This window comes from Rhodanobacter koreensis, from assembly GCF_054782855.1.
In genome coordinates, this window is the sequence record NZ_BAAGRR010000012.1 from 1 (window position 1) to 54,821 (window position 54,821).

The 54,821-nt window shown below is 61.2% G+C and carries 62 protein-coding genes and 1 pseudogene; 49 read left to right on the plus strand and 14 right to left on the minus strand.

Annotated features, from left to right (window positions below; genetic code table 11):
• Window positions 1-2,119 (plus strand): annotated as a pseudogene (locus ACYVKM_RS13595) (hypothetical protein); the annotation flags it as partial.
• On the plus strand, window positions 2,119-2,394 hold the full coding sequence (locus ACYVKM_RS13600; RefSeq protein WP_460878150.1) for a hypothetical protein: 276 nt from the start codon (window positions 2,119-2,121) through the stop codon (window positions 2,392-2,394). The pseudogene ACYVKM_RS13595 and the gene ACYVKM_RS13600, both read left to right, overlap by 1 nt.
• Before the next feature lie 98 nt (window positions 2,395-2,492).
• On the opposite strand, the gene ACYVKM_RS13605 is transcribed toward ACYVKM_RS13600, so the two are convergent.
• Window positions 2,493-3,185, minus strand: coding sequence for an REP-associated tyrosine transposase (locus tag ACYVKM_RS13605; protein WP_460878151.1), 693 nt, complete (start codon window positions 3,183-3,185; stop codon window positions 2,493-2,495).
• Window positions 3,186-3,311: 126 nt separating this feature from the next.
• Here ACYVKM_RS13605 and ACYVKM_RS13610 point away from each other — a divergent pair, with 126 nt between their 5' ends.
• Together ACYVKM_RS13610 and ACYVKM_RS13615 are read left to right on the plus strand one after the other, a co-directional pair.
• The gene (locus ACYVKM_RS13610; protein WP_460878152.1) at window positions 3,312-3,953 is read left to right on the plus strand and encodes a hypothetical protein; all 642 of its coding nucleotides are present in this window, start codon (window positions 3,312-3,314) and stop codon (window positions 3,951-3,953) included.
• Between the two features lie 7 nt (window positions 3,954-3,960).
• Complete coding sequence (locus ACYVKM_RS13615) at window positions 3,961-4,287, plus strand: hypothetical protein (protein ID WP_460878153.1); 327 nt, start codon at window positions 3,961-3,963, stop codon at window positions 4,285-4,287.
• A 406-nt stretch (window positions 4,288-4,693) separates the two neighbouring features.
• Here the strand turns inward: ACYVKM_RS13615 and ACYVKM_RS13620 are convergent, their stop codons facing one another.
• Window positions 4,694-5,164 carry a transposase gene (locus ACYVKM_RS13620; RefSeq protein ID WP_460878154.1) on the minus strand — a complete coding sequence of 157 codons (471 nt, stop codon included), beginning with the start codon at window positions 5,162-5,164 and terminating at the stop codon, window positions 4,694-4,696.
• Window positions 5,165-5,226: 62 nt separating this feature from the next.
• Window positions 5,227-5,622 (minus strand): hypothetical protein, encoded by a 396-nt coding sequence (locus ACYVKM_RS13625; RefSeq protein ID WP_460878155.1) that lies wholly within the window; start codon window positions 5,620-5,622, stop codon window positions 5,227-5,229.
• A gap of 563 nt (window positions 5,623-6,185) precedes the next feature.
• Here ACYVKM_RS13625 and ACYVKM_RS13630 point away from each other — a divergent pair.
• The 28 genes from ACYVKM_RS13630 to ACYVKM_RS13765 all read left to right on the plus strand — a co-directional run bounded on the left by ACYVKM_RS13630 (window position 6,186) and on the right by ACYVKM_RS13765 (window position 28,281).
• Entirely contained in the window at window positions 6,186-7,319 is a 1,134-nt protein-coding gene (locus ACYVKM_RS13630; RefSeq protein ID WP_460878156.1) for a tetratricopeptide repeat protein, read from the plus strand.
• A 24-nt stretch (window positions 7,320-7,343) separates the two neighbouring features.
• Window positions 7,344-7,589, plus strand: coding sequence for a flagellar biosynthetic protein FliQ (locus tag ACYVKM_RS13635; RefSeq protein ID WP_460878157.1), 246 nt, complete (start codon window positions 7,344-7,346; stop codon window positions 7,587-7,589).
• A 16-nt stretch (window positions 7,590-7,605) separates the two neighbouring features.
• Entirely contained in the window at window positions 7,606-8,361 is a 756-nt protein-coding gene (locus ACYVKM_RS13640; RefSeq protein ID WP_460878158.1) for a flagellar biosynthetic protein FliR, read from the plus strand.
• Between the two features lie 2 nt (window positions 8,362-8,363).
• On the plus strand, window positions 8,364-9,437 hold the full coding sequence (locus tag ACYVKM_RS13645) for an EscU/YscU/HrcU family type III secretion system export apparatus switch protein (protein WP_460878159.1): 1,074 nt from the start codon (window positions 8,364-8,366) through the stop codon (window positions 9,435-9,437).
• Window positions 9,434-11,497 (plus strand): flagellar biosynthesis protein FlhA, encoded by a 2,064-nt coding sequence (locus ACYVKM_RS13650; protein ID WP_460878160.1) that lies wholly within the window; start codon window positions 9,434-9,436, stop codon window positions 11,495-11,497. Before ACYVKM_RS13645 ends, ACYVKM_RS13650 begins: the two co-directional genes overlap by 4 nt.
• 7 nt (window positions 11,498-11,504) lie before the next feature.
• Complete coding sequence (locus ACYVKM_RS13655) at window positions 11,505-12,182, plus strand: flagellar hook-basal body protein (protein WP_460878161.1); 678 nt, start codon at window positions 11,505-11,507, stop codon at window positions 12,180-12,182.
• 9 nt (window positions 12,183-12,191) lie between these two features.
• The gene (locus tag ACYVKM_RS13660) at window positions 12,192-12,962 is read left to right on the plus strand and encodes a flagellar hook-basal body protein (protein ID WP_460878162.1); all 771 of its coding nucleotides are present in this window, start codon (window positions 12,192-12,194) and stop codon (window positions 12,960-12,962) included.
• On the plus strand, window positions 12,962-13,672 hold the full coding sequence (locus tag ACYVKM_RS13665) for a flagella basal body P-ring formation protein FlgA (RefSeq protein WP_460878163.1): 711 nt from the start codon (window positions 12,962-12,964) through the stop codon (window positions 13,670-13,672). Before ACYVKM_RS13660 ends, ACYVKM_RS13665 begins: the two co-directional genes overlap by 1 nt.
• Before the next feature lie 46 nt (window positions 13,673-13,718).
• Window positions 13,719-14,252, plus strand: a complete 534-nt coding sequence (locus tag ACYVKM_RS13670) for a flagellar basal body L-ring protein FlgH (protein WP_460878164.1) — start codon at window positions 13,719-13,721, stop codon at window positions 14,250-14,252.
• A complete protein-coding gene (locus ACYVKM_RS13675; RefSeq protein WP_460878165.1) occupies window positions 14,249-15,364 on the plus strand; it encodes a flagellar basal body P-ring protein FlgI in 1,116 nt (371 codons plus the stop codon). The genes ACYVKM_RS13670 and ACYVKM_RS13675 overlap by 4 nt, the downstream gene beginning before the upstream one ends.
• A gap of 10 nt (window positions 15,365-15,374) precedes the next feature.
• A complete protein-coding gene (locus ACYVKM_RS13680) occupies window positions 15,375-15,746 on the plus strand; it encodes a flagellar basal body rod protein FlgB (protein WP_460878166.1) in 372 nt (123 codons plus the stop codon).
• A gap of 3 nt (window positions 15,747-15,749) precedes the next feature.
• Window positions 15,750-16,154, plus strand: a complete 405-nt coding sequence (locus ACYVKM_RS13685) for a flagellar basal body rod protein FlgC (RefSeq protein WP_460878167.1) — start codon at window positions 15,750-15,752, stop codon at window positions 16,152-16,154.
• Window positions 16,151-16,456, plus strand: coding sequence for a flagellar hook-basal body complex protein FliE (gene fliE / locus ACYVKM_RS13690; RefSeq protein ID WP_460878168.1), 306 nt, complete (start codon window positions 16,151-16,153; stop codon window positions 16,454-16,456). Before ACYVKM_RS13685 ends, fliE begins: the two co-directional genes overlap by 4 nt.
• A 91-nt stretch (window positions 16,457-16,547) precedes the next feature.
• A complete protein-coding gene (gene fliF / locus ACYVKM_RS13695) occupies window positions 16,548-17,969 on the plus strand; it encodes a flagellar basal-body MS-ring/collar protein FliF (RefSeq protein ID WP_460878169.1) in 1,422 nt (473 codons plus the stop codon).
• The gene (locus ACYVKM_RS13700) at window positions 17,966-18,421 is read left to right on the plus strand and encodes a hypothetical protein (protein ID WP_460878170.1); all 456 of its coding nucleotides are present in this window, start codon (window positions 17,966-17,968) and stop codon (window positions 18,419-18,421) included. Before fliF ends, ACYVKM_RS13700 begins: the two co-directional genes overlap by 4 nt.
• Window positions 18,418-19,056 (plus strand): FliH/SctL family protein, encoded by a 639-nt coding sequence (locus ACYVKM_RS13705; RefSeq protein ID WP_460878171.1) that lies wholly within the window; start codon window positions 18,418-18,420, stop codon window positions 19,054-19,056. The genes ACYVKM_RS13700 and ACYVKM_RS13705 overlap by 4 nt, the downstream gene beginning before the upstream one ends.
• Window positions 19,053-20,390, plus strand: a complete 1,338-nt coding sequence (locus ACYVKM_RS13710; protein ID WP_460878172.1) for a FliI/YscN family ATPase — start codon at window positions 19,053-19,055, stop codon at window positions 20,388-20,390. The genes ACYVKM_RS13705 and ACYVKM_RS13710 overlap by 4 nt, the downstream gene beginning before the upstream one ends.
• Window positions 20,387-20,836 carry a hypothetical protein gene (locus ACYVKM_RS13715; protein WP_460878173.1) on the plus strand — a complete coding sequence of 150 codons (450 nt, stop codon included), beginning with the start codon at window positions 20,387-20,389 and terminating at the stop codon, window positions 20,834-20,836. The genes ACYVKM_RS13710 and ACYVKM_RS13715 overlap by 4 nt, the downstream gene beginning before the upstream one ends.
• A complete protein-coding gene (locus ACYVKM_RS13720) occupies window positions 20,836-21,726 on the plus strand; it encodes a hypothetical protein (RefSeq protein ID WP_460878174.1) in 891 nt (296 codons plus the stop codon). The genes ACYVKM_RS13715 and ACYVKM_RS13720 overlap by 1 nt, the downstream gene beginning before the upstream one ends.
• Before the next feature lie 12 nt (window positions 21,727-21,738).
• Entirely contained in the window at window positions 21,739-22,158 is a 420-nt protein-coding gene (locus tag ACYVKM_RS13725) for a flagellar hook assembly protein FlgD (protein ID WP_460878175.1), read from the plus strand.
• Between the two features lie 10 nt (window positions 22,159-22,168).
• On the plus strand, window positions 22,169-23,335 hold the full coding sequence (flgF, locus tag ACYVKM_RS13730; RefSeq protein ID WP_460878176.1) for a flagellar basal-body rod protein FlgF: 1,167 nt from the start codon (window positions 22,169-22,171) through the stop codon (window positions 23,333-23,335).
• Window positions 23,336-23,339: 4 nt separating this feature from the next.
• Complete coding sequence (locus ACYVKM_RS13735; RefSeq protein WP_460878177.1) at window positions 23,340-24,122, plus strand: FliM/FliN family flagellar motor switch protein; 783 nt, start codon at window positions 23,340-23,342, stop codon at window positions 24,120-24,122.
• Window positions 24,119-24,424, plus strand: coding sequence for a FliM/FliN family flagellar motor switch protein (locus tag ACYVKM_RS13740; protein WP_460878178.1), 306 nt, complete (start codon window positions 24,119-24,121; stop codon window positions 24,422-24,424). Before ACYVKM_RS13735 ends, ACYVKM_RS13740 begins: the two co-directional genes overlap by 4 nt.
• Window positions 24,421-24,837, plus strand: coding sequence for a hypothetical protein (locus tag ACYVKM_RS13745; protein WP_460878179.1), 417 nt, complete (start codon window positions 24,421-24,423; stop codon window positions 24,835-24,837). The genes ACYVKM_RS13740 and ACYVKM_RS13745 overlap by 4 nt, the downstream gene beginning before the upstream one ends.
• A 2-nt stretch (window positions 24,838-24,839) precedes the next feature.
• Window positions 24,840-25,580 carry a flagellar type III secretion system pore protein FliP gene (gene fliP / locus ACYVKM_RS13750; protein WP_460878180.1) on the plus strand — a complete coding sequence of 247 codons (741 nt, stop codon included), beginning with the start codon at window positions 24,840-24,842 and terminating at the stop codon, window positions 25,578-25,580.
• 18 nt (window positions 25,581-25,598) lie between these two features.
• Complete coding sequence (locus ACYVKM_RS13755; RefSeq protein WP_460878181.1) at window positions 25,599-26,300, plus strand: sigma-70 family RNA polymerase sigma factor; 702 nt, start codon at window positions 25,599-25,601, stop codon at window positions 26,298-26,300.
• Between the two features lie 409 nt (window positions 26,301-26,709).
• Entirely contained in the window at window positions 26,710-27,096 is a 387-nt protein-coding gene (locus ACYVKM_RS13760) for an IS3 family transposase (protein WP_460878182.1), read from the plus strand.
• A gap of 132 nt (window positions 27,097-27,228) precedes the next feature.
• Window positions 27,229-28,281: a tetratricopeptide repeat protein gene (locus tag ACYVKM_RS13765; protein WP_460878183.1), complete on the plus strand. Its 1,053-nt coding sequence runs from the start codon at window positions 27,229-27,231 to the stop codon at window positions 28,279-28,281.
• Window positions 28,282-28,340: 59 nt separating this feature from the next.
• Here ACYVKM_RS13765 and ACYVKM_RS13770 read toward each other — a convergent pair whose 3' ends face one another.
• Window positions 28,341-29,243 carry an SDR family oxidoreductase gene (locus ACYVKM_RS13770; protein WP_460878184.1) on the minus strand — a complete coding sequence of 301 codons (903 nt, stop codon included), beginning with the start codon at window positions 29,241-29,243 and terminating at the stop codon, window positions 28,341-28,343.
• Between the two features lie 324 nt (window positions 29,244-29,567).
• On the opposite strand from ACYVKM_RS13770, the gene ACYVKM_RS13775 reads away from it, so the two are divergent.
• A complete protein-coding gene (locus ACYVKM_RS13775; protein WP_460878185.1) occupies window positions 29,568-31,778 on the plus strand; it encodes a hypothetical protein in 2,211 nt (736 codons plus the stop codon).
• A 270-nt stretch (window positions 31,779-32,048) separates the two neighbouring features.
• Here the strand turns inward: ACYVKM_RS13775 and ACYVKM_RS13780 are convergent, their stop codons facing one another.
• Together ACYVKM_RS13780 and ACYVKM_RS13785 are read right to left on the minus strand one after the other, a co-directional pair.
• Window positions 32,049-33,524 (minus strand): RICIN domain-containing protein, encoded by a 1,476-nt coding sequence (locus tag ACYVKM_RS13780; RefSeq protein ID WP_460878186.1) that lies wholly within the window; start codon window positions 33,522-33,524, stop codon window positions 32,049-32,051.
• Window positions 33,525-34,402: 878 nt separating this feature from the next.
• Window positions 34,403-35,188 (minus strand): DoxX family protein, encoded by a 786-nt coding sequence (locus ACYVKM_RS13785; protein ID WP_460878187.1) that lies wholly within the window; start codon window positions 35,186-35,188, stop codon window positions 34,403-34,405.
• Between the two features lie 194 nt (window positions 35,189-35,382).
• On the opposite strand from ACYVKM_RS13785, the gene ACYVKM_RS13790 reads away from it, so the two are divergent.
• The 4 genes from ACYVKM_RS13790 to ACYVKM_RS13805 all read left to right on the plus strand — a co-directional run bounded on the left by ACYVKM_RS13790 (window position 35,383) and on the right by ACYVKM_RS13805 (window position 38,541).
• A complete protein-coding gene (locus tag ACYVKM_RS13790) occupies window positions 35,383-35,898 on the plus strand; it encodes a DUF3016 domain-containing protein (protein ID WP_460878188.1) in 516 nt (171 codons plus the stop codon).
• 215 nt (window positions 35,899-36,113) lie between these two features.
• Complete coding sequence (locus tag ACYVKM_RS13795) at window positions 36,114-36,710, plus strand: OmpH/Skp family outer membrane protein (RefSeq protein WP_460878189.1); 597 nt, start codon at window positions 36,114-36,116, stop codon at window positions 36,708-36,710.
• A 106-nt stretch (window positions 36,711-36,816) separates the two neighbouring features.
• The gene (locus tag ACYVKM_RS13800; RefSeq protein ID WP_460878190.1) at window positions 36,817-37,419 is read left to right on the plus strand and encodes a transglycosylase SLT domain-containing protein; all 603 of its coding nucleotides are present in this window, start codon (window positions 36,817-36,819) and stop codon (window positions 37,417-37,419) included.
• Window positions 37,420-37,596: 177 nt separating this feature from the next.
• Complete coding sequence (locus ACYVKM_RS13805; RefSeq protein ID WP_460878191.1) at window positions 37,597-38,541, plus strand: M14 family metallopeptidase; 945 nt, start codon at window positions 37,597-37,599, stop codon at window positions 38,539-38,541.
• 116 nt (window positions 38,542-38,657) lie between these two features.
• Here ACYVKM_RS13805 and ACYVKM_RS13810 read toward each other — a convergent pair whose 3' ends face one another.
• Window positions 38,658-39,560 (minus strand): LysR family transcriptional regulator, encoded by a 903-nt coding sequence (locus ACYVKM_RS13810; RefSeq protein ID WP_460878192.1) that lies wholly within the window; start codon window positions 39,558-39,560, stop codon window positions 38,658-38,660.
• Between the two features lie 112 nt (window positions 39,561-39,672).
• Here ACYVKM_RS13810 and ACYVKM_RS13815 point away from each other — a divergent pair, with 112 nt between their 5' ends.
• The 4 genes from ACYVKM_RS13815 to ACYVKM_RS13830 all read left to right on the plus strand — a co-directional run bounded on the left by ACYVKM_RS13815 (window position 39,673) and on the right by ACYVKM_RS13830 (window position 42,457).
• A complete protein-coding gene (locus ACYVKM_RS13815) occupies window positions 39,673-40,551 on the plus strand; it encodes an NmrA/HSCARG family protein (RefSeq protein ID WP_460878193.1) in 879 nt (292 codons plus the stop codon).
• Window positions 40,552-40,721: 170 nt separating this feature from the next.
• Window positions 40,722-41,327 (plus strand): DinB family protein, encoded by a 606-nt coding sequence (locus ACYVKM_RS13820; protein ID WP_460878194.1) that lies wholly within the window; start codon window positions 40,722-40,724, stop codon window positions 41,325-41,327.
• A complete protein-coding gene (locus ACYVKM_RS13825; protein WP_460878195.1) occupies window positions 41,296-41,880 on the plus strand; it encodes a GNAT family N-acetyltransferase in 585 nt (194 codons plus the stop codon). Before ACYVKM_RS13820 ends, ACYVKM_RS13825 begins: the two co-directional genes overlap by 32 nt.
• A 52-nt stretch (window positions 41,881-41,932) precedes the next feature.
• Window positions 41,933-42,457, plus strand: a complete 525-nt coding sequence (locus ACYVKM_RS13830; RefSeq protein ID WP_460878196.1) for a GNAT family N-acetyltransferase — start codon at window positions 41,933-41,935, stop codon at window positions 42,455-42,457.
• A 239-nt stretch (window positions 42,458-42,696) separates the two neighbouring features.
• Here ACYVKM_RS13830 and ACYVKM_RS13835 read toward each other — a convergent pair whose 3' ends face one another.
• Window positions 42,697-43,746: a hypothetical protein gene (locus tag ACYVKM_RS13835; RefSeq protein ID WP_460878197.1), complete on the minus strand. Its 1,050-nt coding sequence runs from the start codon at window positions 43,744-43,746 to the stop codon at window positions 42,697-42,699.
• 705 nt (window positions 43,747-44,451) lie between these two features.
• Window positions 44,452-45,171, minus strand: a complete 720-nt coding sequence (locus ACYVKM_RS13840; RefSeq protein ID WP_460878198.1) for a DUF1223 domain-containing protein — start codon at window positions 45,169-45,171, stop codon at window positions 44,452-44,454.
• A gap of 230 nt (window positions 45,172-45,401) precedes the next feature.
• Here ACYVKM_RS13840 and ACYVKM_RS13845 point away from each other — a divergent pair, with 230 nt between their 5' ends.
• Window positions 45,402-46,751, plus strand: a complete 1,350-nt coding sequence (locus ACYVKM_RS13845) for a M48 family metallopeptidase (RefSeq protein ID WP_460878199.1) — start codon at window positions 45,402-45,404, stop codon at window positions 46,749-46,751.
• Here ACYVKM_RS13845 and ACYVKM_RS13850 read toward each other — a convergent pair.
• The gene (locus ACYVKM_RS13850; RefSeq protein WP_460878200.1) at window positions 46,745-47,590 is read right to left on the minus strand and encodes a DUF4377 domain-containing protein; all 846 of its coding nucleotides are present in this window, start codon (window positions 47,588-47,590) and stop codon (window positions 46,745-46,747) included. The genes ACYVKM_RS13845 and ACYVKM_RS13850 overlap by 7 nt on opposite strands.
• 445 nt (window positions 47,591-48,035) lie before the next feature.
• Between ACYVKM_RS13850 and ACYVKM_RS13855 the strand changes: the two genes are divergently transcribed.
• Window positions 48,036-48,524 carry a hypothetical protein gene (locus ACYVKM_RS13855; RefSeq protein ID WP_460878201.1) on the plus strand — a complete coding sequence of 163 codons (489 nt, stop codon included), beginning with the start codon at window positions 48,036-48,038 and terminating at the stop codon, window positions 48,522-48,524.
• Between the two features lie 37 nt (window positions 48,525-48,561).
• Here ACYVKM_RS13855 and tsaA read toward each other — a convergent pair whose 3' ends face one another.
• Complete coding sequence (tsaA, locus tag ACYVKM_RS13860; protein WP_460878202.1) at window positions 48,562-49,098, minus strand: tRNA (N6-threonylcarbamoyladenosine(37)-N6)-methyltransferase TrmO; 537 nt, start codon at window positions 49,096-49,098, stop codon at window positions 48,562-48,564.
• A gap of 86 nt (window positions 49,099-49,184) precedes the next feature.
• Between tsaA and ACYVKM_RS13865 the strand changes: the two genes are divergently transcribed.
• The 4 genes from ACYVKM_RS13865 to ACYVKM_RS13880 all read left to right on the plus strand — a co-directional run bounded on the left by ACYVKM_RS13865 (window position 49,185) and on the right by ACYVKM_RS13880 (window position 51,999).
• Window positions 49,185-49,559: a YciI family protein gene (locus ACYVKM_RS13865; RefSeq protein WP_460878203.1), complete on the plus strand. Its 375-nt coding sequence runs from the start codon at window positions 49,185-49,187 to the stop codon at window positions 49,557-49,559.
• 66 nt (window positions 49,560-49,625) lie between these two features.
• The gene (locus tag ACYVKM_RS13870) at window positions 49,626-50,159 is read left to right on the plus strand and encodes a DUF6630 family protein (protein WP_460878204.1); all 534 of its coding nucleotides are present in this window, start codon (window positions 49,626-49,628) and stop codon (window positions 50,157-50,159) included.
• A 106-nt stretch (window positions 50,160-50,265) separates the two neighbouring features.
• On the plus strand, window positions 50,266-50,979 hold the full coding sequence (locus ACYVKM_RS13875) for an HAD family hydrolase (RefSeq protein WP_460878205.1): 714 nt from the start codon (window positions 50,266-50,268) through the stop codon (window positions 50,977-50,979).
• 57 nt (window positions 50,980-51,036) lie between these two features.
• Window positions 51,037-51,999, plus strand: a complete 963-nt coding sequence (locus ACYVKM_RS13880; RefSeq protein ID WP_460878206.1) for a quinone oxidoreductase family protein — start codon at window positions 51,037-51,039, stop codon at window positions 51,997-51,999.
• Between the two features lie 41 nt (window positions 52,000-52,040).
• On the opposite strand, the gene ACYVKM_RS13885 is transcribed toward ACYVKM_RS13880, so the two are convergent.
• Window positions 52,041-52,319 carry a hypothetical protein gene (locus ACYVKM_RS13885; RefSeq protein WP_460878207.1) on the minus strand — a complete coding sequence of 93 codons (279 nt, stop codon included), beginning with the start codon at window positions 52,317-52,319 and terminating at the stop codon, window positions 52,041-52,043.
• A gap of 58 nt (window positions 52,320-52,377) precedes the next feature.
• Window positions 52,378-53,331, minus strand: coding sequence for an ion channel (locus ACYVKM_RS13890; RefSeq protein WP_460878208.1), 954 nt, complete (start codon window positions 53,329-53,331; stop codon window positions 52,378-52,380).
• Window positions 53,332-53,396: 65 nt separating this feature from the next.
• On the opposite strand from ACYVKM_RS13890, the gene ACYVKM_RS13895 reads away from it, so the two are divergent.
• Window positions 53,397-53,585: a CPXCG motif-containing cysteine-rich protein gene (locus ACYVKM_RS13895; protein WP_460878209.1), complete on the plus strand. Its 189-nt coding sequence runs from the start codon at window positions 53,397-53,399 to the stop codon at window positions 53,583-53,585.
• A gap of 46 nt (window positions 53,586-53,631) precedes the next feature.
• Window positions 53,632-54,099, plus strand: a complete 468-nt coding sequence (locus ACYVKM_RS13900) for a putative toxin-antitoxin system toxin component, PIN family (RefSeq protein WP_460878210.1) — start codon at window positions 53,632-53,634, stop codon at window positions 54,097-54,099.
• 26 nt (window positions 54,100-54,125) lie between these two features.
• On the opposite strand, the gene pncA is transcribed toward ACYVKM_RS13900, so the two are convergent.
• Complete coding sequence (gene pncA / locus ACYVKM_RS13905) at window positions 54,126-54,794, minus strand: bifunctional nicotinamidase/pyrazinamidase (protein ID WP_460878211.1); 669 nt, start codon at window positions 54,792-54,794, stop codon at window positions 54,126-54,128.
• Window positions 54,795-54,821: the final 27 nt, after the last annotated feature.

Below are 54,821 nucleotides of genomic sequence, written 5' to 3' on the forward strand. Positions count from 1 at the left end.
CACGATCCCGGCGGTGACCACCAGCAGCAATACGGCGACGACGTTCAAGCCGTATGACCCGGGCAGCATCATCGGCAGTACGACGCCGAATCTGCCGACAGCGCCGCCGCCGCCGCCGAGTAGTGCGGGGTGCAATGCTCTGGCGGATATCGTCATCATTGCGGTGGCGGTGATAGTTTCGGTCGCGAGCTACGAGACGTTAGCGCCCGAAATGAGCGCTTGGGCGGCTGGTGCCATAGCAGGGGCGGCAGGCAGTGCGGCCAGCCAGGTCACTGGTGATGCATTGGGTGTGCAACATGGCTTCAGCTTCGGACAGGTGTTGATGGGTGCCGTAGGCGGCGCGATTGGTGGGGGCTTGAGTTCGGAGTTCAGCCAAGGAGGCGCCTTCGCCAGTACATTTGCCGCTAACACCGGTAACGGTATCAATGAGGCCGGCAATGCTCTTATCGGCGCTGCCAGTTATGCAGGCACTTACGAAGCGGCCAAGGTTAGCGGTCAGGCGGCGCACTTCAGTTGGGCTGGCCTGATTGCGAGTGCGGCTGGATCAGCGGCGGGTGGTGAGTTCGGTCCTAGCAATGCCCAGGCGACGGCTGGTCAGCAAGGCGACTTTTCATGGAACAGGGTCGAGGCCAATATCGTGCAGGACGTCACCACGCGTGAAACCAGCGTGGCCTTGGGCGACAGTCATGTGCAGAGCTGGCAGCAGGTCGGTGAGGATGTGTTTGGCAATGCGCTGGGCAATGCGGCCATCGCAGGGATAAACGCGTACGAGACCAAGAGTGCGCAGGAGACGGCCTCGTTCAATGCATGGGCCAACAAATCCTGGACCCAGGATCAGACACAGTCCAACAGGGAATGGGGTGGAGAAGCTGCGCAAGGCTTGAACGAATTGGCCTTTGATCAGCAGGCAGAGGCGCTCATCGCGGCCAGTCCGCAGCTGGCATCGACAGATGCGTATTCGACGTACACCGGCGTGCACGGAGTGTCCGATGCTGACGAAGATTCGTCCGCGCCGGTCAGCACATCCAATACGTGGGAGTCGTCCAACGGCGACGAATACAACCTCCTTTCACTGCCTGGCTATGCGTCGTACATGGAAACCAACGCAGATGGGACGCCGTATCTTTTCCAAGGACGCACAATCACCGATTTGACGCCTGTTACGGTCACCGCAAGCCCGCAGTACCTGACGTTGGACAACTCGTACTTCTCGAATTCTGCTCTGGATCAACAAAGCAACATTGATCTGCAGCTGCAAGATGCGTTGCCTGGAGGCCCCACATGGACGGGGCTCATGCAGCAAAGGGCGGCGCTAGGGTCGGTGAGTTCGGATCCTGTGGTAGTGGCTAAAGCCAATCAGGCTGCTATGGAACTTCATATGGGTCAGGTGCAGCAGGAGATGCAGTACAACGGCGGTCGGCCGATGCCCACCGTGCAGGACTCGACTCCTTCTCTGTTGGCGCAACAGGTTCAGCAGAGACAGCTCAACGCTACCTTCGGTCCACTAGTTGCCTCGGTCTTGCTAACCGGTGTTGCAGCGGGAACAGTCGAACCTGTTCCCATGGAAGCTCCCCCCATGGATAGGTTGGAGCCGGTATCCTTGCAACAGAACTCGGTGCAGGTAAGCGTCGCTGCTCCAAGTAACGCAACTCCACTTTCATATGACATATCGAATTGGGGTGCAAGCGGATTACCCTCGGATGGTTATTTCGTTCGCTCACTTAACGCGAAGCAATACGTAGCCATGACAAACGGACTAGATGTCGACTTTGGCGGCCAGTCGATAGGGCCATATAGTCCGCTGGACGAAAATCTTCAGTCGTTAGGATATGTTAATCAAGGTTATACGAACGGTATGGGTTTTATGGGATCAGCTGAGCAGCTAACCAGCATAACTACAAAAAGCGCCTACATGGACGCAATGCAATTGGATTACGCGCCTCAGTATTTGGTAGAGTTACAATTAAAAGATTGGACTGGATTGAATAATGCTTTAGAGGCACCTTATCCGTTATTCGAGAAGGGTGGCCAAACTCGGGGCACTCCGTTCTCCGAATTCAATTACCCGCAGTTGAATGCACAGAATGTTTTGAATCCTCGATTTAGGGAGTTGAAGTAATGATGCACGGTACATACGTGGATGCAGCAGGTGTTGTGCGTGACTGCGATCTGGATGCACTTAAGGTTGTAGCGCAAGGAGATAGTTCAATTAATCGAGGATGGGATGGGCTACTTGCATTTTATCCACCGACTGGTGCGCTTATTGAGTTAAGAAGCTCGCCGCCTAATATTAGAGGAGATTCAAAGGGTGAAGCATCAGAGGTTGATGATCAATATGCTATAGATGCATATGGTGTGACGATTGAAGCGCTGAATAAGCTTAGAAGCGGTTAGTCAAACGCAGTGGTTCACCCACGACGCCGACAACCGGATGATGGTCCAGGACGGGATGCTGCCCGATAAGGGGACGGAGGGAATTAAGCACGTTGGTTTCATTCAGTGGGGCGTGGCGGTCGACCTCGCGGACGAACCGTGGCAGGCCGGCCAAGGGCCCTTTCGATCATTGCCTGAAATTTGATGTCTCCGAGTGCGCGTTCCTGCTGTAGATGTCGCCGGATCTGGTGCAGGTCGTCGTCGCTGACGCCCTGGCGGAGCCACATGCGATAGGCCTCCGCGCGAACGTTCGGATCTCTATCAAGTCCCAGATAGACCGGGTGGGGCGTTACCAGATCGTCCGGTCGTTGATTCAGGTTGGCGTGGACGCTTGACCAACGATGCTGCTCGGGTCGTTCGACCATCGCTGCACGCACAGGATTGAGTTCGATGTAACGGTAGACGGTCAGCAGGTAGCGTTCGCTGTCGACGAGGCACGACTTGAAGCGGCCCTGCCATAGGGTGCCGGTGCGGCGATGCCGGCGATTGAACGCCTGGACGTAGCATTGACCGACGTTGCGCATGGCGCGAGACAGCGCATCGCGCTCCGGCGAGGTCAGAAGGAGGTGGACATGGTTGCCCATGAATACATAGGCATGAACCCTGATGCCGTGCTCGTGCACCGCATCGCACAGCAGTTCGTAGTAATGCCGGCGATCTTCTTCATCCACAAAGATGGCGCAGCGGTTTACTCCGCGTTGGGTGATGTGGAGGGGAGTGCCCGGGAGTTCTAGACGGGTTTGACGAGGCATGGCGGCAGCGTGGCACGCAACTGCGTGCCCATCCGCAGGCGCGTCGATTCGCGTAGTGTAGGGCTTCACCAGGTTTGACGCGGCTTAATTCCCTCCGTCCCCTTATGCGTCAACGTACTGGATGGTATGAAGTACGCGTTCTACAACACATTCATGCCCAATAGCGTGCAACAGGCTGCGATCGGCCTGTTTGGTGGCAAGGTGATCGGAAAGGGGATAGGGCTGATCGCCGAGGGCGCGGTCTCAATCGCACCTGTGCTGGGGCGCGACGTTGGCGAGTTGTATGATGGCGCATCGAAAGCCCTGAATGATGTATGGCAGGAGGTGAGGCAGGGTTACAAACCGGCTGGTGCGCCAGCTACCGTTCCAGACATGGGACTTCGTCAAACGGGAGGTGGCGCGGGCGTACATTCAGCAGATGAGTTGTATGACGCCATTCGCGCCAACGATGCAGACGTCAATCAGATCGCTCAGAACACAGGTATCAAGCCCGAGAACATACAGACGGTGAAGGATCATGTGTTTTACGATGAGCATCTCCTCGATCGGTATGTCGATCTAGGAGTTCCCGCAGAATGGGGGCGCTTCGATTCAGACTTGGATATGGCCAATTCGTGGTCGCGCCTTACCGATGGAACTCACACTGCTGAAGATATCCAGATGCTAAGGCACGAGACCGCTGAGGCTTGGTACATGCGTCAAAATGGCCCGAGTTATTCGGCTGCGCATAACGCTGCACAAGCACGCTATCCTTCTCCTTTCCAGTGAGCTTGTTATGAAATTTGTGAATGATGCGCCGTTGTTTAAGCTCAGCAGAATTACTGGTCCGAAGCACAACTTTCTCGGCCTTCAGTTCGCTGACGCACCGTTGATCGGTGAACCGGTGGTAGAGCGCCTTTCCGTGTCCGCCGCGGAAAAAGAATGCCTATCAGATAGCGAGATTGTTGAGCAGGTGAAGCTTGGCTTGACTGAGGCTCGCAGCTTTTGTAAGGGCAGTTATTGGCTCGAAAAGATCCAATATGTTCCTAGCGACAGCCCTCCTGTGGAGGTATACAAGGAACTAGCTATGGAGATCATTCGACGAATTGAATCCGGAGAATGATGAAGATACAAAACGCCCGCTCTATGCGGGCGTTTTGTTGTTCCAAACGCGGGAGCTAGTGGCGTAAACGGGGCGGGAGGCTTAGATCAGCTAACGACCTCGCTGCAGGCGACTACAAACCAGGCTGTCGCGGATTTGACTGCGAACCCTGGCCTTGCCCAAGGACTGATGAGTCCCGGAAGTTACGACCAACTCGTGAACGGAACGAATCTTGCGCCCGCCAGTTTTGGTAAGGCGGTGCCCCGTCCGCTGTCCGCAAAGCAAAAATTGCTCCCATGCGCAGCGAAATTTTGAAATCCGGCAAGCGAATTTGGCTCAAATCCTGATCATATTCGCTCGCTTTCTTTGAAAATCGAAGCCATCGTGGTCTGCAGGTTGTACATCTTTTACCGGAACGGGGTCAGGTTCACTTATCGGCGGGTTTTGATGGAGCGCCGGCGGGACGGTGGGCGGGGCGAGTGCCGGCAAAGCGATGGGTCTTGGCCTCGATCATGGCGCGAAAGTCATCGCGGCCGAGGGCGCGTTGCTGTTGCAGGTAGATCCGGATGTCGTGCAAGTCGTCTTCTGATAGCGTCTCGCGCAACAGGGTTTGGTAGGCGATGGCCCGCTCGGCAGGCGCGCTGCCCAGAGTCGTATAGGCAATGTGGGGTCTGAGCAGCGGATTGTCCCGATAGCCACAGTTTGCGGCGCAACTGGACCAGAGGAATTGCATGGGATCGTCCGTCATGCGGGCGCGGACCGGATTGAGCTCGATATAGCGGTAGCAGGACAGCACGTAGGTCTCGCTGTCCACCAGGCAGGATTTGTAGCGACCTTCCCAGAGGTGCCGGTGCGACAAAGCGGGGCCAGGTTCACTTACCGACTCGATGCTGGCCACGCCGCAGCACTGCCATTTCGCATGGCGGAGACAGACGTTGTCACAGCGTCGCAGTGTTCCCTTCAGGATTTCTGCAGCCCGGCGACCATGTCGGCAAACCGTTGCTGAAAACGCGGGTCGGCGTCCAGGGTGCGGCCGATCGCGTCCACCATGGGCAGGAATTGCGAGTCCTTGCGGAAATCGCTGCCGAACTCCCACAGCAGAATTTCCCGCAGTGCGGGTTCGCGCGCACTGGCGAGCGACTGTGCATCCGCCACGTTGACGTGTGCAACCAGGGCGTGGAGGCGCTGGCGCAGCTCCTCGACGGAGTGCGAGGCGGGTACATGAGGTTGCTTCGTCGGCGTGGAATCCGTGCCGGCGACGCCGCCGTCACGACTGGTGCCACGGGCCCGATCCCGGGCCAGCGCGCGCATGGTTTCGATCAGCGAGGATGACGACGAAATGCGGTCGATCGGCATGGGGCTATTCCAAAGACAAACATGGGGCGAGTGGCGTCCAGTTTAGCCAGTCCGGTAGCGCCTATACGGTTGTTCAGGGCAATCAGCCAGCTACACCCGCCACCGCCTTGCACGCTCCAGTCTCGTGCAGGCAACGCATGAAGCCACATGTGCGATGGCCAGGATGATTGGGTTGAAAACGATTACGTCCGGAACAAGAGGGCAAGGAGTGGTTAAGCAAGAGATTGCGACGGAACCGAGTCAAGTCATGAACAGCAGCAAAAGATAACGTTCGAAAAATTCGCAAGAAATTACTATTACAAATCTTGTTGACGGACACAGAAGGTGCCTCTTAGTCTCGGCCTCAAGGCAGCTCGAGTACCCGTATTAAGCAGGGATTCGCTAGACAGTGCACAGGGGCACTGTACAGAAAGGCTGATGGACGTGTGACAGGTTGCGTTTGGACGTCCAAGTCCAAATGGATGGGGGCTGTACGTGTTCGAGCACAGGGAATGGGGTCGGTATCATCCGGTCCTGGTCGCTGAACCTATCAAGGGTTTGCGACAAAAGTTTAGGTCTGCGCGATGAATCGCGTGACGCACCTGGAGCAGTTCGCCGACAAGGATCCGTCAAATCCGATCCTGCTGTGCGATTTGCTGGATGAGCTGTTGACCGAAGGCCGGGTCGATGACGCGTGGGCGCGCCTGCGCAGCGCACCGCCAGACCTGCGAGCGCTGGTGGGCGTCCGGTTTCGCGAAGCGCGTTGCGCGATGATGCGCCAGGATCTCGCAGGGGCGGTCAGGATATTGCACTCGTTGCTGCAGGAGTCGCCCGATGCCGCGCCTGCCATTCGCCACGACCTTGCCTACGCGCAGCTTGGTCTCGGCTTGCTGGATGAGGCATGGCAGACGCTCGCGCCGGTCCATGTCGCAGGCGACGATGGTGTTGCCATCGCGCTGTTGAAGGCCCGCATTCTGCACCGGCAGAGTCGATACGACGCGGCGCTTGAAATTCTCGCGCCTGTTTCAACCGGTTCGCGCATGGCTGAAGTTCACGGATTGCGCGCGTTGCTGCTGCTCGACCTGGGTGAAGCGGCGCGCGCCTCCGCGGAAGCAACGAAGGCACTGGACGCGGATCCCGAGCAGCACGAAGCGGGTCTCGTCGCAGGCACCGTGGCCCTCTGGGCGCGGGATGTCGAGGGTTCGATGGCGACGTTCCAGAAGGTACTGGCGTACCACCCGGATTCCGGGCGCGCGTTGCTGGGTCTGGGCGAGAACCTGATGCTGCGAGGCGATATTCCTGCGGCGCGCTCGGTGCTCGATCGCGCCAGTGCCGCGATGGCCGATCACATCGGTACATGGCATGCGCTCGCCTGGTGCCAGTTGTTGGAAGGCGACCTGGCGGGTGCCAAGCACGATTTCGATCAGGCATTTGCACTGGACCGGACATTTGGCGAAACGCATGGCGGACTGGCACTCGTGCATGCCTTGCGTGGAGAGCGCAAGGAAGCCGAGGAGTCCATCAAGCGGGCCACGCGCCTCGATCCCGCCGGCCTGTCGGCCAAGTACGCCAAGAGCGTGCTGCTGCTTGACGAGGGGCGCACCGACGAGGCGCGCCGAATCGTCGATGACCTGCTTGCCAGGCCGGCCGGCCGCGCGATGCAGGTGTCGATGGATTTCATCTACAAGTTGCGCGAAGTCGTTCGCCCCAGAGGTTGATGGCCAATGGACAGCGATATGGCCATGCACCTTTTATCGGAGACCTTGCTCACCGCCGCGAAGGTGTCGGCGCCGATCCTGCTGGCCACCCTGGTGGTGGGCGTGGTGATTTCCGTGCTGCAGGTGGTGACGCAGATCCAGGAAATGACCTTGACCTTCATTCCGAAGCTGATTGCCGTTGTGGCGATGTTCCTGATGACTGGGGCCTGGATGATGGCGGTCGTGGTGGAGTTTTCGAGGCACTTGTTCGGCCTGATCGCAGGGATGTGAGCGCATAGTGAGCACGGTGGATGTTGCAGTCGGGGCCTTCCTGCTCGCCATGGCGAGGTTCTCGCCGTTGCTGATGGTGCCGGCCTTTACGCCGTTTGCATGGGTGCCGGTTTCCGTGCGCGTCACCATTCTGCTCGCGCTGACACTGATCGCCACCGGCATCCGGGGGGCGCCCACCGTGCACCTTGATGCGGCCGCACCCCTGCCGTTCGTGCTGGCAATGGCCGGCGAGAGCCTGCTCGGTCTCTCTTTCAGCGTGGCCGTGGTGCTGCCGGCGGCGGCACTGGGATTCTCCGCACGTGTAGTCGACATGCAGTCAGGTGTGGCGGCTGCCAACCTGTTCAATCCATCGACCCATGTGACGGAGTCGTTGGCCGGCACCGCGGTGCAGTGGGCCGGCATGATGGTGTTCTTTACGCTGGGCATCCATCTGCTGCTTCTGCAGGGGATGGTCGCGTCGATCGATGTCGTGCCGCTGGGCGAGGGCAGGTTTGCGCTGACGCCTGAGGCATTCATCAACATGCTTTCCTCGCAATTCCTGCTTGGCCTGATGGTCGTGGCGCCGGTGATCCTGGGACTGTTTGCGATCGACCTGGCGGTGGCCTATGCGAGCCGATCGATGCCGCAAGCCAACGTGTACTTCGTCGCGCTGCCATTGAAGGTGCTGGCGGGGTTCATGTTGCTCGCAGGGTCGTTGCGCTTCGCGCCGCCGCTGATCGAACGGCTTTATCGCGATGCATTTTCGGCGTTGCCCGGTCTGGGAGCCCACTGACCGTGGCCGACAACGATCAAACCAAGACCGAGCAGCCCACGCCGTATCGCCTGCAGGAAGCGCGCGAGCGCGGGCAGGTTCCACGCAGCACCGATCTGAGTGGCGTGGTGGTGGCGATCGTCTTCAGCATCGCTTTTACCGCGTCGAGCTACGAGCTGGTCGCTGCCATGGCTCGCGCGATTCGCCGCACCGTGCTGATGGCGGGCAATGCCCCCGAGCCGTCTGCAGGCCTGGTGCGCTGGTTGCAGCAGACTTTCGAGCCGACCTGGCAGGCCTTGCTGCCGGTCGTGCTGGCCGTGCTGGTCGCGGCGGTCCTCGCGAACATCATGCAAACGGGCCCGACCTTCAGCACGACACCGCTGAAGCCCGATTTTTCGCGCCTGAACCCCGTGCAGGGGATGAAGCGCATCTTCTCGATGCGCATCCTGTGGGAACTGTTCAAGCTCAGTCTCAAGATAGCGATGCTGGCCGGTTTGTCGTGGGCACTCGCCGGCAGCATCGACCACAAGATGGAAGCCGCCGCGTTCCTGCCGCCGTCGAGCGTGGGACTGTTATTGCGTTCCACGTATGTGCAGGTGACGACATGGCTGCTGGTGATGCTGGCCTTCGTGGCCATCCTGGACCTGCTGTTCACGCGGCGCGAATACATACGCAAGCTGCGCATGAGTCGCAACGACATCAAGGACGAAGTCAAACGGCGCGATGGTGACCCTGATATACGCCAGAAGCGCAAGCGACTGATCGCCGAGCTGCTCAAGCATTCGCGTTCAGTGCGGCGGGTGGCGGACGCCGACGTGGTGCTGACCAATCCGACGCATCTGGCGATTGCGCTGCAATATCGCACGAAGACGATGCGCTCCCCGGTGGTCCTGTCCAAGGGAACCGACGCCGTTGCCGCACGCATGCGCATGATCGCTGCAAATGCCGGTGTGCCATGCCTGCGTTCGCCCGAGTTGGCACGCGCACTGTTTCGCGAGTGCCGGGTCGATCAGGCCGTACCCGCACCTCTCTATCGGCAGCTGGCACCCGTGTATCGCTGGTTGATGAAGCGTCCCGGCAACAGGATTTTCTCGTGAACGCTCTGTTCGGCCAGCTATGGAGTGGCAAGCGCGATGTGATCCTCGTGCTCTGGATGATCGTCATCCTGGTCATCCTGTTCACGCCGATCCCGCCAGGGCTGCTGGATTTCCTGCTGGTGCTCAACTTCACGGCCGCGTTGCTGGTGCTGCTGATCACGTTCTTCACCGATTCGCCGCTGAGCTTTTCGACGTTTCCGTCGTTGCTGCTGATTACCACGCTATTCCGTCTTGCGCTGAACATCTCGGCGACGCGCCTGATTCTCGACAAGGGCAACGCCGGGCGGGTGATCAATGCCATCGGCTCCTACGTGGTCGGCGGCAATTATGTGATCGGCCTGGTGGTGTTCCTGATCCTGGTGGTGGTGCAGTACGTGGTGGTGACCAGTGGCGCACAGCGTGTGGCCGAGGTCGCGGCCCGATTCACCCTGGACAGCATGCCCGGCAAGCAGATGAGCATCGACGCCGACATGAACATGGGGCTGATCGATGAGCACGAAGCCAAGCGGCGACGCGCCCAGGTCGAGAAGGAGGCGAGTTTCTACGGCGCGATGGACGGCGCCACCAAGTTCGTCAAGGGCGATGCCATCGCCGGCATCATGATCATCCTGATCGACATCATCGCCGGCCTGGCCGTCGGCATGGTCCAGCACGGCATGAGCTGGGGCGATGCTGCGCACCGCTATACCTTGCTGACCGTGGGCGATGGCATCGTCACGCAGATCCCCTCGCTGGTGATCGCGGTGGCCACCGGCATCATCATCACGCGCGCGGCGGCCGATGCGCAGCTGGGTACCGAGATCGCGCGCCAGGTGCTGTCGAACCCGCGCACCTTGCTGATCGTGGCGATTGCCCTGACCGGCATCCTGGCGCTTCCGGGCCTGCCGGCATGGCCGGTATTGCTGGTACTGCTTGGCGTAGGTGCGTTGACCTTCTTTGCGGCCCGCGCGGCATCCAATGTGCCGGAGGATGCCAAAGAGACGCCCGAGCCGATCACCAAGCGTGGCGAAGAGGATCTTTACAAGCTGCTCGCCGTGGAGCCGATCGAGATTCATCTGGGCGGCGGTATCGCCACGGCCTACAAGGCACGCGGCCTGGACCTGGGCGACCGCATTGCCACCTTCCGCAAGCAATTTGCGCTGGACGCCGGTTTCATCCTGCCCAAGGTGAAGCTGATCCAGGACGCGCCCCTGGCCGACGATGCCTACGAACTGCATGTGCAGGGGTCGCGGGTTGGCCGCGGTGAGTTGCACTTCGATGCCTTGCTCGCGATCAATCCGGGTGGCAAGCGGCCCAAGCTGGAAGGGCGCGAAACGCGTGACCCCGCCTACGGATTGCCGGCGTTGTGGATCAGTGCCGAGCAGCGCCTCTTTGCACGTGGCGCGGGTTATACGCTGGTCGATCCCGAGACGGTGCTGATCACCCACCTGGGAGAAGCGGTCAAGCGTCACGCGCCCGAGCTGCTTACCCGTGCCGAAACCGAGCGCCTGGTGGCCCGCGTGCGCGAGCAGCAGGCATCGCTGGTCGACGAGCTGGTACCCGGCGTGATGTCGTACACCGACATTCAAAAGGTGTTGCAACAGCTGCTGCGTGAACACGTCAGCATCCGCAGTGCCGAAACCATCCTGGAAGTCCTGGTGGATGCCGGCAAGACGCTCAAGCAGACCGAGGACCTGGTGGAGCGTGTGCGTGAGCGCCTGGGACCCACGATCTGTCAGCGGGTCAGCAACGCCGATGGCGAGCTGCATGTATTGACCCTGGCGCCGGACTTGGAGCGCTCGATCGTTTCCGCGGTGCGCCAGCGCGAGGGTGCGGGGGTGCTGATCAGCGAGCTGGGCCAGCTCGAGGCGCTGCTCAAGGGACTGGCCAAACAGTCCGAAGCGATGATGTCGCGCAACCATCTTCCGGTCCTGCTTTGCCCGAGCCCGGTGCGTCGTCATTTGCGCGCGCTGATTCAACGCAGCCTTCCGCACGTCACCGTCCTGGGCATCAACGAAGTGCCTTCCACCGTGGTGGTGAAGGCGTTCGGCACCGTCACTACCGCTGCAGCCGCAGCTTGAGGAGCTCATGAGCAACGTCATTTCCGGCATCGCGCGATATCTGAGCAATGACGTCGATGCGCTCGATGTCATCAGCCAGAACATCGCCAACATGCGCACGGCGGGCTATCGCAACGAGCGCCTTAAAACGGACTTCAGGACGGGGATCGTGGACCCCATGCCGACTCTGAGCATGGTGGACGGCACGCTTACCAAGACCGGCAAGCCGTTGGATCTGGCCATCCAGGGACCGGGTTTCTTTGTCGTCGATGCCGGCGGCAAGGAAATGCTGACACGCAATGGACAGTTCCATATCGATGCGGATCAGCAACTGGTCGATGCCGCGGGTCATCCGGTGCAGGGGCAGTCCGGGCCGATATCCCTTACGCAGGCAGGCGTGCATATCAACAGCGCGGGCGAGATCGTCGACGGCGACAAAACGATCGACAGCCTGCGCATTGTCGCCATCGATAAACCCGATGCCCTGCGTGAAGCAGGTGATGGTCTCTATACCTATACCGGTACTTCTGCGGACTGGAACGGGAGCATCCATCAAGGCGCATTGGAACAATCCAATGTCGATCCCGGCACCGAGATGGTGCGATTGATGGAGTTGACCCGACACGCACAGTCCGTGCAGCGCGCCATTCAGGCCTATGACGAGGCCATGCAGGCGGGCATCAACCATATCGGCGACAACACCTGAGGACTGACCATGATCGATGCACTCTCTATCGCGACCGCAGGCATGCAGAGCACGCAGACACAAATCGACACCTTGTCGAACAACATATCGAACCTGCAGACACCGGGTTTCAAGAGCCAGCGCGTGGCTTTCGGCGACGTTGCCGTGATCACTCCCGCACAGGTGCAGGCAGGGCTGAGTCCTGAACATAGCGGTGCCGGCTCGGAGATCATCTCGACCAGTTCCGTGTTTGCGCAGGGGACGATGTCGCAGACCAACAAGACCTGGGATATCGGTATCCAGGGCGAAGGGTTTCTGGAGGTGGTCGATGCCAGCGGCAATCACCTGTACACCCGCAACGGACAGCTGCATGTGGACACCGAGGGGTATCTGGCCGATGCCAATGGCAACCGGCTGGCCCAGGACATCCAGATTCCTCCCGACGCCAGCAACATCCAGGTCAATCAGAGCGGTCAGGTCTATGCGACGGTAGGTGGTAGTACCACCCAGACGCTGCTGGGTGAGTTTCAATTGAGTACGTTTCCCTCTCCCGAAGGCCTGCAGTCGGTGGGAGCCAACGACTACGTGGCCACGCAGGCGTCCGGCGATCCGAGCGTGGGCAAGCCCAACGAAAACGGGGTGGGGACCATCGTGCAGGGCTCCCTGGAAGGCTCCAATGTGGACATGGTGTCGGAGATGTCCACGCTGGTGATTGCCCAGCGCGCCTACCAGCTGAACGCACGCGTGTTGCAGGCCGCCGACCAGATCCTCGATACCATCAACAACTTGCGCCAGGGATGATGCTCAAGCGCCTGCCCGCATGGATGCTCGTGGCCGTCTCGTTGCAGACATGGGCCGCAGCACCAGTGTTTCAGTCTGTCGCGGCGGTGCGCATCGTTGCCGCTGCGCGCGCGCAGATCGACGCAAAGCTGGCGAGCGATCGTGCCGCGGCAGCCGTGACCGTGGTGGGCGCGCCCGAGGATGCGGTCGTAGCCCCTGGAAAAGTCACGCTCAAGGTGCATGCGTTGACCGGACGCTGGCCGCGCGCACGTGTCGGCGTGCCGGTGGATATCAGCGTGAACGATCGCGTGGTGCGCTCGGCAACGGTCTGGTTTGCCCTGAGCGTGCATCGTTCCGAGCTCACCTATGCGGCCGATGCGGTAATCGGGGCCTCGGCCGCCTCACTCAAGCTGGTGCCGCAGGATGTCGATGTCGCTTCCGTGCAGGGCGAATTGCCCCAGAGCCCCCACGATATCGATGGCATGCGCCTGCGCCGTCCGGTGCTGGCCGGTGCGGTCGTGGTGCGGGAGGACTTCGAGCCCGTGCCCGATGTCGATCGTCAGCAGCGGGTCCAGGTCCTGGTGGCGCTCGGCGCCATTCATCTGCAAGCCAGGGGTACGTCGAACGGCAAGGGCAATGACGGCGACATCGTTCCGGTATTGGTCGATGGCGCCGAAGCGCCCGTACATGCGCGTATCACTGACAAAGGAGTCGTGGAAGTTGTCCAGTAAACGATGCTTGATCGTGTGTCTGGCCTGGGCGTGTGTGACCCTTGCCGTGAACGCGCAAACGACATCCGGATCGATGATCAACCCGGATACATACCGTGGCCTGGCGGCGGATCAGCGTGCCCATCAGGTTGGCGATACCTTGACCGTGGTGGTCACCGAGACCGCACGCGCCACGGCAAGTGCCAACACCGATGCCGACAGCAGTGTACAGCTCGGTGCCAATACGCAAACGCACAACTCCAGCCATAGCCTGGGGCTGGGTACGTCCGGGAACGATGCCGGCGAGGGCAAGACCTCGCGTGCCGGCACCTTGCAGGCACAACTGGCGGTACGCGTGGTGGCGGTGGAAGGCGACGGCATGTTGCGCATCCATGGTGAGCAGACCGTGGTGGTGAACGGCGAGAAGCAGCAGTTTGCCCTGACTGGGCTGGTGCGTTCGGAGGACATCTCGGCGACCAACACCATCCTGTCCAATCGCATCAGTGAGGCGGACATCCAGTTCACCGGGCATGGCGACGTATCCGAAGCGCAACGTCGCGGCATCCTTTACCGCATCACCCGCTGGTTGGGCCTGATATGAGCCGTATTCTGTGCATTTTGTTTTTGGCCCTGTGCTATTGCGGCGGCGTGTCGGCCGATGGTTACGGTGTGCGGCTCAAGGAAATCGCACGCGTCCAGGGCGTGCGTGACAACGCGCTCATCGGTTACGGGCTGGTGGTCGGTCTGGCAGGCACGGGGGATTCCAGCAAGAACCACCTGACGGTCCAGTCCGTGGCCAACGCGCTCAGCCACTTTGGCGTCAATATCAGTCCTGACGACTTGAACAGCCGCAACGTGGCTGCCGTGATGGTGACCGCCACCTTGCCGCCTTTTGCCGAATCCGGGCAGAAGCTGGATGTCTCGGTGGCCTCGCTTGGCGATGCGCGAAGCCTTACCGGTGGTGTCCTGTTGCTGACGCCGATGAATGGCCCGGATGGCAAGCTCTATGCGTTGGCCCAGGGCGCGCTATCGGTCGGTGGCTATGAGGTTCGCGCGTTCGGCAGTTCCGAAACAAAAAATCACCCGACGGTCGGGCGCGTGCCGGATGGTGCCTCGGTGGAGCGTGAGGCCCCGTTGGGCCTTGGCGATGACAGCCGCACGCTGGACGTGGTGCTCTACCAACCTGATTTCACCACGGCCGAGCGTGTCGCTGAATCGTTGCGCCGCAATGCAGGCGTCAATGCGATCGCCGAACATGCCGGAAAGATCCGTGTGACATTCGCATCGCCTCCCCAGGACATGATCCGGACCATCTCGAGAATCGAGAACGTGATGGTGACGCCGGATCAGGTTGCCAGGGTGGTGGTGAACGAGCGCACGGGGACGGTGGTGTCCGGCGGCGATGTGCGATTGGGCGGAGTGACCGTCTCCCAGGGCGACCTGCGCATCGTCGTGCAAACCGATTACCAGGTTTCGCAGCCCGATGGCGTGTTGCTCAATCCCTCGCGAAACATCGGTACGGCGGTCGTTCCGCAAGCCAACATCAACGTGCAGGATCCCGAAGCCAAGCTGGTGAGCGTGCCCAACGGGGCCACGGTGGCGGACCTGATCACCGCGTTGCGGACGATTCACCTGACCACGCGTGACGTGATCACGATTCTGCAATCGATCAAAGCCGCTGGCGCGCTGCGCGGCGAACTGATTATTCAATGAGGAAATGGCTATGGATCTGACCACCGAAGCTATACGCATGGGTATCACCATGGCGAGGGTGCGCGCGGAAGTTGCGAGCACAAACATTGCCAACGTCGATGTGCCTGGCTATCGCGCACAGCGTGCCGATTTCGGACAGGCAGCGGGTCTTCTGCGCCAGGCAGCGGACCAGCCATCGATGGAGAGCGGCCGTCTTGAGCTCATGACGCCAGAAGTCATCCGTCAATCGGTGCACCTTGTTGAGCCCAATCCCAACGCGCCCGTGAATCTCGATGGGGAAGTGGCGGAACTGGAAACCGCGAATGTGGATTTTCAGACGCTGTCGACGCTGATGTCGCGGCGCTTTGCATTGATGCAGTTGGCCATGGCCGGGAGGAACTAAACGATGGGTGTCGATCAGATTTTCGCCGCTTCACGCTTTGGCTTGGAATTCGAACGCCTCCGTCTTGAGGCGGCCAGCCACAACATCGCCGTGGCCAATACACCGAATGTTCCCGGACGCCCTGCGCGCCTGATGCGTGCAACGGCGCCCTATGGAGTCAGCTTCGGGGCAACGATCGGATCATCCGAACCGGCCCTGGTTGCCATCGATGCAGAGTCAAGGGAAGTCCGCGATCCGTCCGACCCAATGGCGGACAAGAATGGCATGGTCAGTTATCCGCGCATCGACCTGGTGGAAGAGATGAGCACGCTGGATGAAGCAGGTCGGGCGTACGAAGCCAACGTGCGCGCGTTCAACACCTTGCGCAGCATGGCGTTGCATTCACTGGATGTGGGAGGTGGCTCATGAACATCGTTCCTATCACGGCCGTTTCCATCGGCCAGATCAGCGGCATCGCGGAACGGGCCATCGGGGAGGTCGCACAGAGCGGCCCGCAATTCATGCAGATGGTGGGATCGGCCATCAACGAGCTCAATGGCAGCCTCAACAGTGCCGATGCGGCGACACGCGCGCTGGCCGCTGGAGAAAACGTGCCTGTGCACGACGTGATGATTGCGATGGAGCATGCGCATCTCAAACTGCAATTTGCCGTTGAGGTGCGCAACCGCATCACCGATGCCTATCAGAACCTGACGAACATGCAGCTTTGATGCAGGTATTTCCGTGCATGTCCTGTGGATGCACTTTGTTTGCTACCTCGGGAAGTTTTTGAGTCTTCCGTAGGGATTTTCTGGAGTACGTATGCGGCAGTTCTTTACATCCATGTCCCAACGCTCGCGCGTGATTTTTGCGACATGCCTGCTGTTGATCGCATGCGTGATCGCGGGGGCAACATGGTGGATCATGCATCCGCCCTACGGCGTGCTTTTCAGCAACCTGCGAGAGGCGGATGCCGCGGAGATCACGACCACGCTCAGCCAGATGCAGGTGCCTTATCACCTGGCCGACGAGGGCAAGACCATCCTGGTGCCTGCCGAGCAGGTCTACGACACCCGCATGAAGCTGGTCTCGCAGGGAGTGCCCAAGGGTGGCAGTGTCGGTTTCGAGCTGTTCAAGGACTCGGATTACGGTGTCACCGAGTTTGCCCAGAAAGTCAATTTTCAGCGTGCGTTGCAAGGGGAACTGGAACGTACCATCGAATCGTTGGACGAGGTTGCCTCGGCCCGCGTGCACCTGACGATCCATCGTGCCGATCTGTTCGAGCATGATCAGGAAGCCTCCAAGGCATCGGTGACAATCAGCATGCGGCCAGAAAAACACTTGGATGCCCGTGAGGTCGTCGGCATCCAGCGTCTGGTGGCATCCGCCGTCGATGCACTGACGCCGGAGTCGGTGGTGGTGCTCGACGACAAGGGTATGGTGCTGTCCGGTCATGCGACCGATGGCCAGGGCGGCGCCCTGGTGGGTGATCGCTTGGACGAGCAGACCAAGGTAGAGGCCCTGCTGCGAACGCGCATTGGCGAACTGCTGAAGCGCGTATTGCTGACGGATGACTACACCGTTTCGGTGGATGTGCGACTCAACTACGACCACGTCAAGCAGGTCAGCGAGCGACTGATTCCCCAGGGCAAGGATGGCAACGGGTTGATGGTGAGCGAAAAGACTCATGTGAGCGGCCGGGTGGTGGACGACTCTGCTCCGGATCAGGTCAAGCCAAGCTCATCAACGAACGAGCGCGATATCGAGTACGCCCACGGTCGCGAACAGGAAGAGGTTGAGCAGGCGCCAGGCCGCATCGAGCGTATTTCCGTCGGTATCGTGATTCCGTCCAGTCTGCCTCGCAGTGAAATCGACAAACTTTCCGAAGTGGTCTCGGCCGGACTCGGCCTCGATCCCGCGCGTGGAGACAAAGTCGATATCGCCGCCATTGCGCCACCCGAGCTGGCGAAGGCATCCACAAGCCCCTCGCCGCTAGTGTCAAGCGGTGTTGCATCGGCCGACGCTGGCGCTACCCATGGTGCAGCGGTGGACGAACCTGTTGCAGCAGCCAACCCGATGCCAACGTGGGGTTACCCGGTCATCGCCGCTCTGATCTTGATCGTCTTGGCTGCTTTGGTGATGGCCGGTCGCAGCAATGCACCTCGCCGGTTATCGGCTCCAGAACGTGAAGAAGCACTGGCAAAGTTACGTCAATGGATCGAGCCGGTGGAGATCGAGCATTGAGCACGCCCGGCCCCCGCACTGCAGCGCTGGCGCTGGCAGCCATGCATCCCGCCGATCGGCGTTGGATGCTGGCGCGGCTGCCAAAAGGATGCAGGCATGCGCTCGATCCATTGATCGCCGAAGTTCAGCATCTTGCTTCGGTTGATGCTGGGTTGGTGCGAGAGGTGCTGGCAGGGCTGGATCCGTATCGCGCAGTGGAGGTACCTACGCCTGACGTGATGATCGCGGTCCTTCAACGCTTGTCCAGCCAGTGGGCCGCTCGTGTGCTGGTAGCTGCCGTGCCAGATCATGCAGAACTTTATCTGGCGACTTGCGACAAAGTGCGAAGTGCAAACATTCGGCGTGAAATGGCGCGTCTACCGTACCCATTTCCGGCTGCGTTGGCCGCTTCGATATCGCGTCACCTCGGCGAAGTCGGCCATGACCTGCGGATAGCGGAGGGCGATTTGTGATCCGCCGCCTGCAAGCTGACGCCATTCATGAAGCCCATGATCGCCGAATGATCACTGGAGGGCGTGAGCCGCAAGAGGCCTTCGTGCTCCCTGATCCACAGGATGCCATCGATACTGTCTCCTACCGGAATGGCTACGCCGAAGGTTTCGAGGCGGGCGAGAACGACGGTTTGCGTGAAGCGGCGCAGCGCATGGAGAAACTCGAAGGCGATGCACGCCTTCGTCTGCAGGAGTTGACCACTGAACGCGAGCGGCTGGTTGCTCTGATAGATGGAATGGCCGATGCCTTGCCCCGACATGCTGCATCCATGGGAGAGCTGGCTTTCGAAGTGGCGTTGACCAGCCTGTCGAGAGCGTTCGGCCAGCTGCCGGGTGACCAGCAGCTACTCCAGCGCCTCTGCGTTCAGGTGGTCGAGGAATTTCGGGTAAAAGCCGTGCGCGTTTGCGTATCGATCGAGGATCGCTCGACCCTTCCTGAACACATCGAGGGCTTGGAGGTTATCGCCGAGAGCGGGCTTGCGCGAGGTGAGTGCCGGATCGTGACCGGACGCGGCCAGGTGGAGAGTTCCATTGCCATGCGATTGAGCGCGATCTGCGACACGATGCTTGAATCATTGGGAGCCAATCGCCCATGAGCGTGGCCGTTGCTCTCGATCGCTATCGCTACTTGCTTGAGAGCAAGTCCATGGCGCATGCGTGTGGGAGCTTGCTCGGCTTCAATGGCTTGGTGATTGAAGCGCTGGGGCCGGATGCCAAGATTGGCGAGCTCTGCGAAATCGACGGTAACGGGCAGGGCAAGAATATACGCGCCGAAGTCGTCGGCTTCCGCGAAGGGCGCGTTCTCCTGATGCCATTTGGCCATCTTCGCGGAGTATCGGCTGGCGCACGCGTTCGCTCATTGGGTCGAACACTCAAGGTGCCCGTTGGGCCACGCATGATCGGGCGTGTGCTCGATGCTTTTGGTACGCCATTGGATGGCGGCCCCGATATAGAGGCCGAAAATCATCGCGATATTCAGCCGCCGCCGATCAATCCGATGCGCCGGGTGCCATTGGACGAGGCACTTGAAACAGGTGTCAAAGCGATTGATGGCGTATTGCCTTTTGCCAAGGGGCAACGCGTAGGCGTCTTTGCCGGGAGTGGTGTCGGGAAAAGCACGCTACTGGGAATGATGGCCCGCCACGTCCGTGCGGATGTCGTTGTTGTAGGGATGATCGGTGAACGCGGCCGAGAAGTAGGCGATTTTCTGCAAGAGGCGTTGGGTGCTGAAGGGCGAGAGCGCTCGGTGATGCTGGTGGCAACAGCGGATCAACCCGCCCTGGTGCGAACTCATGCCGTCCATGCAGCGCACGCCGTTGCCGAATATTTTCGAGATCAAGGTCAGGACGTTTTATTGATCATCGATTCAATTACCCGTTTCGCGATGGCGCAACGTGAAGTCGGTTTGGCAGTCGGCGAACCGCCCACTTCACGCGGCTATCCGCCATCGGTATTCAACCTTCTTCCGCAGATACTCGAGCGAGGTGGCCGTGTGCGCGAAGGCGGCTCCATCTCGGCTATCTACAGTGTCTTGGTAGAGGGAGACGATATGAACGAGCCCGTAGCCGATCATATGCGTGCGATCCTGGATGGCCATGTTGTCCTATCGCGCGATTTGGCCGCACGTGGGCAGCTTCCAGCGATTGATTTGCTGTCCAGCGTAAGTCGATTGGTTTCGCGGGTGGCAAATGTAGAAGAACAGCATGTCATCCAGCGCGTCAGAGCCATCGTTTCAACCTACGAGGCGTCGTGCGACCTGATTGACATGGGCGCCTATCAGGCGGGAGCCAACTCATCGCTTGATGAAGCCATTGTTCTTTATCCGCGCATAGTTGAATGCCTTCGCCAGACACCCACACAGTGGTCTACCCGACAGGAGAGCGTCGACCAGCTGCGCGAGATCATATCGGCAGGGGCCGGACAACCATGACCGAGCGAAAACTGCATGCCTACGAAGTCATGTTGCGCATAGCCAAGGTGCAAGAGATTCGAGCCTCGGTTGCGTTTGCCAAAGCAGCCGATGAGGAGCGTGCACGACGATCACACCGGGATGAGGTGGAAGTCGCTCGCGATGCTGTGACTGTGGCGGGTCGCCGATGTGTCGAAGACAGTTCGAATGTCGACATGGCGCGCTATGAAATGCTTTCGCGATTGGATGCTTCGCTTTCCGACAGATTGGAAACAGCCTCACGAGAACACGTTTCAGCCTTGCAGCTGCGCGATGATCAAGCGAATGCCAATGTGATGGCCAAGCGTTATTGCGAAAAGGTGGATGAGCGTGTCACCGATGTCAGTCAAACGCTGTATCGGGAACACTCAGCGAGGTTGCAGGACGAAGCCATCGAGCTCTGGTTGGAAAACAGGGAGATCAAGTGATGGCCGATATCCCGAGTATCGACGGCTATATCAACCCGTGGCGCTCCAGCACCAATAGATCTCCTTCCCAGGATTTTGCCGATGAATTGGCAAAGGAAGCCAACACGGCGCCCGCGGATACACAGACTCACGCGCAAAAGGGCAGTGATACTCCTTCTGCTGCGCGTGCCCAGGAAGAGCAGGGCGGCAAGGCGACCACAGAGAGGCAGACCCAAGATGGGGTGGTTGCTGAACTGGCAACGCCTGCGGGTCAACAACTTTCCGGGAGATCTCTACCTGGCAATAACAGCGTGTTATCCCTGGAAGCTGCCCTCTTAAACGCACAGCAGCAACTGGGCACGGTGGTCCAACCCATTGGCGTTACTGAAGCGCTGCTCGGGTCCCGCATTTTTGGAATGCACCTGCTTGCCGGTGGCTATCTTTCCGAACTTGCCCTCTCGCAGGGTGCCACTGCTGATATCGCATTCGATGCGGTGAACGCGGTGCAATCGTCAGCCGCACCACAGGAAGGACAGGCGATGCCAGTCAGCTCGGCGCGCTCGCTCCAATCCACTTCCCTGGAAGAGCAGTCATCAATCGAAGCCTTGGTGATGCAAACAGCTCCAGTTGCGAACGAAGCATCCGAAGCGGCGACTGAAACCCTGACCTATGCCGCCGTAGCGACGGCCTCGACGAGTGCCCCTTTGTCGCAATGGCTTGAACGTTCCTTGCGCTTCACCAAGCAATCAGATGGCAGCACAACGGCTTGGCTGCGTGACTATCGAGTAGGTGCTGCGGAAGCAGCAAATCTCAGGGACAGCGTTTTGCAAGAAGCCAATGCGAAAGGAGTAGTGCTCGGCAAGATCATGTTGAACGGCCGCGAAGTATGGACTTCGCGTAGCGATACTTAAGCGAGGAATGTCATGTCGGTCGAAGCCATTGGCAGCACACTGAGTACTACCGACCCGTCGGCAACGCCGAACGCGGGAATCAACGAGCAGGATTTCATTCAGCTCTTCGTGAGTGAGTTGCAGTATCAGGATCCGATGCAGCCACTGGACAACAGCCAGTTCCTCACGCAACTAGCCCAATTCGTAGGTATCGAACAGCAGAGCGAGGAAGTATCGGGGATCAACAATCTGTTGACGCTCGATTCGTCCGATCAGTCCCTGGGTCTGCTATCGCACAGTGTCCAAGTAACCAATGCAGACAATACGACGACGACGGGCAAGGTCACTGGGATCCAGTACAGCACCAACGGCGTGCAACTGACCGTGACTACCTCCACCAACAATGTGCTGACGAACGTAAATCTCTCGCAAATCCAGCTTGTGACGCCGTAAGGGGAAAATCATGCCAGGCATCATGCAGGCGTTGTACAACAGCGTATCGGGCCTTTTCAGCTTCTCGCAGAGTCTGGATACGATCAGCAACAACATCAGCAACATGAATACACCCGGTTTTCGGGGCAGCGATTCGTTCTTCGAGAACATCATGGATGATGACGGCACGAAGATTTCAGGTACGGCGGAAAATACCAGTGAGGGTCAGATCGAACAGACCAGCACCAGTACGGATGTAGCCATTCAGGGCAATGGCTTGTTCATACTCAAGGATTCCCAGGGCAATACTTACTACACACGATCGGGTCAATTCGAGCTCAATGCATCAGGAAAACTGGTCGACTCCGTCAATGGGTATTTCGTGCAGGGTTACGACCCATCGGGAACGTTCGGCGACATCAATATCACCAACTACCAGACGCTTCCGGCTCAGGCGACCACCACGGTCAACATGACCGGCAATATGTCGCCTTCCGATCCTACCGAGAGTGTCAGCAGCATCACTGTTTATGATGCTCAAGGAAATGCTCACACCTTGAGCATGGCGCTGACCAACAACGAGGCCACAACACCTGGTAGCTGGGGCGTCACCATCACGGACAGCACAGGCGCCACCGTAGGCAGCGGTAACGTCATCTTCAACACGGACGGTACTCCGGAAACCGGTAATAACACTGTAGCGATGACGGCCACACTCGGCGCCGCATCGCAAACGATCACGTTCAACTTCGGCACGCCCAATGGTTTGAGTGGGGCGACAAGTTTTTCGGGAACGGCTGGGAGCCTCGCTGCAAAGGTGGCTGATGGGCACGCCGTCGTGGGTGTTTCATCCGAGTCCTTCGATGCAACCGGTACCCTTCAATTCACTTATACCGATGGCGAGACGAAGGCTGGCCCGCAGCTGGCTTTGGCCTCGTTTCAGGATGAGAACTCACTGCAAATGATTCAGGGCAATCTGTATATGCCGCCGCAGAATCAGAACGCACAGATCGGTCGTCCCAACACCACGATATTCGGGCAGATCGAAGGTAGCAGCCTTGAAATGTCTAACGTGGATCTGACTCAGGAGCTGGCGGACATGATTGTCATCCAGCGTGGCTATCAGGCCAGCTCGCGTGTCATGACGGTGTCCAGCGACATGCTTCAACAACTCTACGATGCCACTCGGGGTAGCTAATCCAATGAGTGAAATCCGTTTCGGTTGGATCGGCGAAACCCGTCGCACCACATTGCGTTCACTGATAGCTGCAGAAGTTGCAGATTGGTCGCGTGAATGGTGGATTCATCATGCTTCTGCAGAGGTTGATGTGCAGTCGAAGAGTGGTTCGCATGATGCTGGCCCTAGAGAGGCCTTGCCCTGGATATCGAATAGTGAATTGGGTTTGGTGGCGTTCTATCTCGGTGGCAAGGAGATGAACGCCATAGGGCGCCATTTAGCCGGAGCAGTGGGCGACGAAGACGCGGAGTGGTCGCAGCACATTGGTCAAGATGCGCTGGAAGACTTGATTGCGCGCCTTCACAAGCGTGCAGGGATTAGCAAGCCAGTCAGGTTGTCCAGGCTGCATGCAACCACAAGCTTGGAGCATGCACGACTGGGGGCCTTTACCGCAGTGATCGCCTTGGGCTCTTTAAAGCTGGGGCTTGCCCTTGATCGTCAGCTCGTGGATCGACTGGTGCCCCCGCGGGCGACAGTACATGGAGCGAATCTTGTGTCGCGCCACGAAGCACTGGGTCGTGCGCCATTAAAGATTCAAGCAGTCCTGGATTTCGGTGCAGTCAGTCTTACCCATCTATCCGATCTTCGCGTGGGGGAAGTCGTGGTCGGCGACCGAGGACTGGATGATGCTCTCGAAATTTACGTAGAAGGTCGTGGCTCGATCGCCACAGGTTACCTGAGGCGATCGGGCCTGCAACGTGCCGTCGTGCTTGACGGCGTCAACCCAGAGGATAGAAACGCGTCATGAACGAAGTCGTCGTTGCACCGATTGAATTGGAAGAAGTCGATTACGAGCCGATCGCGACCGATCCGCTCATTAAACGTAATCTGGCGTTGCTCGGCCACGTCAATGTCCGCCTGGATGTGCTGATAGGGGGCGCAGAGTTGAGCGTCGAAAAGCTGTTTTCGCTCGGCAAGGGAGATTCCATAGAGCTGGACACAGGACTTGATGCACCTGTGACATTGCAACTAGACGGGAAACCGATTGCGCGCGGTCATCTTGTGGCAGCGGGTGATCACTTTGGCCTGAAAATCTCCGAAATCCTGTGAAGAACGCGTACGTTTCAAGCGCGATCGTATGGATCGCTGCACCGGATACCGGCATGGCAGGTGCTGCGCAAGCTGCCATTCCTTTTCGCACTGAGATGCCGGTTTCGGCTGGCAGCATCGCATTCAGCGTATCGATCACGGTGCTGGTGCTCATGCTTCTGATTGCGGTCCTTGTCTATGCACGTCGCCGAGGTTGGAACGGGCGCTGGCCCAGTGGAATGATTTCGACCAAGCGAGCTGAGCCCGTTGAAGGTATTGAAGTCTGTGCGACGCGACGCGTGAGTATGGCGACGACCGCACATGTCGTGCTGTACCGCGGACGCGAGTACCTTCTCGTCGAGAGTACGCGTGGCGTTACTGTAGCCGTTACCCAGTTGGGTTCTTCCGCAATCAAATCAGGCGAAGAATCATGAGGGTGAGCAAGCGTTTTATATTCACCGCTTTGATATTGGCGGGTTTGGCGTTGCCCGCCATCGGCTGGTGTAGCGATCCGATTCAGGATGCGGTCTCACGTGCTTCGGCCGAAGACTATTCCCCGATTTTGCGTTCTTTCCTGCTGCTGTCGCTGTTGGCATTCATTCCACTGATGGTGATTGCGTTGACGTCATTTACGCGCATCATCGTGGTCCTGTCGCTGGTACGCAGTGCGATCGGATTGCAGCAGACACCCCCAAACAGCGTGTTGCTGACGTTGGCGATGTTTCTTACGCTGTTTGCAATGAACCCGGTGTTTCAGGCGGCCAAGCAAACGGGCATAGACCCCTACCTGCGACATGAGATACCGATGGAGACGGCAGTCTCTCGCGGATTTGCACCATTCAAATTATTCATGGTCAAGCAGACGCGTGAGGAGGATCTGCTTGCGGTCATTCACATGGCCAAAATGGCTCCGCCCAAGTCAGTGGACGATATAGGCGCGCTACAGTTGATTCCGGCATTCATGCTGAGCGAACTGCGTACTGCATTTCAGATTGGCTTCGTGATTTTTCTGCCGTTTCTTCTTATTGATCTCGTTGTGGCAGCCATTCTTATGGCGCTTGGGATGATCATGTTGCCGCCAACCACGATCAGCTTACCTTTGAAGATCCTCCTGTTTCTTCTTATCAATGGATGGGGGTTGTTGGCCCAGGCGTTGCTAAGCAGTTATCACACGTGAGCTGATAGACGAAACGCCTTGGAAGCCGATGAGTTCGCGCTATGGGAACGATGGTGTACGTCGAAGGACGTGGCCGCGCGCGATGCACTGATCGTCAAATATTCGCCCTGGACTCGGCTGGTTGCCCGTGATGTGTATGTGCGCGTCTACGCACTCAGGGACGCGTGGCATGACTGTGTGCAGAACGCATTGATCGGATTGCTCGAAGCGATGGACCGCTTTGATCCAGCCCGAGGAGTGAGCTTTCAATCGTACGCACGCCACCGCGTGCGCGGTGCCGTGTTCAACGGTGTGCGAACTTTGCGTGAAAGCCTGGCACAAGGCACAAGGAGCTACGATCAGATGGCTGCCGCACTCGATCGAATGGAAATATTCGACGACGAGAGCACCACGGACCCTCTGGAAGCCTTCGTCAGTACAACGGTCGGATTGGGTCTGGGCTTCTTGTTGGAGGCGAGCTCGGTGCCTTCCCATGCACAAGGGTCCGATGCGTATTCCGAACTGGAAAGGGAAGAGCTAAGTACGGCGATGGCGGAAGCCATAGAACGCCTTCCCGAGCGTGAACAGATGATCTTGGTGATGCACTACTACCACCATGTGCCTTTTGTCGAAATCTCTGCGCAACTAGGTGTTACCAAGGGGCGAATTTCACAGCTGCATAAACGCGCACTCGATCATCTAAGGATGCGTCTCAGAAATCGCATAACTATGGATTGCTGATCTTTACGAGAGAGAACGAGAAATGCCGCAAGCGTCGAGTAATTTCATAGATAAAGCGCCGATATGGTGATGTCGGAGGCATCCTGATCAGGTGGCTTCGGAGCGTGCAAACAGGCCCTTCCTCGAAGTGAACGGAATCAAGCTGAAACCTAGGTACGAGCCGGAGGGAACGTTCGTCGACGTGATGCAGAGGGTCACTGCGGCGGCAGAGAAGACCCATTGGCATTACCACTACACCATCAGCGCGGTGCGTGACACGCCGAGACGAAAGGCGATCAGGTATTCCGTGGCAGTGGCCGACCGAAGGCCAGTAGCGACGAACTAACCACGCTCAAGCGGGAACTAGCCCGCCTGAAGGAAGAGAATGAGATCTTAAAAAAGCCGCAGCGTACTTTGCGCGGGAGCTGCCGTGAACTACGCCTGGATCGCCAGGGGGCGAAACCACACGGTACGCGTCTTGTTCGGCTGGACCATGAGTGAACGTCCCGACCAGATATTCGCCAGCGATGCGTTGACGAGGGTGCTCGCACGCCGACATCCACCCAAAGAGGTCATACACCACAGCGATCAGGGCCCGCAGTACACCAGCAAGGCCTATCAGCACGCCGTGATGGAGAGCTTCTTCGCCTCGCTTAAACAGGAGCTGACGTACCACGAGCGGTTCGTCGATCGCGGTACTGCCAGGAGCCAGGTCTTCGACTACATCGAGAGCTTCTACAACCGCCAGCGGCTACACAGTAGCTTGGACTATCGCTCGCCCGACGTGTTTGAGAGCATGGACCGAGTGACTAATTAATCCGTCTGAGAAATCGGGGATAGTCCAACCTGACCCCCGTCCCCGCGGTTTGACCGGGCTGACCCGGCACCTGCGAAAGGACTAAACTGGCCTTGGTAAACGTTCCCGCCGCACGGCGTGGAGGGTTTCGGCATGGTGATCTGGGCGTACGCGGCGATCCTGGCATGGTCGGTTGCCGTGCCTGCATCGGTCACGCCGGTCACGCCGGCCGTGTCGCCGATGCCGCGCCCGGAGCAGGTCATGGCGGTGCCACCGGAGTTGCGTACGCAACTGCAGCAGCAGGTCATCGATGCGGGCGGTTCCGGAAGGTCGCGACTGGAACGATTGACGGCCTTCCTGTTCCAGAAGCCGGGCCTGGGCATGGAGTATTCACCCGGCACCACGTTGACCGTGGAACAGGCCTACCGTACACGCAAGGCCAACTGCCTGACCTTCACCCTGCTGACCGTGGCGCTGGCACGCGAGTCCGGCTTGCGGGCCTATGGGCAGGAGCTTGACGACATCGTGGCCTGGAGCGTGGACGACGACATCATCTACGGCTTCAACCACGCCAACGCGGGAATCACCATAGGTCGCTCGCACTTCACGATGGATGTGGTGCGGGACCTGGTGATGGCGCGCGATGCACCCAAGCCGATTTCCGACCAGCGTCTGCTGGCGCTCTACTACAACAACCGCGCCGCCGAGCTGCTTGCCAGTGCCTCGCCCGCGGCGGCCACTCCGTACATGGCCATGGCGTTGCAACTGGCCCCGCGCTATGCCGGCGCCTGGGCCAATGCCGGCGTGTTGTATCTGAGCCAGGGCGATCCGCGAGCGGCCGAACGCGATTACCTGAAGGCGCTGACACTCGACCCGGAAAACGCGAGTGCGCTGGTCAACCTGGTGACGCTGTACCGGAACAACGGCGACGAGGCGCACCGCGTCATCTACGAGCGGCGTATCGAGAAGATCCAGGTGAAAAACCCCTACTTCCAGTTCCTGCAGGCCGAGGACGAAGAGAAGCAGGGTGATTACGCGGCTGCAGTGAAGCACTACCAGCGGGCCATCCGCCTTTATGACGGCGACTCGCGTTTCTACTTCGGACTGGCCCACGCTTATCAGCAACTGGGCGATGAGCGCCACGCACGGCAAGCGACGGAGCGTGCCGCCGCGCTCGGTCGCAACAACGCCGGAGGCAGAGACTAGCGAAAACGTTGTAAACGAAAAGGTGTCAGGGACAATTTCCCAGGTGCGCTCAAGAATCCCTACACCGTGTCGGCACCGGAATAATCCATCCGCTCGAGGTCCGCGATCAGCCCCGGCCCCGTCGGATGCCAGTCGAGCACCTGTCGCGTCCACGCGCTCGACGCCGGAAGATCCATGTCGGCGAATGCGGCTAGCCATCCGTAGTGATCGGCCGCTTCTTCCGGAGCGATCGACTTCACCGGCACGTTCAGGCCGGCGCCGATGGCCTTGGCGATGTCGCGGGCCGAGATACCTTCCTCGGCGACCGCGTGATAGCGCGCACCCGGCTCGTTCCTTTCCAGGGCCAGCCGATACAGCCGGGCGACGTCGAGCACGTGCGCAGCCGGCCAGCGGTTGAGCCCGTTGCCGATATAGGCGGAGACGCCTTTCGCGCGCGTCACTTCGATCAACGGGCTGACGAGCCCCTGCTTGACCGTGTCATGCACCTGCGGCAGCCGTACGACGGATACGTTGACGCCTGCGGCCGACATCTCGGCGCCTGCCCGTTCCGATGCGGACCGCGGGTTCGGGTGATCGAGATTGAAGACGGTCTCGATCGCAGGCTGGCCATGGCCGGCGTTGCCCATGCCGGTGCCGGACGTGATCAGCAGCGGGCGGTTCGAACCGATCAGGGCCGAGCCCAGGGCCCTGATCGCCTGGCGGTCCTTTTCGCAGTTCGCGATGAAGTTGGCGAAGTTGTGATCGAACGCGGTGTGGATCACTGCGTCGGCCTGCGCTGCGCCGCTGCGCAGGCTGTCGAGGTCTTCAAGCTGTCCGCGATGCACGTCGGCACCAGCAGCGGCGAGCGCCCGGGCGCCGGCATCCGAACGTGTCATGCCAAGCACCTGATGACCCGCGGCGAGCAATTCCGGCACTACCCTGGAGCCGATGAAGCCGGTTGCTCCGGTGAGGAAAATGCGCATGGGAGTCTCCTGTGATGTGGATGCACCACCATGACCCAGGCGCCCATGCTTGCAAAGTAGTGGCGTTATAGGGGTATGGAAACTAACAGGATCGCCATGCGTGATCCGCCCGGGGGTGGCCTGCAGTACGCATGGCTTGCGCGAACCCTGTTCGTTTCCATCGAACAAGCACGGGACATGGCTACCCGCCGGCTATGGACAGGCAATCGCGAGCACCCGAACATGGCTCGGTGCCATCACCCCCACGCAGAAACTGGCGCTTGCTGCCTGGCTCCACTGTTGGTGTCAGCTGAAGTGGGGGATAACCGTCTGGATATCCTGATCATGAAAAATCGCCTGCTGTTCGCGGCCACGTCATTGCTGCTCATGTCTCTTCTGCTGCCGCGGACCAGTTTCGGCATGCGCCATGAGATCGTGAATGGATCGCTGGTGTTCTCGATCGACGATGCCACCGGTGCCTACACGCTCGACGACGGCGAGCTGCATTTCGGTGGTCGTTTGCCTCGCGGCGGGTCGCGCGTGACGAAATCGGCCGGGGGACTGCACTTTCCACTTGTCGACGGGGTCGAGGCGACCGTGGCCCCGGCACCCGGCCAGTCGAATGCCCTGTTGTTCTCATGGCGAGTCGCGGGCGCGGCCCCGGTGACGCCGCCACCGGCGTTTCCGGACTTCATGGCCGTACCCGCCGGGCTGCATTCGCTTTCACATCGGCAATTGAATTTTGCGCCGCCGGTTTTCGATGCTGCGCAGGACGTGTCGACACCATGGGTGCTCTTCACCGCGACCGGTCACACACTCATCATCTCGCCAGCTTCGGATTTCTTCCTTGCGAGCATGCTCGGTGACGCCAGGACGCGCGTTGCAGTCGGATTGAATGCCGAAGTGGGAAAGCTTCCCGCCGGCTTCACCTCGACGGCACTCGTGGCCGCGTCGCCAGACATAGCGTCTGCCTATGACACCTGGGGAGCTGCGTTGCGCGGGCTCTACCATCGCGCTCCCGCGGCTGCCGATGCCGACCCGATCCTGCGCGATATCGGTGTGCTTACCGACAACGCGGGCGGCCATTACTACTACAACTACGAATATGCCGAGGGCCTGAATTACGAAGAGTCGCTGGTGCGATTCCTCAAGCGCAGCCACGAGGCCGGCTTTCCGTTTGGTTACCTGCAGCTCGATAGCTGGTGGTACGCCAAGAGCTCCTGGAATCCGGAGGAGCGGGTCGGCCGGATCAAGAATCCGGCATTGCCTGACGAGGACTGGAATCGCTACGGCGGCCTTGTCGAATGGAAGGCGCAGCCGGGCGTGTTTCCGAAGGGCATGGCTGCGTTCCATGAGCGCGTGAAGCTGCCTTTCCTCGCGCACAATCGCTTCATCGACAAGGACAGCCCATATCGCAAGCGTTACGAGATCTCCGGCGTGGCGGCGGTCGATCGTGGCTACTGGAACGAGCTTGCGAACTACGCCGCCGCGAGTGGCATTGCCGTTTATCTGCAGGACTGGCTCGATGCGACCTACCGATTCTCGCCGGAACTGCGTGCCGTACCCGGCAAGGGCGAGATGTTCATGGACGGCATGGCGTCCGCGATGGCTGCGCACGGGATCACCATGCAGTACTGCATGGCCTATCCGCTGCACATGCTGCAGGGCGTGAAATATCCGAACCTGACGACCATTCGAGCCGCCGGCGACGGCCTGACGCGTGAGAAATGGACGCAGCTGGTGTTCAATGCGCGCTTGATCCATGAGCTGGGCGCATGGCCGGCAACGGACGTGATGCCATCGGGCGACACGGCAGCGATGCTATTCGCCACTCTTTCAGGCGGACCGGTCGGCGTCGGCGACGCGTTCGAGCAGCTCGATCGCACCAACATCTTCAGGGCAGCACGTGCCGACGGCCAGATCGTGAAACCGGATGAACCCCTCATGCCGCTTGGCGTCAGTTACCTGACCCAGGCGCAAAAGACCGGCGAGCCCATCATCGCCGCTACGTTCACCCGGCACGGCGGCCATGCCACCGCTTACATGCTGGCATTCGCCGATGATCCCCGGAACGCCACGGCGGACTTTTCCCTGACGCCAAGGGATCTGGGCTTCAGCGGAACCGTGGCGGTATTCGACCCTGTATCCGAAGCCGTCGTGATCACGGATGCCGGGAGGGCCATCACAGGAAAACTGACTGGCCCCGATGCGTTCGCGTATCGCATCGTCGCGCCGCTGTCCGCATCGGGCATCGCCGTTTTCGGTGATCTCGGAAAGTTCGTCACCATGGGACGCAAGCGTGTTGTTTCCTACGAAGACGATACCCGTGGTGCCAGGCTGAAACTGGCATTCGCGGCAAAGGACGGCGATATCACCGTGGCCGGCTATGCAAGGTCAGGTATCGCTGCGCACGCAGAGGGTGCGGCCATCGTGTCGACGGAACGCGATCCGCGGACGGGTCTTTTCAAGGTGACGCTCAGGCCTCCGGGCCACTCTGCTGCTGTGGCGACGCTTGAGCTGAAAGCCCAGGGAGTTCCCGCGACGTCCACGGAGTGAGTAGCGGCAGACTTGGGAGTCCGGTCCCATGAACCGGGAAGATGGGGAGTGAATACACCAGGCCGGTGCACACCGCGGCAAGTCCTCGATGACTCCTTCAACCGTGCGCACTTCGCAGTGGAACACGCCAGGAATCATGCCGTACCGATCCAGGCGGCAGTGATGAACGCTCGCGTTGCGCTGCTACTGCCGTTGGAGAAGATGCCGTCATGCATCTCCCCCCATGTGCAGCCGTCCAACGGACCGGCTGCACTCTGTGTGCTCTTGCCGTCAGTTCGCCTGCGACAGCGTCCACTGCTGATTGGGGCCGCCGTGGCAGGGATACTGGATGAGCGGTGTGCGCTCCGCGGTTGAAGACTCGGTCACATCGAGGCACTGGCCGCTGTGCTGGTCGACCAGTTCGTAACCGCTACCTTGTGGCGTGAGCTGCCAATGCTGCTCGGATCCGCCCGTGCAGGTTGCCTGGACGGCGGCCGCGCGGGGGGATGTCGAGGCATTGTCGACGGCCAGGCACAGCCCGCTGTGCACGTTCTCGATGGTCCACGAGCCATCGGCATTCTGCGCAAGCATCCATTTCTGGTTGTCGTGGCCGGTTTGCGGAAACTGGATCAGCTGCGTATTGCTGGTGGTCGAACTCTGCGGATCGTCCATGACGAGGCCCGAGTTGACGCTCTTCATCCAGTACGTCACGCCGGCAGGCGCGTTGACGGTGAGGTTGATCGGACTGTTGTGCGTGAGCGAGCCGGCGACGCCGGTCACGGTAATCGTCGCGCTGCCGATCGTGGCCGAGGGCCCTGCGGACAGCGTCAGCGTGGACGTGGCGCTTCCATTGCCCGGGGGCATCAGCGAGGCAGGCGAGAACGTCGCGGTCACGCCGCTCGGGAGTCCGGAGATGGACAGGTTCACGAACGCATTGAAACCATTGAGGCTGGAGACGGTGACCGTTTCGGTGGCTTGGGCCCCCTGACTCACGCCGAGCGATGTCGGGGACGTGGTCATGCCGAAGTCGAGCTGGCTCGAACTCCAGACGTCGGTGATCGGCGTGGCTGCGGAGGCATTGCCGAGTGCGGTCAGGCCGTACATGTCTTCCAGTGTCCGCAGCACGCTGTAATGATTGATCTGCTCCGCATAGGCACCCGTCTTGATGTTCGCGCCGACGAACAGCGTGATGATCTGGTTGGCCAGGGCGGTGTCGTCGTCCTCGTCCCAGGTCAGGATCAGCAGGCTGTTGTGGGTTTTGGCCCAGGTGACGTAGCTGTCGATGTGGGAGCTCAACCAGCTGTCGCCGGTCGATATGGAGCAGTCGTGCATGTCGTCGCACAGGTTCGGAGTCACGAACGACAGTGTCGGTAATTGGGTGAAGTCGCTCGGGAACGCGGTGTAGGCCAGGTTCGTCGACGGTGCAAGGTCGCTGAAGTTCACCCACGGGCTGTGCTTGCGGGCATACCCGGACGTTCCATACGTGCAGCCGGTGTATCCGGTTGACGGCAGGGTCTCCGAGTAGCCGGCAAAAGTGTAGCCGGCGGCAATCAGCTGATGGCCAAGATTGTCCGTATCGAAGGTGTGCGGGCAGCTGTCGTCGGTGATGCCTTGCGTGGATCCGGAAAACAGGGCCAGGTAATTCGGCTGGCTCGGATGCGTCACCGCGTAGGCCTGGGTGAAGTTCGCGCCGCTGGAAATGAGCGAATTGATGTACGGCGCGTCGGTGGTATTGCCGACGATGCTGCTCCTGCTGGCGTTTTCCATGACGACAACCACGACGTGGTCGTAACGGGGAATCACGCCGCTGGTTGCTGCCGTAGCGAAACGGGAACGAAACTGCCCCGTGTTACTCAGCGCGACAGGCTGAGCCTGGCGGGGGGTGTTCACCATCTCGTGTGTCGCTGCCGTGTCTTGATACCCGGCAGAACTTGCAGCGAATGCGTGGGCGTTGCCGACGGCGCTGATGGAAGCGGCAACAAGTAATACGCAGGGAAGAGACCTTGTTAGGCGACATGCTTTCATGGCGATGACTTCTCGTTACTGGATCGAATTTGGGACGCCTCGGCTTGCATGCTGCAAGCTCGTGTTGACCTGCCACAAAAGCGGCAGGGGCGAGCCTGATCGGATGGAGAGGCGTCATGCCGCGCGATCGGGCCTGGTATCGCCGCTCATGGCGCATCGAATACGAAAGAGGCGCGCATACATCGGGCGAACGTGGGGGCGATGTCCGAACCGGACTAACGCTCCGTCCTAGTAAAGCGCTATCGAGCCCCCTTGACCCGCTTTGGCAGGACTTGGATACATCAAAGTGTGACGCAATCGAGGGGGATGCCTGTGCCATGTGACCGGCCGGCGTGTATTGCGTTTACGTGACACGACGACGAACTTCAGCCGAGCGAGGACAAGTTCAACTGCCGGCCCGGGAAAACAGTCCGGCTTTCGAACTCATCGATGATGTCTTCTCCGAGACCTGCAACCGTTGCACTTCGAAGTTGAAGCCACCGCTCGCCATTTCGCCGTCGTGGCCAACAGGAGCGCACTTGACCGCCTGGTTGTTTGAACTCCGAGCCCGGGATCGGCGGTCGATACGGCGTTATCGCGTGGACGGGCGGGTCATGGCCCAGCCTGTCGCGGTACGGGTGCTAGCGCTTGTTCACGGCGAGCCAGGGCATGTCGCGATAGGAATCCGTTACCACCCAGGCGCCGGCCGTCAGCGCAAAAGATATGACGGTCTCGCTCCACTGGAAGGCGTCTCTGGAGCCTGCCGCCACGATGGGTACCCATACCAGCAGCGTGAACATGCCCATCTGCAACGCCGAGAGTGCGGCGGCCAGCCGTGCAGTCACGCCGATGAGTATCACCACGCCCGCCGCGATGTAGGCATAACCGAAGAAATACGCCCAGGCCATATGCCATGGCAGCCAGCCAGGCACCAACGTGGCGGTCTCTCTGGCATAGCGGAAATGGGCCAGGCCGAAGGGGATCAAGGCCAGGCCGTAGAGTGCCCTCGCGATGCGCAGCCCGTTGTCGCCGGTGGCGAAACCGAGGTGCTGCCTGTCCCGGTCAGCGGCGAACCAGGCATACAGCACCCAGGCGCCCGCCACATATACCGCAGTTTCGCCGCAGCCCGACCAGGCATCCTGCGCCGTGGGCGCGAGGAAGATGGCAGGCACTCTGAACAGCAGCAACCAAAGCAGGAGATAGGCGAGCAGCACGCGGGCGGCAAGGGTGGCCGTGCGCCGCCAGAGCAGGCCCATGCCGGACGCCAGGGAGATCAAGGCACACAGATAGACCAGTACCTCGCGTGCGGGCAAGCCCTTGGGCGATGGCTGCCATATCGGGGCGAAATCACCCTGGATCAGGCCCAGGATGCCGAGCGCGATCATGATCGCCGCAAAGACCGCATGACCCACGCTTGCGATGCGCATCGCCCCAGCCTCCGGTGGTTTCCAGTTCATCGGGTACAGGTGCCGTAGCGTACGCCCGAAAAGCCGAGCCAGCTCCGAGCGTATTTCCCCGAACGGTGTCTTCGGCGAGCCGGCGTATACTGATTCACGCCGATCTGCTGTCGCGATCTGTGCCCGTTCCGGCTGCCGCCCTGTTCCGATCCGGGAGATCCGCCATGAAAGCTTCCCCGCTGTCCTGCCTCTTGTGCGTCGCCTGCCTGGCTCTCGCTTCCGTCACTGCGAGGGCGGCGCCGCCGCCGGACAACGTCGACGTCCACTACAGGGATTCCCAGCACTTCACCGAGACGACGCGCGATGTGGGGGTGCACCTGATCGACGCCGACGCTTATCTGAAACCGCTCAAGGCCTACATCGCCGAGCGTGCCTCGCGCGTGCTGGCGCCGGGCCAGCGGCTGGACATCGAGGTGACCGATGTGGCCCGTGCCGGCGAATACGAGCCTTGGCGTGGGCCACGTTTCAACGACGTGCGCATCATCAAGGACATCTATCCACCGCGCATCGATCTGGACTTCACCCTGTACGGCGCCGACGGCAAGGTGCTGAACAAGGGCAGCCGCAAGCTGCGTGACCCGGCCTTCCTCAACCACAACTTTGCCAACGATCAGGATCCGCTGCGCTACGAGAAATCCCTGATAGACCTCTGGTTGCGCAAGGGAGCCGAAAAGCTCTGAGGATCACCTCGGGCGAAAGATGAAAAACCCGGGGCAGGGCGCACGGATTCGGCCGGCCAACCCCCGGAGCTGTCGTCGGGAACGGAATGGTGTCGACCGCCGGACAGGCGAGACGCATCGATTGGGTATGCTTGGGAACCACGTGATCCTCGCCGAGCCGATGGACACGCGACCTCCAACACACGGGACCGCCCATTATGAATACGCATCGCCCCTTGCTCGTAGCCTCCCTGATCGCCGTTACCGGCCTTTCCGCCGTCCCGGTATCGTCCGCGCGCGCCGCCGCCGACAATCTCCAGGGCAACCCCATACCTGGCGTGTGCCTGCTTTCGCGTGAGGCAGTGTTTGCACAGGCGAAGGTCGGTCAGGCTGCGAGCCAGCAGCTCGGCCAGCTGGCCGAGCAGGCGCGCAGCCAGCTGGCCAGCGAGCGCAAGCCGCTCGACGCGGACGTCCAGAGCTTCCAGCAAAAGCAACAGTCCTTGAGCGAGGCGCAGCGCAAGGAACAGGGGGCGGCCCTGCAGCAACGCATGGAGACGTTGCAGACCCAGGCCGACAATCTGAATCAACGTATCCAGCTCACCCGCGCCAAGGCCATGCAGCGCATCGGCCAGGTGGCGGAACCGATCGTCGCCGGCAGCTATGAAAGCCATCATTGCGGGCTTTTGCTCAACCGTGACTCGGTGCTCGCCGGCAACATGACCAACGACCTGACCAGCGACGTCGTCCAGGGGCTGGATCGCAAGATCACCACCATCACCCTCAACCTGGAACCGCTGCCGAGCGGCAACGCGCCAAGCGGCAACGGGAAATAATCGACGTTCAAGGGTCGGCGCAATCAAAAGCAGGGGGCAGCGTGCACTATTCCGCCAAGTCGGCGTCAACTTCTGCACTTGCTCCATCGGCTGCTACCTTGCGGGCATGAACAGAGCACGGAACGCCACGCCGCCACACCGCCTCGGCGTGGTTCTTCTCGCTGTTTGCCTGCTGGCGCTGGGCGGGTGCGCCACCACCGCTCCGCCCCGCGACAGCCAGGACATCTGCCAGGTCTTCGAGCAGTACCCGTCGTGGTATCGCGATGCCCATGCCGCCCAGCAGCGCTGGGGAACGCCGGTCAACGTGCTGATGGCGTTCGTGCGGCGTGAATCCGGGTTCCGCCGGAAGGTGCGCCCCGACCGGCCCAGGTTTCTGTTCATTCCGTTGCCGCGCAAGTCCAGCGCCTATGGCTACGCGCAGGCGCAGGACCCGATCTGGCGCGACTACCTGAAAGCGACCGGCGGCTGGTTCAAGCGTCGCACCGACATGGACGATGCGCTCGATTTTCTGGGCTGGTACACCGACCGCATCCATCGCGAACTCGGCATTTCCAAGTGGGATCCGGAGCATCTGTATATCGCCTACCACGAAGGCATCGGTGGCTACCGCGACGGCCACTGGCGGCACGACAGTCATCTTCTGCAGACTGCCGCCACCGTCGCCTACCTGGCCCGGGAATACGGCGAGCAGCTCAAGCGGTGCAAATAGCGTCCGGGAAAACGGGGGCCGGAGCGCACTTTCCTTGCGCGATGGTTGCCAGCGGGTGACCCGGTGCGCTTGAGAAATGGATGCTCCCCCGCAAAGCAGGCCCCTGATTGCAGGCAGTGTTTGAGGCTGGTGCTACATTGCCTCGCCTCCCCCCTGTCTTGAAAAGCGAGCGATATGATGACAACCCACGCCCCCTATCCGATCGGCACGCCTGGCACTCCGTGGGGGCCGACGGAAGTCGCCGCCTGGCTGTCACGACAGACCCGCCAGCGCAGCTACGAGGCCGATGTGCTGAGCGCGATCGAGCGTTTGCGGGCGCGCTTCGACGTAGTGGAGTATGGCCGTCTGGATTACGCCCCCGACAGCTACCCGCTGTTCGCGATCAGGAGTCGCGACTGGCGTGATGAGCTTCCCACCGTGTTGGTGACGGGTGGCGTGCATGGCTATGAAACCAGTGGTGTGCATGGCGCGTTGCGATTTGTCGACCAGCATGCGTCGAGTTATGCGGGCCGGGCCAACCTTGTTGTGGTGCCCTGTGTCAGCCCCTGGGCTTACGAACGGATTCACCGCTGGAACGTGGGTGCGATCGACCCGAACCGCTCGTTCCGCAAAGACAGCCCGGCGCAGGAGTCGGCGTCGCTAATGCGACTGGTCGCACCCCTGCGCGATCGCGTGCTGGTGCATATCGATCTGCATGAAACCACCGATAGCGACGAGTCCGAATTTCGTCCGGCGCTGGCCGCGCGCGACGGCAAGCCGTACGAGCCGGGCGAGATTCCCGACGGCTTCTATCTGGTCGACGACAGTGAACATCCGCAGCCCGCATTCCAGCAGGCGGTGATCGCGGCAGTGGCTAAAGTCACCCACATCGCCGCTGCCGACAGCCACGGCGAGATCATCGGTTCGCCCGTGGTCGCGCCAGGCGTCATCGAGTACCCGCTCAGGCAACTCGGTCTGTGCGCCGGCATCACCAATGCGCGCTACAAGACCACCACCGAGGTCTACCCCGACAGTCCCCGCGCTACCGCCGAGCAGTGCAACGCCGCGCAGGCGGCGGCGGTGTGTGCGGCGATCGAGTTCGCATTGGCACACGATGCACGGGCCCCAGTCGGGCAGGATTGAAGCAGCAGTTGGAGTGCATTTTTCCGAGAAGTCACAGCGCGACAACGGAGAGCGAGGCAGTTCATCCGAGATAGCCATCGCTATCCCGTTTTCCCGGCGGCTGCGCTGGCGCCATGTCACCTCGTGCCTGCGAGCCGGGCGAAGGCTGCGGGTGAGGCGTTTTCAAAACGATCCACCAGCAGCTTCACGAAGGCAGTCACGCGGGCGCTCACATGCCGATGCGAGGGATATAGCGCCCATACTTCGATGCGGCGGTCGGCGAGCGTGCCCCAGTCGATCAGTCGGCCGGCGTCGATATCGGCCTGCACCAGCGAGCGTGGCATCGCCGCGGCGCCGACGCCCGTGATCACCGCATCGTGGATCATCGCCATCGATGACAGGCGCAGCACGGTATGGGTGGCGATGGTCAGCACGCTGCGTGTGCGGCTGAGCTGCCAGGGCGAATCGGCCGGCGTGCGGGGCAGGGTGATGACGGGCACGGCGACATCCCGTTGCCTGACCGGGCGGGGCAGGGAAGGCGCCGCCACCACGACCAGCACGTCGCGCAGGAAGCAGCGCCCGGCAAGATCGGTCGAGGGATCGGGATTGGCCCGGATGATCAGATCGAAGTCGTCATTCACCGGATCGACGAAACGGTCCTCGGTGATCACTTCCAGCTGCACGTCGGGATAGGCCAGGGCGTAGTCGGCGGCGATCCGGCCCAGGCCGCGCTGGCCGAACAGTACCGGCGCGCTGATGCGCAACCTGCCGCGTGGCGTGCTGATGCCTTGCCGCAGCACTTCGCCGACTTCATCGATGTGCTCCAGCAGCGACTGCGTCTGTTCCTGCAGCTCGCGTCCTTCCTCGGTGAGGTGCAACGCGTGGCCGCCACGCTCGAACAGGCGCACGCCGAGTGCGTCTTCGAGCTGGCGCACCCGGCGCGAAAGCGTGGCCTTGGGTCGGCCGGTGATCCGTGCGGCGCGGCCGACGCCGCCATGTCGTGCCACGTCGTTGAAGTCGGCCAGGGCGAGCAGATCCATGGATGTTCCATCGATGAGACACGATGTCCAGATTATGCGTCTATCGGTGGCTTTTATGAAACATCAGGATGGGGCTGTCCACCACGCAATCCCATCACTGAAGGAGACACCCATGAACATTCTCGTTACTGGCAGCACCGGCACGATCGGCCGCCTGGTCGTCCGCGGACTGGTTGCACAAGGCGCCAGCGTTCACGCGTTGACACGTGACCCGGACAAGGTTTCGTTTCCCGAAGGCGTCACTGCCGTAAAAGGCGACATGACCGACATCCCCTCGATGCGAGCGGCGTTGAAAGATGTCGATACGCTGTTCCTGCTCAATGCCGTGGTTGCCGATGAAGTGACCCAGGCCATCAGCACCCTGAGCCTGGCGTGCGAGGCCGGCATCGAACGCATTGTCTATCTGTCGGTGCTCAACAGCGATGCCTACACCGACGTGCCGCATTTCACCGGCAAGTACACGGTGGAGCGGATGATCGAGCAGCTCGACCTGCCGGTGACCGTGCTGCGGCCGTCCTATTTCATGCAGAACGATGCCATGCTCAGGGACGGCTTGATGAAGCAGGGCCGCTACGGCATGCCCATCGGCAATGTCGGCGTGTCGATGGTCGATGTGCGCGATATCGCGGAGATCGCGGTGGCCTCGCTGCTGCGCCGCGCCCATGCGTCGGCGCCGCTGCCGCGTGAGGTGATCGAGATCACCGGGCCAGACGTACTGACCGGCGATGCGCTGGCGACGATCTGGTCCGCTGTACTCGGCAAGCCGATCACCCATGGCGGCAATGATCTCGACGCGTACGAAGGCTTCATGGCGGGTGTCATGCCGTCGTGGTCGGCTTACGATCTGCGTCTGATGCTGGCGCGCTTTCACGTCGACGGCATGCTGGGCAAATCGCACGCGGTCGACATCCTCACGGGCCTGCTCGGTCATCCGCCGCGTCGTTATCGCGACTTTGCCGGGGAACTGGCGAAGAACTGGCAGGCGATCTAGCCAGTCATCGCGCGTCAAGGGACGGGAGGCATCGTCGACGTCATCCATGTCTTCCGTCTCCTCTCCGGTAATGAATGCTTCGAATCCTACCGGGTCGGTTCAGGGTGCACTTTCGGAGAGTATTGAAGAGGAGCGTTATCCTTGCCGGGTTTCGCTGCCCCAGGAACCCCATGTCGCTCAAGTCCGATTTCGAACTGATGGCTCGCTACAACCAGTGGATGAACACGCGGCTCTACGAGGCGGCCGCGGAGCTGGACGAGGCGGAGCTGCACGCGGACCGGGGCGCGTTCTTCGGCTCGATCCTGGCTACGCTGGCGCATATCCTGGCCGCCGATACGCACTGGATGAAGCGCTTCGCGGTGGCGTTTCCCGAAGCGGCCTCGCTGGATGACGTGCGGGGCGTGCCGCTGCCTGGGCTGGTTCGCGGCATCACGTTTCCCGATTTCGTTCGGCTGCGAGCCGACCGTGAGGCGATGGACGCGGCGATCATCACGTTCGCGCATGAAGCCACCGACGCGCTATATGTCCGGCCGCTGAGTTACACGAACAGTGCTGGCGAGTTGCACACCAAGCCATGTGGGCTGGTACTGCGCCACGTGTTCAATCACCAGACCCATCACCGCGGGCAGGTCACCACCTTGTTCAGCCAGCTCGGCATCGATGTCGGCGTCACCGACCTGTCCGTGCTGATTCCGGAATGCGCACCTTGGGTCGACCACGCTGTTCGGGGTGGCGCATGGCGGCGTGCGCCTTTCCCCGGTGTGTGTCCAAGCTGAAATCAGATCGCCGGGGGGTACTGCGATGAAAATCAGACTGCTCGACCGTGCCGACGCCAGGGCCTACCAGAGTCTCCGGTTGCGCGCGCTGCGGGAGAATCCGGCCGCATTCAGTGCCAGTCCCGAGGATGAGGCGGATCGCTCCATGGATGAAGTGGCTGCCCGTATCGCCGCTGCGGCCGATGGCTCGATCTGCACGCTTGGCGTCTTCGAGCATGATGAGCTGGCCGGGTTCCTGGCTGTCATCCACCCGCTGCGGGAAAAATTGCGTCATCGGATGGAACTGGCCGGCATGTATGTGGCCCCGGAATTTCGCCGCCGCGGATTCGGTCGTGCGCTGCTGGGGGCGGCCCTGGTTCATGCGCAATCCGTCCCGGGTATTCGTCAGGTTACGCTTGGCGTCAATGCCACCAACACGGCAGCAAGGGCGTTGTATCGATCGGTGGGCTTCGAGTGCTTTGGCGTGGAACCTGCTGCGCTGCAAGTGCGGGGCACGTTCCACGACGAGGAGCACTATGTGCTTCGCATGGATCCGGTCGGTCGTGCGGTCTGAGCATGGGCATCGGTTGCCGACTACGGCATGCTGTGGGCAGACGAGGTCATTGATGATGCTCCGAGACGCCGTTCCCGCCGATTTCCCCGCCATCCTCGCCCTCAACGAGGCTTTCGTGGCCGTACTCAGTCCGCTCGACGCCGCACGCCTGGCGCAGTTGCACGCTCAGGCGGCGCTGCACCGCGTAATCGAACAGGACGGGCGGGTTGAGGCATTTCTGCTCGTGTTCCGCGAAGGAGCGGACTACGACAGTCCGAACTACCAGTGGTTTGCGCAGCGCCATGCGCGCTTCCTGTATGTGGATCGCATCGTGGTGGCTGCTGGCACGCAGGCGGGGGGTGTCGGGACACGGCTCTATCACGAGGTGTATGCGCGGGCGTCGCGTGATGGCGTGCCGTTGATCACCTGCGAGTTCGATATCGTGCCGCCGAATCCGGCGTCCGAACGGTTCCACGCCAAGCTGGGATTCCGTGAAATCGGCCGGCAGCAACTCGACGGTGGCCGCAAGACCGTCTCGTTACAGGCACTCGATGTCGCTGCGGGAAACACGCCGCTGGGCAAGATCGACGTCGGCTGACAAAGTATCCCCATCGCACGTGCTGCATCTTCTGTCCGGTTGTGGTTTCTCCTTGTCAGTCGCTGCCGTCGCTCTGGTCGCGCCGGTGAGCTGCGCGCAGCCCACCAGCTGCGCACGCGTCAGCGAGTGATGCTGTTCGGCGACCACGGTTCCGGTCAGTGCTCAGGTCGTGCCGAGTACGAGCAAAGGAACCAGAGGCAGGTTTCTCAAAATTTCCGGTTCCTTTGCCTGCAACATGATCAATCGGAATCGTGATCCGCACGCACGATGGCGACTCCGTTCGTGGCAGCGTTGTTGATGGTCGCCAGTCCCTTCAAGGTGAAGCCGCCATCCTCGTCCACGTCGAAAATGGAGACATGCGAGACGCTGCCGCTGGCGTCGATCACCGCGGCCAGGTCGCTGCGATAGGTGATGTCGGTCGGGTTGCCATTGAAGGTAGTGACGACCGCCGCGTCCTGAATCATTTTTTCGCCGTAGACGGCATAGCGTGACACCGACTTGCTCGGTGAATTGGCGGAGAACAGGAAGGGTCCGTCCAGCGTCACCCAGCACGGTGCCGATTGGGTGCCCGAACCGGTGACGGTCAGCACCGCGTTGTTTCGCACCAGACTGATCTCGTTCGCGTGGGCAATCGTCACGTACGCGTCATTGCCGCGTGTGGCCAGGCCGAACGGCGCATTGACGTTGGCAGGGATGTTGGCAACCAGCCTGGTCGAGCCGATGACCGCACCTTGACTATCCAGGTTGACCGTTTCGATCGCATTGCTTTTTTCGCTGATGACCAACTGTCTCCGTAGCGCTCCCACTTGTGCAGCGGAGCCGTCGCCGATGACCAGTCTCGCTTCGCCATCCGCGGTCGATTCCACGCCGGAGTGATCGATCCGGTGCGATTCGATATAGGAGGTGGTCAGGATGTACAGGTGGTGGTTGCCGAACGCGACGCTTACGGGGTTGGTGATGGCCGGAACCAGTTTCTCGTAGCGCAAGCCGGCATGCTCAAGATCCTTGTCGAATACGGACACGTTGCCCGAGCCGAAATTGACCACGGCGAGTCGCGCATGATCCTGGGCGATGCCACCGGCGTTGCCGCTGACGCCACCCGCGCCACCGGTGGGGAGCTGTTCGAGCAGGATGCCCATCGGGTTGTAGACCATGAGCTGGTTGTGCGTCGTGTTCGACGCGGTCACGATCAGTGCCTGCTGGTTGTTCGACGATGAAGCGCCTTGCGCCGCTACCGCGCCGGCCACGATCAGTGAAAGCAAACCCACACCACATGCTGCTTTTTTCATGTGCGTATCCTCGAGTGTGACGATTGGAAATGGCGACCTGATTTGGAGTCGTCCTGCCGTACTTCCGGGCGACCGGAATTGCACCGGTCATCCATTCATTCGTTGGGATACAGGGAAAGTTACGCGCGCTCTATCGCTTCATGGCTCATGACGACGTGGACGAACGCTTCTTAATGGAATGGCTGCCGGAAAAGCAACGCATGTTTGGACGTGGCACACGTCAGATGCGCTGCCATAGCCCATTTTTGATGGCATTCATTTCGCAAATTATTTCGCTCTGCAAGCCATCGCTTTTGCGCTGACTGTCGCGCAAATATCTCATCACGTCCGGGGCTTGGGACGGTGAGCCATATCTCCGCTTGGATCTACATCGCATGGAAGCCATGCGCAGAAATTGCGCGCGAGATGGCGGACATAGGAGCAGTTGTGAGTCGACATTACAGTCGAAATCCCGGAAACCCGGGCTGAGTTCAACTACAGGGGAAGTATTGCGAAGAAAACATCGATTGCCCTCTTGGGCGTCATCCTTGTTGTATCTGGTTGTTCGACTATGACACGGGCGCGGTACTCCGTATCCGTCGACAACAATATGGCTTTGAAGAGCTATCGCTGAGTTGAGCCAACTCGCCGGGGACTCATGCGGATCCTTCGGGTCTCCGGCATTTCACCAAAATTTCTAATGACTAAGTCAGCGTCAGCTGCCTTTCAACGTGCAGTGGAATCCTTGGACGCGCCGAGGATATCGCCGCCGGCTTCGATCTGAACCAGTGCCGCGGTCGAGAGGCCGGCCAGCGTCGTAGACGGCACGGCGAACGTACGCGGGTTTCCATCCCACGTACCCAGATGCACCAGTTCGCGCACCACATTGCGATGCGGCAGCGTGCGCCCCCGGTTCTCGCCGCCGCCGATGGCGACGTTGATCGTGCGCGGATCGTAACGCACCAGCCACACGTCGCAGATGGCCGCCGGCTTGCCCGCACCGACCACGAGCTGGCCATGCTCCCAGGACAGTTGCGGTCCCTGCGAGGTTGCAGTGGCGATGACCTGGTCGAGTTGCGCGCGATCGGAACCGACCAGATCGTTGTGACCGTTCACGTATACCTGCGGCGTCCACACGTTGTCGCGCTTGTGATATTTCGCGTACGCCCATTGCCGGTCCGTGTACGCCTGGGCGGCAAACGTATCTTTCCAGCCGAGGCTGTCCCAGTAGGTGACGCCGTAGGACAACGCGAGAATGCCCGGCTGTCCCGCAATCGCGTTGAGATTGGCCTCGGCCGGTGGGCACGACGAACAGCCCTGACTCTGGAACAGTTCGACCACCACAAGTGGGTGAGTCGCGCGCAGATCCTGCGTGTAGCCGAGCTCGCAGCAGGCCAGCAGTGATAATGCACCGAGCAGGAGTTTCAAGAGCGGACGGGTCGGCATGGCGTTTACTCTCCAGTCGACACCCCGGGCAGGATGGACCAAGGGTTTGTGTAGATACGTTTGTTCTTCGCCAATCCGCGGGGAAAGTTACTTCATCGAAGATGAGTCCATGGTATCCGAAAGGTTTCCTGTCGCCATGCGGAGCGACCGGGAGTGCAGGCAGTCAATCGGGTGGCGGCCGTACATCGGTTCGGTTACGTTGGAGACTCTTCAGACGAGGGGAGTCGTCCATGAAATACGTTCTTGCCGTCCTGCTGATGGCCGTCATGACGCTGGGTGCGGCGCGGGCATGGGCCGCACCGGCGGCTGATACTGCACCGGCGCTCAGTGCATCAACCGCAGCGGCCAGTCCGGCGCACTTCGATGTGGATGCCGCCACCGATGCCTACATGGCCCAGCTGTCGCCGCAGGCGCGGGCGAACTCCGATGCGTATTTCGAGGGCGGCTACTGGCTGATCCTGTGGGATCTGCTGGTGGCCCTTGTGGTGGCGTGGCTATTGCTCGGCACGCGGCTGTCGGCGCGCATGCGCGATTTCGCCGAGCGCCTGACGCGTTTGCGCTGGCTGCAGACAGCCGTCTATGCGCTGCAGTACATCCTGCTGACGACGCTACTGACCTTGCCGTGGAACATCTACGAGGGCTTCGTGCGCGAGCACCAGTACGGACTGTCCAACCAGAACCTGGGGCAATGGCTGGGCGATCAGGCCAAGGGGCTGGTCATTGCCCTGATCCTGGGCACCGTGGCGCTGGTGATCATCTATGCGGTGATCCGCAAGGCCACGCGTACCTGGTGGCTGTGGGGGGCAGGCGTGTCGCTGGTGTTCATGGTCTTTGTGGCCACCATCGCACCGGTCTACATCGCACCGGTGTTCAACACCTACAAGTCGCTGCCGGAAAGCCCATTGAAGGCACAGATCTTGTCGATGGCGCGCGCCAACGGCATTCCCGCCACCGATGTCTACTGGTTCGACGCCTCGCGCCAGAGCAAGCGCATCAGTGCCAACGTGAGCGGCATGTTCGGCACCACGCGGATCAGCCTCAACGACAACCTGATGAACCGCAGCACGCCGGCGGAGATCAAGGCGGTGCTTGGCCACGAGATGGGTCACTACGTGCTCAATCACGTCTACAAGGGCCTGGTCTTTTTCGGCATCGTCATCGTGCTCGGCTTCGCCTTCGTGTACTGGGGGTTTGGCTGGGCCGAGCGACGCTGGGGCGCACGCTGGGGCATTCGCGGCGTCGGTGATGTGGCCGGCCTGCCCTTGATCGCGGCGCTGTTCACGATCTTCATGTTCTTCCTGACGCCGGTGAACAACACGATTACCCGCAGCATGGAGGCGGAGGCCGATGCGTTCGGCCTGAATGCAGCGCGCCAGCCGGACGGTTTTGCCGAGGCGGCCGTGCAGCTTTCCGAATACCGCAAGATGCATCCCGGCCCGGTGGAGGAGTTCGTGTTCTTCGATCATCCGAGCGGCTGGAACCGCATCCATCGCGCAATGATCTGGAAGGCCGAACACCTCGACGATCCGGATTTCAGGGCCACGGATGCCGCTGCACCGGCGACTTCAACAGGTCACTGATGCGGCGGCTGATCGTGCCCGGAGCCCGGGACCGGTGATTTCACGGTGCCGGTCTCGACCACCATGTCGAGCACATAGGCGATGGATGACGCATCGGCGGCCGGCTGCTTGAGTGCATAACGCTTTACCCGCAATACATCGTGGTTGCCCGGCACGTGGGCATAACCCTCGATGTCCTGCTGCAGCGTCTGCCACGGGCCGGGCTGGCCGCTGCGCAGGCCTTGTGCGTCGTAGTGGATCTCGCGCACCTGCAGGCAGGATTTGTCCGGGATCAACGGGTGATGGCACGGCACATTGTCTGGTGCGACTTCCAGGAACACGGTCTCGCCGGCGCTGCCGTAGCGCGTCTCGGCAGTGGGCTTGCCGACGAAGGTCAGCGTCCGGCCGTCGTTGGCCGCCAGCGTGAGCAGGGGCGCGTTACCTTCATTCGACAGGATCAGGGTCGGCATGCCGCGCAGCACCGCCTTGAGGGTGATCTCGCGCTGCATCAGGGTCTGGTCGTGGCAGGCCATCATGGTCTGCATCATCTGCGTGACCTGGAGATGGTCCTCGACAATCAGGTAACTGCCGCCGATCCGGTTGCAGGCGTTGCGCGCACTGACCCGACCATCGGTGAAGTCGAGTTGCAGCGGTCTGTCCGGCAGGCCGAACAGTGCATCGAGACGCTTGCCGCTGTTGTCGACAGCATCGTGCAATTGCCAGTGATAGCGCGTGAGCGTACTCGGCAACGCCGATGCGTTCGAACTGTCCGCGACGGGCGTGGTCGCGTGTGTGGTTGATGCCGGCGTCATCGCGCAGCCGGCGAGGACGAGCGATAGCAGCAGCGTGCAGATTTTCATGACGGAACCTCCTGGCACTGATTCAAGCAGCCCGGGCGTGAACAGGATTTGATGAGCGTGGCGAGCAGGCGTGCACAAAAAGGCCGCGCCAGGCTTGCGCCTGACGCGGCAAGAGGTTTGAACCGACCACTGCCAGGAAGTCGGGAGCCATCGTCGGAGGGTTCCGTTGCGGCGAGGGCAAAGTAACGGGGTAGTGTCTCAGCGGCTGAGAAGAGGGGATCTGTATCATCGACCGCTCAGGTTATCGCCGCATGACAGGCCGGTATCCCGGAAATCCGGGATGCTGGAGCACTAGCCGGAGTATTCTCGAGTGCTGCAGCCGTGTTGCCCATGAATCCGTGATCCAACCGACAGGGATGAGCCAATGTCGAGTCCGCTATTCCCGGCGGCCCGTGGCGGGAAGCATGATGGCCAGCCGTGCATGGATTGCCCGGTACGCTCTTCCATGAAGAACCAAGCCGCGCTGCTTCTGTTTCTGGTCATGCCCGCTGCCTGCGCCGCGCAACCATCGACAGGCTCGATGTGCCAGGCGCGCGAAACCACGTATTTCAGTTGCGATACCGCGAGGCACAAGACGATCAGCCTGTGCGGTGCCGTGCCGGACAACCTGCAGTATCGATACGGCAATGCATCCCGCGTTGAGCTGCAGTTTCCGGACGATGCATCGAAGGGAGCGGACCAGCTTCGTTACGCGCACTACTCCCGCTATCAGACCGATCGCGCGGAAGTCACGTTCAGCCGTGCGGATACCGACTATGCCGTTTTCGACTACACCGAGAATGACAGGCGCAGCGCCGGCGTACGTGCCGCGACTGCCGACGGCAAGGACGTGGAAATCCGCTGCGCCGGCCCGATTCGCGGGAAGCTGGTGACGTTGCGGAAGAGCCTGCGTTGCGACAGCGACAACGCGCTCAATGGCGGCCAGTGCCCCTGAGCCGGCAGAGCATGCGTGAGGGTGGCACCTTGGGCGGTCAGCTGCCTGGTGTGGATCGCGGGCGGCGCGGCCCGGGCGCGGAGTGGCGCCCCTGCGCCGCGTCGATGCCGTCGATCCAGCCGGCGCGCGATCCCGGAAACGCGTCGGCGTAGGGCACGTAGGGCTTGATGTCGAGGATCGGGGTGCCGTCAAGCAAGTCCACGCCGCGCACGCGCAAGGCATGTTCCTCCACGGCGACCAGTTCGACCGCGGACAGGCCGATCGCGTTCGGCCGGTGTGGCGAACGGGTGGCCAGCACGCTGCGCTTGCCGCCGCCGCGCGGTGGCCGCACCTCGGCCTTCCAGCCTTCGCTGCGATGGAACACGAACAGCAGCCAGACACGTTCGAAGCCGGCGAGGTCACGGAACGCCGCGGTTGGAAAGTCTGCGACGAACTCGATGATGGCCTCGGCCGCCGCGCCGGTCTCGGTGCCTTCCACCACGGTGGGTTGGTGCGGCGCGTCGATGCGCCGCGCATACGGCGAACGGACGAAGGCGATCGGCTGGCAGGAAAACGCGCTGGAGGTGTCGTGCATGGTAGTCACGCATGGCGGAATGGCGGCATTATCCATCCTTGCACTGCCTCCCATGGTTCCATGAACCTTCCCCTGCCGAGGACGCCATGAAATACCTGGTCATGATCTACAACGACGATGCCCTGCTGGATGTGCTACCCGAGGGCGAGTTCGACACGCTGATGCATGGATGCTTCAAGCATGCCGACGAGCTGCGCGACGAAGGGCACCTGCTCGATTCGCAGCAGCTGGAGGCGCCGTCCACGGCCCGGACAGTGCGCATCCGCAACAACCGGGTAACGGTCGTCGACGGGCCGTTCGCCGAGACCAAGGAGTACCTGGGCGGTTTCAACCTGATCGAGGCCGCGGACATGGACGAGGCAGTGCGGATCGCCGCGGAGTTTCCGTGGGCGCGTACCGGCTGCATCGAGATCCGTCCGGTGCGTGACCTGATGGCGGTACGACGCCGGGTAGGTGCGTGACGATGGGCGCTTTTCAACTGGCGTAGCATGCGCAACCATGCACGCCCGCCTTTCAGTGACCCATCCATGAGCCGATCCGACGACGATTACGACACCGAGCCCGACTTCGACGAAGGTGAGGGCGAGTCGGTGGAGTCGCAGGTCTGGCAGTTGCTGCTGCTGATCAATCCCGGCGACGAGGAAACCGCACTGCAGCAGTTCGCTGATTACCGCGAGGCGATGGAGGATGCCGATGCGGACGAGGTCGAGCCGGTCGAGCTGATCGGCCGGGTGATCGACTGGCGTTCCGGTTTCATGGTGGACGCTGGCGATCTGCGTTCGCTGGTGCAGGCGATCGACGAACTGTCTTCGCGCTGGAGCCTGTCGGTCGACTGGAATGGCGATCCGGACGATGACGGCTTCTTCGACGAGCTGGATGCGGCCGAGTTGTTTTCGATCGCCTATGACCGCCTGGCCGAGTCCGGCTACACGCTGTGGGCGTGGGAAACCGGCGGTGACCGCTATGCGGGCTGGATGACGCTGACGCGCGATGGTGAGCCTCTGCGCGAGCTGGCCACGGCGCTGGGCATCAACCTGCGCCTGGGCAGCGACGTAAGTTGAGCCCGATGATGTGGCAAGCTGCAGCGAAGTGAGCTGAACTCGGGCAGTAGGGCAAGGTGCGGCATCTTCTGCCGCTTTCGACAGGCAACGGGTTCCGGATCATTCCATGCTGCAACTGATCGGTTTCGACGGCGACGACACGCTGTGGCACAGCGAGGGTTATTACCAGCACGCAAATGCGGAATTTGCGCTGATCGTCGGACGCTACGTGGATCTGGGCGACCAGGGTGTACACGACACCATGCTGGCCACCGAGCAGCGCAATCTCAAGCTGTTTGGCTACGGCGCCAAGGGCATGGCCTTGTCGATGGTGGAGACGGCGATTGCGGTCACTGACGGGCGCATCACGGCACGTGATATCCACCGGCTGATCGAGCTGGGCAAGAATGTGCTGCAGCACCCGGTGGAGCTGCTGCCCGGCATTCGCGAGGCGGTCGAGGCGGTGGCGCAGCATCACGCGGTGGTGCTGATCACCAAGGGCGACCTGTTCCACCAGGAGAAGAAGGTCGCACAGTCGGGGCTGGCCGAATTGTTCCGGCGCATCGAGATCGTGTCGGAGAAGAATGCCGACACCTACCAGCGGGTACTGGCCGAGTTCAATCTGCAACCGGAGCAGTTCGCCATGGTAGGCAATTCGCTGCGCTCGGATATCGAGCCCGTGGTGCGCCTTGGTGGCTGGGGCGTGCACCTGCCGTATCACGTGACCTGGGCGCACGAGCTGGAAAACGGCCTCGATGGCGACCATTCGCGCGTGATCACGGTGGATGCGCCGTCGGCAATCCCGGCAGCGGTGGTGCAGTTGCGCGAGTGGGCGGCCTGAATCGCGCGCTGTGTGACCAGGATCGTCGGGATCAGAACCGATTTGGAGCGCCATACGATGCATGCCTTGCTGTTTGAAAAATTCGGTGGCCCCGGTGTCCTGCACTGGGGCGAGCAGCCCGACCCGATGCCGGCGCCCGGTCAGGCGCTGGTGCGCATGCACAGCGTCGGGCTGAATTTCGCGGACGTCTACCGGCGTAACGGCAATTACCACCTGAGCGGCACCGCGCCGTGGATTCTCGGCTACGAAGGCGCCGGCGTAATCGAACGTGCTGCCGCAGGCGACCACCTGTTTCCGGCAGGCACCCGCGTCGGTTTTGCCGACATGCCTTACGCGAATGCAGAGCTGGTCGCCGTGGATCTCGACAAGCTGATCCCGCTGCCGGACGACATCACGTTCGATACGGCCGCGGCGACCCTGCTGCAGGGGTTGACTGCGCAGTATCTGGTGACCGACAGCTATGCAGTGCGGCACGGCGATGTGGCGGTGGTGCACGCGGCGGCCGGTGGCGTGGGTCTGCTGCTGGTGCAGATGTTGAAGGCACGGGGTGCGCACGTACTCGGCATTGCCTCCAGCGAGGTGAAGCGTGCCGCCGTGATCGCTGCCGGTGCGGATGCGGTGGCCGGTTACGGCGACTGGTTGGCAGGTGCCAGGGAGCTGTCGGCGGCGCACGGTGCCGACGTCATCTACGATTCGGTCGGCCGCACCCTGGGCGACAGCCTGGCGGCCGCAAGCATCGGTGGCACGGTGGTGTTCTACGGCATGGCGGCGGGCGATCCCGATCCGGTCGATCCGCGCCTGCTGATGGATCGTTCGCTGACGCTGACTGGCGGCGACCTGTGGAACGTGCTGACCAGCGCGTCGATCCGCCGCGAACGGGCAGCGGCGTTATTTGCGCAGATCCACGCCGGCCAGCTGCAGCCGAACATCGCGGCGCGCTTTGCGCTCAGCGACGGCGCGAAGGCACACGCCTATCTGGAAAGCCGCGAGGCGATCGGCAAGGTGTTGCTGACGCTGTGAGTGACGCGGACCGGTGCGCTCGATAGGCACCGGGGGCAGGATCATTCCGGTTCGTTGGCCGGCTTGTCGTCATCGAAACCGGTGTAGTCGTCCGGGAAGATCGGTGTGCCGTCGTCTTCCAGTCCCAGCATGTCGGCCAGCGCCTTGGCGGCAGCAGTCTCGGCGATCGTCTTGTCGCGGAAACTGCGGTTTTCGCAGATCGCGAAATACATCGGGTAGCCGCTCTTGCGTGGGGTCACTGCGAGAAAGGCGGTATAACGCGAACCCTCGAGGGTGGCGCCGGAGCGGGCAAGGTAGTTGTCGAACTCGCGCTCGGCCATCGGTGGTCATCCGCTAGAGGGAAGGCACAGTGTATCGCCTGGCGTGCGTGACGCAGTATCAGCCGGGCGAGCTTTCGTCCGCGTCCAGCGGCAGCACTTCGTGAAAGACGCTGTAGTCGATGATATTGATGCCGGCATCGTCGACGCGGACAAGATCGGTGTAACGATGGTTCCAGCGCAGGTCCTGATGATTCCACCGCTGGCGCGCCAGCATGGATTGCGAAGTCGTTTCGTCGATGCCTTCGAGGCTCAGCAGGAAGGCCGACTGGGTGCGTTCCAGCGTCTCCGGAGTTTCGCCATAGAGCGGGCTGCTCTCGTCGATCACATGCATCAGGCTCCAGCTCAGCATGAAGATCGGATGGCGATCGCGGACCAGTTTCAGGTCATAGATCTTGCGCAGCTTGAAACCCTCCGGCGACGTTTCAAGGCGCAGCAGGTGCAACTGGGCAGAGGCTTCGGCGATCACGTTTTGCCGGGTATTGGCCGCACGGACCATCAAGGTCTGCTTGCCGTCGATCATTCGCACGATGGGATAGTCGGTGAAGATGATCTTCGCGCGTGGGCGCGAGAAGCGCGAAAAGATCAGTCCGGTGACCACCGCGATGCATGCCATGCCGGTGAAGATTTCCACGGTGGCCACGATATGCGCGTAGACGGTCTGCGGATGCATGTCGCCGTAGCCGACCGTGGCCAGCGTCTCCACACTGAAGAAGAAGGCGCCGGCGAAGCCATGCGGATACTGGTTCGCGATGGGTTGCGTGCCGAGCTGGTAGATCCCGGCAAAGAAGGTGTTGAGCACCAGGAAGGCCGCCGCGGCCAGGCCGAAGAAAAGTGGCCAGCTCACGGTCAGCGCGCGATGATAGATGTCATCCCAGACGCGTCGCGACAGGCCCTGGCTGACGAACGGTCGCCCGCCGATGTCGATGATCCGTGGTCGATTCAGGAAGTGCAGCATCTGCCCGGGTGTCTTCGCAAGGATGGATGGGCGGTACGGATCGATTGTAGCGCGCACGGCGCCGCCATCCGGTGTGGCCGGTCTGTGGCAAGCTGCGTTACCCGTGTTCCGGTAATGCACCCATGCTTGCACCCTTCGATATCGCGTGTCCGTATTGCGGCGAAGCCATCGAGATCCTCGTCGATGCCTCGGCTGGCGATCAGCTGTACATCGAGGACTGCCAGGTCTGCTGCCGGCCGATCACCCTGAGCATCCGGATCGATGCGGACGGCGAGGCGCAGGTGAGTGCGGCATCCGAGAACGAGGCCTGATGAACGCGGCGGCACTCATGCGACGGCCTTGCCCGGTGCGCTCGCGATGACCCACGATATTCCGCCGGTGCCGCGTATCGTGCTGGATACCAATGTGTGCCTGGACCTGTTCGTGTTCCGCGACCCGTTGTGTTCGCATCTGCTGGCGGCGCTGCAGGCTGGCGCCGTGCAGGCCGTGACGCGCGACGACTGCCGTGAGGAATGGCAGCGGGTGCTGCACTATCCGCAATTGCCGATCGATGACCGGCAGCGCCCGGCTTTCCGTGAGGCTTTCGACGCGTTGATACGGCTGTTGCCACCGGAGATGTCGACGGCGGCTGACGACATTCCCTTGCCGCGCTGCGCCGATCCGGATGACCAGAAATTCCTGGAACTTGCCCTGGCATCGCGGGCCCGCTGGCTGCTCAGCAAGGACAACGAGCTGCTGAAGCTGGACCGCCGCACCCGCAGTGCCGGGCTGTTCGCCATCCGGTTGCCGCAGCTATGGTCGATTGCCGACGCACGATCGCCCTGACCACCTGACTCGAGACAACCGTCGCGTCAGTCCGGCAGCAGCCCACTGGCCTCGACAATGGCAATGCCCTGCGTCAGCAGCGTGGATCGCGTGGCGTCGTCGCTGGCCGGTGCCACCGGGCGGCTGAGGTCCCACAGCAGGCTGGCGCGAAAGCCGAGTTCCCGCGCATCCTGCGCCGTCCACAGCACGCAGACGTCGCGCGCCAGGCCGCACACGAATACCTCGTCGACGCCGCGGTCGCGTAGCCAGCCGGCCAGCCCGGTGGGCGGGCGCCGACGAGCCGGCCCATGGTTCTCGCGGAAGCCACTGTAGGAATCCATGCCGGGATCGCTGCCCTTGCGGATCACTGCATCGAGCGCCGACCAGTCGACATCCGGGTGCAGCTCGGCGCCGTGCGTACCCTGTACGCAGTGATCCGGCCACAGCGTCTGCGGCTGTCCGTAGAGATCGAGCTGTTCGAACGGTGCGCTGCCCGGATGCGAGCTGGCGAACGAGACATGCCCGCGCGGATGCCAGTCCTGGGTCGCCACCACATGGCGAAACACACGTGCGCGCAACAACCGGTCGATGCCCGGCACGATCGCGTCGCCCTCATGGCAGGCGAGTGCGCCGCCGGGCATGAAGTCCGGTTGCAGGTCGACGACGATCAGGGCGGCCTGGGGTGAGACTGCGCGGGCTGGAAGGATGTGGTCCATGCTGGAGGTTCGTGCATCGGGCGGATT

What these genes read in the sequence shown, in the direction of transcription:
- ACYVKM_RS13725 (WP_460878175.1), top strand. Translation starts at nt 21,739, where the DNA reads ATGTCGGTCGAAGCCATTGGCAGCACACTGAGTACTACCGACCCGTCG.
- ACYVKM_RS13775 (WP_460878185.1), top strand. Translation starts at nt 29,568, where the DNA reads ATGAAAAATCGCCTGCTGTTCGCGGCCACGTCATTGCTGCTCATGTCT.
- ACYVKM_RS13635 (WP_460878157.1), top strand. Translation starts at nt 7,344, where the DNA reads ATGCACCTTTTATCGGAGACCTTGCTCACCGCCGCGAAGGTGTCGGCG.
- flgF (WP_460878176.1), top strand. Translation starts at nt 22,169, where the DNA reads ATGCCAGGCATCATGCAGGCGTTGTACAACAGCGTATCGGGCCTTTTC.
- ACYVKM_RS13780 (WP_460878186.1), bottom strand. Translation starts at nt 33,524, where the DNA reads ATGGAAAACGCCAGCAGGAGCAGCATCGTCGGCAATACCACCGACGCG.
- ACYVKM_RS13685 (WP_460878167.1), top strand. Translation starts at nt 15,750, where the DNA reads ATGGGTGTCGATCAGATTTTCGCCGCTTCACGCTTTGGCTTGGAATTC.
- ACYVKM_RS13820 (WP_460878194.1), top strand. Translation starts at nt 40,722, where the DNA reads ATGTCGCTCAAGTCCGATTTCGAACTGATGGCTCGCTACAACCAGTGG.
- pncA (WP_460878211.1), bottom strand. Translation starts at nt 54,794, where the DNA reads ATGGACCACATCCTTCCAGCCCGCGCAGTCTCACCCCAGGCCGCCCTG.
- ACYVKM_RS13800 (WP_460878190.1), top strand. Translation starts at nt 36,817, where the DNA reads ATGAACAGAGCACGGAACGCCACGCCGCCACACCGCCTCGGCGTGGTT.
- ACYVKM_RS13805 (WP_460878191.1), top strand. Translation starts at nt 37,597, where the DNA reads ATGACAACCCACGCCCCCTATCCGATCGGCACGCCTGGCACTCCGTGG.
- ACYVKM_RS13765 (WP_460878183.1), top strand. Translation starts at nt 27,229, where the DNA reads ATGGTGATCTGGGCGTACGCGGCGATCCTGGCATGGTCGGTTGCCGTG.
- ACYVKM_RS13785 (WP_460878187.1), bottom strand. Translation starts at nt 35,188, where the DNA reads ATGCGCATCGCAAGCGTGGGTCATGCGGTCTTTGCGGCGATCATGATC.
- tsaA (WP_460878202.1), bottom strand. Translation starts at nt 49,098, where the DNA reads ATGCACGACACCTCCAGCGCGTTTTCCTGCCAGCCGATCGCCTTCGTC.
- ACYVKM_RS13855 (WP_460878201.1), top strand. Translation starts at nt 48,036, where the DNA reads ATGAAGAACCAAGCCGCGCTGCTTCTGTTTCTGGTCATGCCCGCTGCC.
- ACYVKM_RS13830 (WP_460878196.1), top strand. Translation starts at nt 41,933, where the DNA reads ATGATGCTCCGAGACGCCGTTCCCGCCGATTTCCCCGCCATCCTCGCC.
- ACYVKM_RS13625 (WP_460878155.1), bottom strand. Translation starts at nt 5,622, where the DNA reads ATGCCGATCGACCGCATTTCGTCGTCATCCTCGCTGATCGAAACCATG.
- fliF (WP_460878169.1), top strand. Translation starts at nt 16,548, where the DNA reads ATGCGGCAGTTCTTTACATCCATGTCCCAACGCTCGCGCGTGATTTTT.
- ACYVKM_RS13715 (WP_460878173.1), top strand. Translation starts at nt 20,387, where the DNA reads ATGACCGAGCGAAAACTGCATGCCTACGAAGTCATGTTGCGCATAGCC.
- ACYVKM_RS13665 (WP_460878163.1), top strand. Translation starts at nt 12,962, where the DNA reads ATGCTCAAGCGCCTGCCCGCATGGATGCTCGTGGCCGTCTCGTTGCAG.
- ACYVKM_RS13770 (WP_460878184.1), bottom strand. Translation starts at nt 29,243, where the DNA reads ATGCGCATTTTCCTCACCGGAGCAACCGGCTTCATCGGCTCCAGGGTA.
- ACYVKM_RS13720 (WP_460878174.1), top strand. Translation starts at nt 20,836, where the DNA reads ATGGCCGATATCCCGAGTATCGACGGCTATATCAACCCGTGGCGCTCC.
- ACYVKM_RS13735 (WP_460878177.1), top strand. Translation starts at nt 23,340, where the DNA reads ATGAGTGAAATCCGTTTCGGTTGGATCGGCGAAACCCGTCGCACCACA.
- ACYVKM_RS13845 (WP_460878199.1), top strand. Translation starts at nt 45,402, where the DNA reads ATGAAATACGTTCTTGCCGTCCTGCTGATGGCCGTCATGACGCTGGGT.
- fliE (WP_460878168.1), top strand. Translation starts at nt 16,151, where the DNA reads ATGAACATCGTTCCTATCACGGCCGTTTCCATCGGCCAGATCAGCGGC.
- ACYVKM_RS13815 (WP_460878193.1), top strand. Translation starts at nt 39,673, where the DNA reads ATGAACATTCTCGTTACTGGCAGCACCGGCACGATCGGCCGCCTGGTC.
- ACYVKM_RS13610 (WP_460878152.1), top strand. Translation starts at nt 3,312, where the DNA reads ATGAAGTACGCGTTCTACAACACATTCATGCCCAATAGCGTGCAACAG.
- ACYVKM_RS13675 (WP_460878165.1), top strand. Translation starts at nt 14,249, where the DNA reads ATGAGCCGTATTCTGTGCATTTTGTTTTTGGCCCTGTGCTATTGCGGC.
- ACYVKM_RS13655 (WP_460878161.1), top strand. Translation starts at nt 11,505, where the DNA reads ATGAGCAACGTCATTTCCGGCATCGCGCGATATCTGAGCAATGACGTC.
- ACYVKM_RS13630 (WP_460878156.1), top strand. Translation starts at nt 6,186, where the DNA reads ATGAATCGCGTGACGCACCTGGAGCAGTTCGCCGACAAGGATCCGTCA.
- ACYVKM_RS13790 (WP_460878188.1), top strand. Translation starts at nt 35,383, where the DNA reads ATGAAAGCTTCCCCGCTGTCCTGCCTCTTGTGCGTCGCCTGCCTGGCT.
- ACYVKM_RS13880 (WP_460878206.1), top strand. Translation starts at nt 51,037, where the DNA reads ATGCATGCCTTGCTGTTTGAAAAATTCGGTGGCCCCGGTGTCCTGCAC.
- ACYVKM_RS13900 (WP_460878210.1), top strand. Translation starts at nt 53,632, where the DNA reads ATGACCCACGATATTCCGCCGGTGCCGCGTATCGTGCTGGATACCAAT.
- ACYVKM_RS13850 (WP_460878200.1), bottom strand. Translation starts at nt 47,590, where the DNA reads ATGAAAATCTGCACGCTGCTGCTATCGCTCGTCCTCGCCGGCTGCGCG.
- ACYVKM_RS13710 (WP_460878172.1), top strand. Translation starts at nt 19,053, where the DNA reads ATGAGCGTGGCCGTTGCTCTCGATCGCTATCGCTACTTGCTTGAGAGC.
- ACYVKM_RS13660 (WP_460878162.1), top strand. Translation starts at nt 12,192, where the DNA reads ATGATCGATGCACTCTCTATCGCGACCGCAGGCATGCAGAGCACGCAG.
- ACYVKM_RS13740 (WP_460878178.1), top strand. Translation starts at nt 24,119, where the DNA reads ATGAACGAAGTCGTCGTTGCACCGATTGAATTGGAAGAAGTCGATTAC.
- ACYVKM_RS13870 (WP_460878204.1), top strand. Translation starts at nt 49,626, where the DNA reads ATGAGCCGATCCGACGACGATTACGACACCGAGCCCGACTTCGACGAA.
- ACYVKM_RS13605 (WP_460878151.1), bottom strand. Translation starts at nt 3,185, where the DNA reads ATGCCTCGTCAAACCCGTCTAGAACTCCCGGGCACTCCCCTCCACATC.
- ACYVKM_RS13615 (WP_460878153.1), top strand. Translation starts at nt 3,961, where the DNA reads ATGAAATTTGTGAATGATGCGCCGTTGTTTAAGCTCAGCAGAATTACT.
- ACYVKM_RS13865 (WP_460878203.1), top strand. Translation starts at nt 49,185, where the DNA reads ATGAAATACCTGGTCATGATCTACAACGACGATGCCCTGCTGGATGTG.
- ACYVKM_RS13680 (WP_460878166.1), top strand. Translation starts at nt 15,375, where the DNA reads ATGGATCTGACCACCGAAGCTATACGCATGGGTATCACCATGGCGAGG.
- ACYVKM_RS13835 (WP_460878197.1), bottom strand. Translation starts at nt 43,746, where the DNA reads ATGAAAAAAGCAGCATGTGGTGTGGGTTTGCTTTCACTGATCGTGGCC.
- ACYVKM_RS13885 (WP_460878207.1), bottom strand. Translation starts at nt 52,319, where the DNA reads ATGGCCGAGCGCGAGTTCGACAACTACCTTGCCCGCTCCGGCGCCACC.
- ACYVKM_RS13840 (WP_460878198.1), bottom strand. Translation starts at nt 45,171, where the DNA reads ATGCCGACCCGTCCGCTCTTGAAACTCCTGCTCGGTGCATTATCACTG.
- ACYVKM_RS13600 (WP_460878150.1), top strand. Translation starts at nt 2,119, where the DNA reads ATGATGCACGGTACATACGTGGATGCAGCAGGTGTTGTGCGTGACTGC.
- ACYVKM_RS13895 (WP_460878209.1), top strand. Translation starts at nt 53,397, where the DNA reads ATGCTTGCACCCTTCGATATCGCGTGTCCGTATTGCGGCGAAGCCATC.
- ACYVKM_RS13875 (WP_460878205.1), top strand. Translation starts at nt 50,266, where the DNA reads ATGCTGCAACTGATCGGTTTCGACGGCGACGACACGCTGTGGCACAGC.
- ACYVKM_RS13810 (WP_460878192.1), bottom strand. Translation starts at nt 39,560, where the DNA reads ATGGATCTGCTCGCCCTGGCCGACTTCAACGACGTGGCACGACATGGC.